We start from the raw sequence: 57671 nt of genomic DNA on the forward strand, positions 1-57671 counted from the left end.
CAACAATAAGATAGTCATACCCAAATGACAATTTAGTGTTTTAGGTACTACCCGTGATACTTCAAATTGTAGGGGTGTTGTCTTCTCTCAGCTACCCTAGCCACATTTATGTATGCTCCTAGCGCCTCATTCCCTTGTCGCCTAGCTGCACCTCGAATTATTTAGGGTCAACAATAAGATAGTCATACCCAAATGACAATTTAGTGTTTTAGGTGCTACCCGTGATACTTCAAATTGTAGGGGTGTTGTCTTCTCTCAGCTACCCTAGTCACATTTATGTATGCTCCTAGCGCCTCATTCCCTTGTCGCCTAGCTGCACCTCGAATTATTTAGGGTCAACAACTAGGTTATTTCATTCGGTATTTCAATGAATTAGAGTGATTTTGGCTATGTCATTATCTAATAAATAACCCTAATTTTAAATTATCGGGAATTTCTTACACAAAGTTTGCTGAATTATATACTTTTTCGCGCAAGCATCAAAATAGCTTCGCTTGTAGTCTAACTACAACCCAAATTATTTCGTTTATGTATAAAAACAATATCCCGGATCAGGTATATCCGTGATCCGGGATCGATTTAATTTCTACCTTTCTAGGTAAGTAGAAATTAGCGCAGACTAATCGTCACCATTAAGGCCCGCACGGTTCAATAAGAACTGTGACAGCATTGAAACAGGACGGCCCGTTGCACCTTTAGCTTTACCTGAACGCCATGCAGTACCTGCGATATCTAAGTGAGCCCAATGATATTTGGTCGCGAAGCGAGCAAGGAAGCAACCTGCGGTGATGGCACCACCCGGACGCCCACCGGTGTTCGCTAAATCAGCAAAGTTAGAGTTGATCTGATCGTAATACTCATCAGTTAGCGGTAAGCGCCATGCACGATCGCCTGCTTGTTCTGATGCATTAAGCAGTTCGTGAGCAAGAGGATTATGATTAGACATCAAGCCAGTATAGTGGCTACCTAATGCGATAACACATGCGCCAGTGAGTGTTGCGATATCAACAACCAATTCAGGCTCAAAACGCTCGATATAGGTCAGAGCATCAGCTAGTACTAAACGACCTTCGGCATCTGTGTTGAGGACTTCAACTGTTTGACCTGACATTGTGGTGAGAATATCACCCGGACGATAAGCGCGACCACCCGGCATGTTTTCACAACCCGCAAGAATACCGACTACGTTGACTGGTAGCTGTAGTTCAGTGATAACACGCATCACTCCATAAACAGTCGCAGCACCACACATGTCATATTTCATTTCATCCATGCCATCGGCAGGCTTGATCGAAATACCGCCGGAGTCAAATGTCAGACCTTTACCTAGCAGTACGATAGGCTTAGCCTCAGAATCAGGGTTACCTTTGTACTCCATAATCGACATTAAAGACTCGTTTTGTGAGCCTTGTCCAACGGCAAGATAGGCATTCATGCCCAGCTCTTTCATTTGTTGTTCGCCAATAACACGCGTGACAAGCTTGCTATCAGAAATATCAGCGAGTTGACGAGCTTGTGAAGCCAAATAAGCTGCATTGCAGATATTTGGAGGCATATTACTGAGGTCTTTCGCTGCTTTAACTCCAGATGCGATAGCTAATCCGTGAGAAATTGCGCGCTCACCACTAGTCAGTTCACGGCGAGTTGGTACATTGAAGACCAACTTGCGTAGTGGACGGCGATGCTCAGTTTTATTACTTTTCAGCTGATCAAACACGTAGAGCGACTCTTTTGCCGTTTCTACTGCTTGACGTACTTTCCAATAATTATTACGGCCTTTGACATGTAATTCAGTCAAGAAACAAACCGCTTCCATTGAACCTGTTTCATTCAAGGTACTGATGGTTTTCTGAATGATCTGTTTAAATTGACGTTCATCCAGCTCACGCTCTTTACCACAACCAATGAGTAGAATACGTTCAGACAGGACATTTGGTACATGATGGAGTAGTAGAGATTGACCTACTTTACCTTCAAGTTCCCCTCGGCGCAGCAGGGCGCTGATATATCCGTCACTTATTTTGTCCAGCTGTTCAGCTATAGGGGACAGACGGCGTGGTTCAAAGACTCCGACAACAATACATGCACTGCGTTGTTTTTCCGGGCTACCACTTTTTACACTAAACTCCATGCGTTCTCCTGAATCTTAAAGACAAAGGCCCATGCTCCCGCTAAAATTAGCGTACCGCATAATCTACCTCATAGAGAATGAACTCTTTATGTTAAACTGAGCGGATATCTGGTTTTTCAATAATATTAAGCATGTTCTGATTGGGTAATCAGTTTATATCCAAAATAATTCAAGTTGCATATTAGGCGACAAGTGAAGCTAAATCAGGGAACATAGAAAACTATGTGACTTGAGTAGCTGAACGAAGTCAATACACCTACAACTTGAAGTATGACGAGTATAGAGAATGCTTTTATATCATTCTAGTCATACAATGAGCCAGAGTATATGTTAACAAATGGTAGATATTGAACGAACTTAGCCATTTTCCACCCAAAAGACAAGTTTTCACAGGCGTATAAGCGTGATTATTATTAGATATTTGGTACGGGAGACCCTGAAAAGTCAGTTAGCCATCCTATTTGTGCTAATGTTGATTTTTTTCAGCCAAAAGTCCATCGATATCCTAGGGGCTGCGGTACAGGGAAATATTCCTTCAAACTTAGTGTTACCTCTGTTGGGACTGGGTGTGCCTGAAATGGCGCAATTGATCCTACCGTTGAGCCTATTTCTTGGGCTATTGATGACATACAGTAAACTTTACACCGAAAGTGAAATTACGGTGATGCATGCCTGCGGTTTAGGGAAAAGTGTTCTCGTGAAAGCTGCTTTAGTATTAGCGACACTGACCGCCCTTGTCGCGATAGGCAACATTACGTGGATGCTTCCATGGTCGTCTCAGTATCAAGAGCAAGTGCTGGCGGATGCAAAAGCAAATCCCGGGCTTGCTGCGATGGTGGAAGGTCAATTTAAAACCACAAAAGATCGCAATATTGTTCTCTATATTGGTGATGTAAAAGGTAACGATTTTAAAAATATCTTCCTTGCTCAACTCCGCCCAGCAAATGAACAGCGCCCCTCGGTAGTTGTCGCTGATAGCGGTTATTTGAAAGAAGATGCAGATGGTCGCCAAGTTGTGGTGCTTGATGAGGGTACTCGTTATGAAGGAACCGCATTATTGCGTGATTTCCGCATTACCGATTTTAAAAATTATCAGGCAGTCGTTGACCATAAAACCAGCGATACACGTAAAGATAAAGTCGAGCAGAAAAATATGCTCGAACTATGGCAGGCCAATGATCCTGATTCTAATGCGGAATTTCATTGGCGTTTGACGATTGTATTCTCTGTGGTTGTTATGGCCTTGATGGTTGTGCCATTAAGTGAAGTGAATCCGCGTCAAGGTAGGGTATTGAGTATGCTTCCAGCAATGTTGCTGTACCTTATTTTCTTCCTACTCCAAAGTACATTGCGTAGCAGTGCCGGGAAAGGTGATGTTGACCCTAAGTATGCAATGTGGGCGGTCAATTTAGGGTATTTGGCATTAGCGATTATTCTCAATATTTGGAATACCGTGCCAATGCGCCGTTTACGCGTCAAATTTCATAGAGGGGTAGCCTGATGTTTGGTGTTTTAGACAGGTATATCGGACGTACTATCCTCAACTCTATTCTAATGACTTTATTTATGTTGGTTTCGCTCTCAGGGATCATCAAGTTTGTCGAGCAACTACGAAAAGTCGGTGATGGTGAGTATACGGCGCTTGGAGCAGGGGTGTTTACTCTGCTAACAATCCCGAAAGATATTGATATTTTCTTTCCAATGGCGGCACTACTTGGCGCATTACTTGGCTTGGGAGCATTGGCTTCACGCAGTGAACTCGTGGTTATGCAAGCATCAGGTTTTACTCGCTTACAGATCGCGCTTTCTGTGATGAAAACAGCTATTCCACTAGTGATTATAACTATGCTTATTGGTGAGTGGGTCGCGCCTGCTGGTGACCAATGGGCTAGAAACTACCGTGCTGAGAAAATTATTGGTAACTCATTGGTGGCCACAGATGAAGGCATGTGGGCGAAAGATGGGCGCAATTTCATTCATATTCAACGCATTGCTGATACAACATCGATTCAAGAAATTTCTATTTATCGTTTTGATGATAAACATAAATTAGAATCTGTGATGTTTGCGTCAAGTGGCAGCTATGATAAAGATAATGATCAGTGGGTGTTATCCCAAGTTGATGAATCCATTATGAGTAGTGAGAAAAAAATCACTGGATCTCAACGTTTAACGGTCAATTGGAAAACGAATCTCACCCCTGAAAAGTTAGGGATAGTTTCACTCAATGCTGATTCACTTTCTATTCAAAAACTCTATCAATATATCAGTTACTTAAAAGAGAGTGGGCAGGTTGCCGCCGTTTATCAATTGAGTATGTGGCAAAAAATATTTGCGCCTCTGTCAGCGGCAGTCATGGTGTTGATGGCTGTTTCATTTATTTTTGGTCCATTGCGAACCGTGCCTATGGGTGTGCGTATAGTTTCAGGGATCGTAGGTGGTTTTTTATTTTATGTGCTTAACCAAGGGTTTGGTAACTGGAGTCTCGTCTATTCTGTGCCCCCAATTATCGCTGCGCTTTTGCCCAGTTTATTATTCCTTGGCGTGAGTATTGTGCTATTGGTGAAACGAAAGTAATACCTAAATTCTCCATTAAAATATCTGTTTTAAAAGCCGTTATTAATCATTAGGATAACGGCTTTTTTATCACGGGAGAGTGTTTATATGTGAAGGTGTTTTTTAAAGAACAGTAACGCTTTTACTGGCGGTTTCACAATGCTACCTAAAAGAGTATTTCCAACACCACATACTTTTGATTTTAAATTACTTTGTGGCTTAAAGACTTTGTTATGTCCGCTTATCTGAGAACTGACCATATTCACTTTGCCATAATAGCCTTTTACTGGAACATTAAGAGCATTGGATAACATTTGTGCATTCGAAAAATGTCCACCATTCGCACTATAACAACTCATAAAATTCACAGAGTAAACTTGCTTGATGTTATTTGCAAAAACAGTGGCTCCCGCTTTACCTGTAAGTAACTTTTGATTAGGGGTCTGTACAATAAACGGTGCACCATGCGCTTTCACCGTATGCCATACAGTATTAATCTTATTAATCTGACCTAATGTCATTTTTCATCCTTGAGTGTATATCGTTAGCGAGCTAACAATATAATTGTAATTTGAAGATAAAAATATCCTAAAAACACCTATAAATTATCTATATTGGTCATCGACAATTATTTAAAAAAGCCATGTTATACTTTTTAGATTATTTAAAGGTAAGGCTAGCGTAGAGAGCTTTTTGGCAACTAAGAATCAGAGAACTTACTTCAAATGTATAATTGTTCAATTGATTGATTTTTAGTTGATAACAACTGCCTGATATTTCAGGCAGTTGTTAATTTGAACGTAAGAAGTCGGATAAAACCACGTTTTAGGGTTGGGATATAACTCGCCAGTGCATCAGCAGCGTCGGCGGTACGCTTTCAATGTTTCCCATACGCATGGTTAGCAGATAAAGCAGCAACTAGCTCGTTAACCCCGATGGTCAGCTTGCTAAACTTACTGCTATCCTTGCGTGTCATCACCACAAAAACACCAATATTTTGTTGTGGGATCATCGCCATATAAGTATTAAAGCCACCACCGCCGCCAGTTTTTTGATAAATGCCCGGGGTACCATTACGCGGTTTCATATAAACCCAGCCAAGCCCTAAACCATCGGCATATCCCGCAACATCCATGCCTTTGACATCGAGTAATTTCCCTCTTGGGAAGTAAACACCTTGCTCGCGCGCAGCAGTTGCTTTTCGTAAATTCTTATCTGTTGATAAAAATTCCTGCATCCATTTTTGCATATCCGCTGGGGTTGAATAGACCCCACCACTGCCAGCTGCTGCTAATGTGTTATGGCATGGGCTAGGTTTTGTGCCTTCCATCAACCTTGCGCATTGCGAAGCGTTTGGAGTATAAGTCGTCTCGGTCATTTTAGCTGGGGATGTAACATAACGACTGAATAACTGTGGATAGGAGAGCCCTGACGCTTTAACCATTGCATCGGCAAGAAGGTCATAAGCAAGATTTGAGTAAGAAGCTTGGGTGCCCGGTGTTGAGTCGAGCTTACCCGTTCTAAGCCAATTCCAGCGGTTATCTTGTGTTGGCCATATAAAGACAGGTCGCCCCCATTTGCCTCCTGGCTGTTCTCTTGGTAATCCACTTGTGTGGCTGGCAAGTTGATATAATCGGATCGGTTGCCCGCTATTGTTATCCGGTACAGTGACACCTTGGTAACTATATTGTTGTAGCGGATCGGTAATAAGCAATTTTTTATCTTGCTCAAGTTTAATTAAGATTTCGCTGGTCATTAATTTAGTGACAGAGGCAATACGGATCAGCGAGTTAGGGCCTGGTTTTTTACCATTACCGGGTGCAGTTTCACCATAATAGCGCGACATTGTTTGATTGTTATCGATAATGATAATTGCCATACCGCGAGCATCACTTTCGTTAAATATACGATTTGCATACAGATCAACAATCTTAGCAACACGCTCATAGGTTCTGCGATCACCTTCGAACACTCTCCAGTCACTCGATTCGGTACTATATTCACTATCATTGCTCTGTAGAAATTTAGGTTGTTTTTCTGTTGTTGTTGAACAGGCTGCTAATGCGAAGGACAGCGCAGACACTGACAGAATTTTTAGAAATGATTTCTTCATGTTTAGGAGCCAGCCGATATGATGATTTTGCAAATGATCTAACAGACCAAGGTTATTTTTTCTTAGAAAAGACCTTCATCAAGACACCGATTAAGATGCCAACGACGAGTCCTATCGCGATCCAACTCAAAAAGCCCATGTTATTAGTACCTTTGATATTTCAGCAAGATTGCGTATACGCTAGCAAAATTTAGGGCATGTCGCTAGCGGCCTTGAAAGAGGAATTGATTAAATCAAATTTTTGATTAAATTAACATAATGTTAAGCGAATAAATAAACAAAAAGGGTTAATGTACAAATAGAAATTAAATTTACTCAACATGCTTTTTTTTTAAGCGAACAAACTGAATTTTCAAGATAAATCTTGCTAGTCTAGTCAGGGCAAGTATAATAGCCACGTTTTCCAAGAAACACATCACTTCGTGCCGGAGTGGCGGAATTGGTAGACGCAGTTGATTCAAAATCAACCGCCTTCGGGTGTGCCGGTTCGAGTCCGGCCTTCGGCACCATAAGAACATCAAGAGACGTCAACCGACGTCTTTTTTTGTATCTAAAATCCAGTGTTTGCAAGGCTTTCCGCCGCGTTTTCAGTCAATGCATGTCAACCTAACTCAACCCACATCAACCTCCTTGTGAGTATACATCTGAGTATATACGTCGCTTCGATAATATTTGTATACTCATCATACTTCGAATTACATGGGTGTTGGCTTCGCTCAGCTATCCGAGTCACATAGTTATCTATGCTCCTCGGCTATCTTCACTTGCCGCCTACATGTAATCCGAATTATTTAGAGTATGTATTTGCTCTGAGGTGAGAGGATAAAGAATATGGCATTAACCGATACGAAAGTTCGTGCAGCTAAACCTGACGAGAAAGCTTATACACTGACAGACAGTGATGGCTTGTTTCTTTATATTCACCCCAATGGATCCAAATATTGGCGTTTCCGTTTCCGTTTTCGCTTTGGCGGCAAACAACATTTAATGGCCTTTGGCGTATACCCTGAGATTTCATTAGCGGATGCGAGAGAACGAAGGGATGCTGCCAGAAAGCAAGTTGCTTTAGGTATCGATCCTCGTGAACTCAAGAAAGAATTAAAGGAAGAACAACAAAAGGAATTTAATACTTTTGAGAAGGTAGCTCGCGATTGGCACGCGACCAATAAAAAGTGGTCAGAAGGCCATAGCCATCGAGTATTAAAAAGTCTTGAAGACAATATCTTTACTGCTATTGGTAAACGTAATATTGCTGAACTAAAAACTCGTGATCTACTCGAACCCATTAAAGCCGTAGAGATGTCTGGACGTCTTGAGGTGGCGGCACGTTTACAGCAACGTGTGACAGGTATAATGCGCTATGCAGTACAAAGCGGTTTAATCGATTATAACCCAGCGCAAGATATGGTTGGTGCAATCGCCACAATCGAGTTCACAGAGCCGCATTAGAGCTTAAACGTCTACCTGAGTTCTTACAACGCATCGATGATTATAAGGGAAGACCTTTAACTAAACTTGCAGTCAAACTTACCTTGTTAGTTTTTATACGTTCTAGTGAACTGCGTTTTGCTCGTTGGGAAGAAATCGATTTTGAAAATGCCATGTGGACGATCCCCGCTGAACGTGAAGCGATAGAAGGGGTTAAGCACTCACATCGCGGCTCAAAAATGCGTACTCCTCATTTAGTACCTTTAAGTAGACAAGCCATTGAGATCTTAAAACAGATTTATCAATTCAGCGGCAACCACGAACTGATCTTTATCGGTGATCATAATCCTAGAAAACCAATGAGTGAAAACACGGTTAACAACGCATTACGAGTGATGGGCTATGACACTAAGACAGAAGTCTGTGGGCATGGTTTCAGAACGATGGCATGTAGCTCGTTGATTGAATCAGGACTATGGTCGAAGGATGCAGTAGAAAGGCAAATGAGCCACCAAGAACGTAACTCAGTAAGGGCTGCTTATATCCATAAGGCAGAACATATTGAAGAAAGACGGCTGATGGTGCAGTGGTGGGCAGATTATCTGGATGCAAATAGGGAGAGGCATGTGGGGGCGTTTGGGTTTGGTCGATGAAAAAGAAAATCTTCTATAAGAATACATATTTAAAAATTGTATAGATAATCATGGATATATACCATTCATCAGGTATATACCTGATGAATGGTATTTTTATTTAGAATTCGGGAGCTGGTTTCCCAAAATAGGAATTCCAATATTTTTTCCAATTATCCTTCAAAGAAAATAGTGGCTTTCTCCCATTCTCGTGAAACTGGAGCCATTCTAACTCTAAAATATTGTCTCTTCTTAGTTCTCTAGACATATTATTAGTGGCAATTCTTGGCCTATTTATATCGGTAGATATATATTCATTTATAGTTTTGGTAAGCTCTGATGCTTGACTTTTTTCAAAACCTTTCGCTTTTCTTAAAACTAACGAAACTAAAATAATTGGAATATATATAGTTCCAGTTATTTTCATAACTCCTATATTGTGTGGTATAGAGTTTATTAAATTTTTATCTATATTTTTTTCTGCATATTTTTTTTCATTATTATTAATAGGAAGTTGTAGCTCCTCAATAGAGGTTACTAACCCTAGTGATAATTGATTATGATCTAAATCTAAAATCGAATTATTTACTGATCTGTAATCTGATTTTGGTACTTCAATATATTGAAGCTCATTGTCATCATTTGATTCAATGATTAGTCCTAGAGGAGCATTCTTAGAAGATATTAATTCCACATAACAGCCATAATCAAGCGTATAGAGGGTATATTTCTTACCGATAGCATTTTGTGCTGAAACACTTTGTTTGAGAACATGAATGATTCTCATATCGTATAGATAATCAATTAGCGGATAGTTTTTCTCGTTACTAATTAGAAACCCTCGTGATTTTCTACGCCCAATTACTTGATTAATAATTAAATCTAGTAACTGCACAGCTTCAGGTCTACTATTAATCGCTGCGTGTTTATTAACTTGAAACCACTTTTGGGCAGATTTACGTATATGTGATATAGATATTTTATTTGTCATTGCTCCCTGTGCTGCAATAGATATTATATTTATTGCATCGCGAGGAACTCCTTCAACAGCACGAACATATTCATCAAACGCAGAACTTTGTGTAAAAATATCGCTTATAAATAAGTTGGCATCTTGATCACAGATTGAATTTTTATCGATAGCGCGAGCATGCCTATGTAGTAAAGTCTTAAAGAAATTTTTAGCTGCGTCTTGGTCATTATCAAACACCATATATTCATCAAGATTTATTATAGATGAAGCATCTGAACCTAGTTCAATTCCTATACTAATTCCAGTATGATTACTATATTCCATAAACTTACATCTATGGGCAATCGCTGCAATTTTTACGGTAACTCCAGAAATTGGATATAAAACTCTTCTTAATAGTTCAGCTAAATATGGTTGTAAGTCTAATGGAACCTCTGACCATTCATCTATTAATACCCAAAGCTCTTTTTTAGGTAATAAGGATACTATTTGGTTAAGTATTTTAGTTATGGTGCTAAAGTGAATCCTTACAGTTTTTTTCCCTGTTGATTTGATTTTTTCTGAGCACCCAGATTCATTTTTATTTGAAAACTTAAGATCGGCAGATATACCTTTATTCGAGAATGAGGGCGCTATACAAAAGTCATTGGAAGTATTAGTTGATGATATAGTTTCCTCTTCTGATACTCCATCAATACTAAGTGCTGTTGCTTGCTCTAAAAATTGATTAAGTAATTCAGCTATTTTTTCTGACTTATTTACGTCATGTTCAAAAATATAGTCTAAAATATCTTCATGTATAATACAGAGCGTATCAGATAAAAGTCGCGTAGCCCTCTCACTTAAAGGGATGTTTTGATCTGAGAAAATACCGCCAGTTGAGCCTATTAGCCTCATATCAATCATGGTGCTTATAATACCATCATCTAACTTATCTCTATAAAGAACTGCTAAAAAGTGAGTTTTTCCAGTTCCCCTGCGACCAAACATTACTTGATTATCTGTGCTCGAAAGCAATGTATATGTGGGGCCAACATCAACAAATGATTTGATCAAATGCTCTGGTTGTAGTTTTTCAGCTCGTTTAGCTAATCTCATCATAATCGCGTTGATATTTCTCATTTCTACTTTTTATCCTCACTCAATTATAATTATGAAGCTATTAATAATGATATAAAGTAAATATCTTACTTCTATAATAAACTATGCTTAACAGGTTCAGGGAAAATTAAACCTAAATCTCTTGAGTTGATTTTAAACAATGGCCCTTTTTCCGATACTCTACCATTTTTTGCTGAGCGTTTAATTAAATGGTCCATAGTAATGGTTCCGTTTTCAAGCAAAGGCATTAATTGGTTCAAGAGAGGGGCTTTTGTATGAGTAACAGATATTAGCTGAAAGTATTCAATACCATCAATAAATTGACTTTTAGCTTCAATCCAAAATGTTTCAGAATGCTTTTCTTTCAATCGCTTGCGAAGTAGTTTCCCACTCCAACTTGCTACGTGCTCTTTAAATATATTCTTATCATCTTCATGTTCAGCACACCACTCCTGTAAAATATCCTCTTCAACCTTAAATATTAATCCTTGGCTGTTAGGTTTTCGCGTACTAATGGTACAATAGAGTTTAAAATCATCCTCTCTGAAGTAACCAAATTTATCCAAAATCTCAGCACTTTTCTTATAGGGGCTTATTTCCCATTCAGCAACTTGAGCGAAAATTGTTGTTCTATTTTTCTCGGCATTACGACCAGACTTTAGTTCAATACCTTTATAATCTGGTAACTTACTTGAGTTTGCTTGAATACCTAATGCATCTTCAATAGACATACCTACTGCGGTATCACCAACATGTGTCGCTTTTATTGGTGTTTTTGCTAATTCTTTTAGTTTATTGAGTAACTCATTAGCAATAGCATTATTCTCGCTTAAGTAGTCATCAACAAACTTTCTTAGCTGACTTGTTGTGGATTCTAGTTCTAAGGTCAGGTTTACTGAACTTAAATCTATTAAATAAGCGCTGTCATTATGAATAATGATAGCGATTTGCGCTCCGGCGTATGTGAAATTTGGAAGACCGGAGAACCACATTCTTGGATCACCTTTTTTCGTTTTAGGGCGATATAAGCTAACAGTGGTTGGTATCTGTTTTTCAGATGTGAGTAAAAAGGCGGTTTTCTTTATACCGTATTCGCTTGCCCCTTGGCCTTGCAAGTCATAGTGATGAAAATTTGTTATCTCAAAGTGAGTTCTTACGACTTGGGTTGCATCTAATATGCTTTTTTTTAGCCCAGTTTTTGTTGGTTCAAAGATAGAGAACTCGATAGCTAATTGTGTCAGGACTTTTTTATTATTGTTGACTCGCAATTTTGTTGTTTCGTCAATATCTTCAGTCCGTTCCTGCAGAAGTAATTGTTGGTCACTATCATCTAAAACGACATCGGAGTCATCAACAAAAGCCTGAGATACATTAGGTGTAGGTGTTTTGATGCTAGCATCATTATCACGGGCTTTAACTACAGCTTTCCAATTACCAAAGCAATTAAGCCTAGCAACAGTTTCAAGTGCTTCAGTATGAGGTATATTTTTTTCTTTCTTGATTTCTTTTGCTTGTTTTTTAAGCTTTTCGAATTGTGATGCAGTAATTCGTGGGGGTTGTGACATGTATAGCCTCTCTGTAATTTAGTTTCAGAAACAAATACATGCACCATTTCTTACTGCCCATAAATAAGTGATGCATAGATATTGAAACTTAAAAATTACAGAGAGGACTCGAAAGTCTTTGCTTGCTTGGGCTGAAGGCTTCTCTCTAAGCCGTAAATGGACTCTATAATTTCAGAGAAACTATGTCAATGAAATTGAAATTTAGGCCTGGACATTTCTAAATAATTCCTTTAGAATCTGTCAATTATCATCAATACTGTATATTTATATAGGCTATGAAAAAAGAAAATAAATTCAATCATATAGAGCTTTTCTCTGGGTGTGGGGGGCTTTCTCTAGGTCTTGAAAAAGCAGGATTTGAATTATTATTGGCTAATGAGCTATCGCCTATGGCGGCAGAAACATTTTCATATAACTTTTTTAATGAAGATTACCAAGATCTTGCTAAAAAAGATAAAAAGCCTAAACATTCATTTTGGATCAGTAGCAAGCATGAGAAGTTATTACCTCGACTGAGAGAAAATCCTTTTGAATACCCTGACTGTGCAGATAAAAGCAGTGTTTCTGATATTCCTAAAAATATTAAAAGCCTGAAAGGTAATTTATTAATAGGAAACATTATTGAGTTAAACAAGCTTATTGAAAGTAAGGAAGAATTACGCCAAGCGTTAATATCAGGTTTTTCAAGTGGTGGTGTTGATCTTGTTTCTGGAGGCCCTCCATGCCAAGGTTTTAGTATGGCTGGATTACGGGAAAAAGATAGCGACAAAAATATGCTTCCTTGGGAGTTTGCTAAGTTTGTTGAGTATGTGCAACCTAAAATCGCTGTTCTAGAGAATGTAACTGGGATTTTAAGAGCATTCAAAGACAGCAATGGAAAGCCATTTTATGCTTGGTTTGAGGTTGCAAAAGCGTTTGCTGAAAAAAAATATATTCCACTATGCTTACATGTGAATGCTAGGTTTGCAGGCGTCCCACAGAACAGACCCCGCTTTATAATGATAGCAATACGCTCTGATATATTTGAAGATATCAAAAGTTCGTTTGGTAGTGAGAGTGTTGATTATCAACTGCTTTCTTCATCAGAGAAATTCTACAAACTTGTTCAAAATAACCCTGATAAAGCGATCATGGGAACACTTGAATGTTATGATCCAGTGAAGAATATTTCATTGTTTGAAGATTCATTTTTACGCCATCTTGTTGGTCATGCTCTTGTATCAGTTAAAGAAGCTTTAGATGATTTAAAGCAAACATCTCCTACAAAACCATCGGAATTTGTTGAAAGCTTGAATGAAACATTCTCAACCGTATTATTAGAGCATGAGAAGTTAAGTAACCACGATCATAGAAGTAATGGTTATCATGTTCAGCGTAGATTTCGCTTATACCAAGTTGTACAACAAAGCCAAAGTACAATGGTAAAGAAAGAAATATTCGATATATTGAAAGGTAATTCTTGCTCACTATCAGATGCTGTCTGGGAACAAGTAAAAGGCTATGAGTTTTTAAAAGATAACAACAAAATTGAATGTTTCGATTCAAAAGACAGTTTTATTGAATATTTACGAAATCACCCAACTAAGAAGCACTCACAAAAAGCATTAGATCCCAATCAACCCGCGCCTGCGGCATTATCAATACCTGATGATGCATGTCATTATGATAAAAATGAATTGAGAGTTCTCACGGTTAGAGAAATGGCAAGAATTCAATCGTTTCCTGATAACTTTGTATTTCGCTCAAAAGTGACTACTGGTGGGCAAATGCGTAAATTTGAAGTTCCTCAATATACTCAGGTGGGAAATGCTGTACCACCGTTACTAGGTTTGGCTATTGGTAAAGTGGTTACTGAGCTGCTTATTCAGCTAACTAAAGACTGATGGTGACACTCTGGCTAGGTGTATAGAGAAATAATTTAATTTTTACGACTATTTTAGCAGTCCCTTAATGTTGAATTATTTATATAATACTTAAGGGACTTTTTTGTGATTTTTAGAGATATAAATGGAAAAACGTTAGGATGGTTAATAATACAAGAGCAAACCAAAAAAAGGTATCATTAGGGTTTAATTTAGCTAAGAATCTAGCAAATTTTATTGGAGTAATTACTAATATCATTGATAATAAGAAAAAAGGTGCAATTACTATCCATGATAAAAAGTAATAAAATGCAAAAACTATAAAAATGAAGCAAGAAACTACAGCTCCTATTATTATTGGAGAAAGGTCAGGTTGGATAGGTAACTGAAATTTAGTGAGTATATCGAATATGGGCTCTGCTAATATTTTTACAATATCAGTACCAGCTATAATATCTAAAAAACCCACAGCTAATGGTGCAATAATAATCATTACTTCCATTGTTAAATTTTCAAAAACTGTTTTTTTATGCTCAGTTACCCATTTAATAGAAAACCAGCTTATAAAAAAAATCAAAAATAATGGATAAGTATATAGAATTGATTCATCGGGTAGAAATCTAAGTTTAAGTAACAGAAGTATAATAGTAAATGATAGCAAGCTTAACCAACCGTAGATTTTACGTAAAAAAAACAGCCCTTCTTTTACAGTTGTATTTTCAAGTAATTCATTAATTTTTGAATAGTTTTTTTCTATTGTAGCAATGAATGCATCAATTTTAGGGTTTCTTCGAATACGTTCACCTATGAGGTATAGAGTAATAATATAAATGAAAAATGGTAATAATAATTTCAGCATAGGAAACCTTTGGAAAATGAACTGAGAACATAGCCGTAGGATTGTGGCAAATTTTGGGAAATAATTATACCTTACGATTAAAGACCATAGTTTATGAAATATTTAGTCCTGATAGTAAATGACAATGATAAAAAGATTGAATAATTTAAATTTACCAATTGATTACTTGGTTTGATAGCTTGATGTGTAGAAACTGGCTAAAAAATCACAATTAAATGTAATACATTAAATATTAACATACTGATAATTATCAAATTTTAAGGATGCTATCGACACAACGGAAAGTATCGATAGCGATTGAGCGATTTTTAGTCTAAAAAGATTAGATTATTTATAGCCTAAATAAGATATTATGACGATAGTTAATCACGTTACAATAATGGCATTAAGGGTTAAATGTCCAATCCCCTTGGTCAGTTTTCACGATAATCTCAATAATATAACACACATAATTTGCTCTATTGACCCCATTATAAATCATATAACGATATGTCTGTGTTTTCCCAAATGGCAGCGGATAAGGCCGTTTCGGATTACCAGAACTGCCTAAACATTGGCCTCTGTTCACCTGTACATCTTGAATATTGAGTTTACCCCCACGAAAAACTGTCGCAATAGTATTCCTGCCAAAGCACTGAACTTCTGCCGCTATCTCTTGCCAATACTGGCTGTGTCTTGGGTAATGTGTTTTATAAGCTGATGTCCCTGTCAACTCTTCCGTCCAACGTGTTTCCCCGCCTTTATCATGAGTCAGGTAATAAATAAGGTCGCCTAACTCTTCATCGGTACAGTGTGCTAAGAACTGTAAATCGTCATCGTGGCGATAGGCCATGTATTTTCTCTTCTATTTTCGTGTCAGTTGTCCCAACAAATAGGATTAGAGTATTCAACCTTTATTATAGATAAAGTTAGTCTAACCTCAATCTGCACAACAAAAATAATCGGTTCAAATAGATTTAACAGATCAATAAATTGAAACTGATCGGTTTCAACGATCTGTTTTATTTTTTTATTAATAATCAATAAGTTAAGTTAAGTTAAATTTAATTTTTATTGTTACAGGTTGTCCACTTCCCTTAAAATAAGACAGCTATAAAAGGGGAGTGGACAACCTATTTTTATCATTGATATTTAATAATATGTTTAATAGTGCTAATTAAGGCACTATTAACGTATTTATAGCAAAAGATTATAGTAAAAAAATAGTGGAAATAACGGAATTATATGCCACTTTTAATGATTGAACTGATTTGAATTTTATCAGATATAAAACACAAGATGGGCTTTATTGTTAATTCTAATACGTCAAATAGTTAATTTAACTATCAGAATCTCCGACAATAAAATTGTTGGAGTTTTTTTAATCATTAATTCAATGGTTAGGTTATTATAAGAATTGAGCTTTTACTGGGTAAGTCACGAGATGTTCGATAATGACATATATCTCGAGTGCGTATAACGTCTTCATTTCAATGCAGCAGAAAGGTTTTCAGCAAGTTGTTGAAGCAAAGCTTTAAGCTCATTTTCATCACCGGGGATTTGTGCAAAGCGGGGGCATGTAATAACCAGTTTGACTGATTTTCCTAAATAATAGACTGGATATGAAATCGAATTTAAGCCAATGATCCTGTCGTGTGAAGCCTCAGCATAACCATTGTTTTTAATTTTTATTAGCTCCTCACATAATTGGGAGCGTAATGGCAAATCTAACGTATAATTACGTATCAGTGACCAACTATCTTGATCATCTGACATGGCTAAAAGTAATAATGCAGAGCTGGATTTTATTGTATTCAGTAATGATCCATCTCGAGCACTGATTGAAGGGCCAAATTCCGGTTGCTGGTGAGCAATAACTCGCACTTGTCCCTGTTGTAATGTCGCTAAATGACATGATTGATTAGTTTGCCACGTGAACTCTTTCATTAATTGCTGACAAGTATCTGAAGCGCCAAAAGAACTCATGACTTCAACAGAGTGAGAGAAATTAAGTTTATCAGTAAGCCGATAATGTCGCTCGCTATCTTGATAAATATAACCTTCCAATTCTAATATATAAACGATTCTAAATAATTTATTAAAAGATAACTCTAATTCATCACACAGTTGCTTCATGGTTTTGGGGGTATTACATCGTCCAAGGTACTCAAGTATAACAAGTCCTCGAGTTAATGCAGGGGCACGATAACGATCTAAATTGTCTGTCATGGTGCCCCCATTTGAATTTTTATTTATTAAATTATGAATGAGTTACGAGAACTTAATCTGTACTAGAGCATGGCTTCTTTAGTTCAGGAGAATAACCGATTGATTCATATTTATGCAAATATTTTATAACTAATAAGGTTACGAATCCGCCAATTAGCATACAGCCACCTAGGTAATACATTGGAGCACTGGTGCTACCCGTTAAATCTCTGATTGCCGGAACGGTATTTTGTGCAAAAAATCCGCCTAGATTAGCTAATGAGTTAATTGCTGCTAAACCTGCGGCGGCGGCAGTGTTGCCTAAAAAACGAGTTAAAGTCCAAAAACAAGGCTGAATAGAGAAAATAGCCATGATCACAAAGGTAATACATAAGAAGCTTAACCAAGGAATAGAAATAAACAGTGCACTACCTGCAAGGAAGATCGCAGCAATAAACATAGGTAATGCGATATTTTTTACAGGATCTGCCGTTCTTTCTGCTTTGCGTGTCATCCAGATTAACCATACTATCGTGACTAACCATGGGATCATATTAATAAATCCATTAGTCATATCAGAAACACCAAAGCCTTTTACGATTGTTGGCATCCAATAGCTTAATCCATAAGCTCCGAATGAAATAAAACCCAGAACTAACGCTAATAATAAAACACGTTTATCTTTTAATGCATTTAAGACACCTGAAACATCTTGATCCTGATATTGAGCTTGTTCTTTAGATAAGGCGTTATCTAACCAATTTTTTTGTTCAGGCGATAAAAAGTTGGCTTTTTCTTTTGAATCAGGTAGCAGCAGTAAAACGGGGATGATAAAGATAAGGGCAGGTAAGCCTGTACCAATAAATATCCATTGCCATCCTTCAAATCCTAAATGTCCGTGGATACTCAGTAACATTCCATTTAAAGGAGCGCCGATTAGATTGGCACTTAAACTGGCGATAATTAAATATCCAACTACTTTAGGTCGGTATGACAATGGAAACCATTTAGTCATATAATAAAGCAATCCTGGATAAAGACCGGCTTCTGCAGCACCTAATAAAAACCGTAATAAATAAAATACAGTTGTATTTGTGGTGAATGCCATTAGAACGGTAATTAATCCCCAAGTAAACATAATTCGGGCAAACCAAACACGTGCACCAACTTTATGAAGAAATATATTACTGGGTACTTCAAATAATAAATAACCAATAAAAAACAGTGATGCTCCCAGACCAAAAGCCGTTTCACTTAAACCTAAACTATCAGCCATATGTAATTTAGCAAAGCCTATATTTTGTCTATCTATATAAGCGATTACATATAGCATAACCATGAGAGGAATCAGTCTTATGGATATTTTTCTTATTGTACTGCGCTCAATATCTTTCGTTTCAGGGTACATGGTATTCCCTCTCTTTAAATAGATTTATACCTATTATATTTCAAGTTACATGAGTATTAGCTTAAATTCAATTTCCAGAGTGATGTACTCGTCATACTTCAATTTTCAGGGTTGTTAACTGATTCAATTATTCTAATGATATATTTAAGCTATATACATCGAATTATCTTCGATCAGTACCTACCTCAATTTGAATTAATATAGAAATATGTTCACTGGATATTTTTCATAAAAATAGCGTAACTTTTATCTACATGTAACTCGAATTATTTTTGGTATAAATTAATAATTACATAATGCCATATTTAGCAAATGCTTCCACTGTCGTCATGCCTTTATCTAATGCATCTGAGACAATATTTTCACCTTTGGCTTTTTCAAACGCACCATGAAAAGCTTCATCAACAGCATTTGACGGAATGATTAGCACACCATCACGGTCGCCATAGATAACATCACCTGGATTAACTCTAATACCATCTAATTCAATAGGGACACGCCAGTCAACAACTTTACCTCTTGGGCCTTGGTCTTGCGCATAACTACCAAAGGATGCGACAGGAAAACCGGAGTGTAAAATTTCGTTTGTATCACGGTGGAAGCCATGAATGACGGCACCTGCTGCACCACAATGCATGGCTCTTTTTGTCATAAGGCCACCCCATTGAGCATAACGTAGTGAACCGCCTGCACAGATATAAACCTCATTAGATTTTAAATCATCCAAAGCGTTAAACATTAAACCAAATTGTTTTTCACTAATCGGATTATTGCCTTCAAATGAATGATGGAAGAAGTCAGCTTCTAAAACTGGCATCGCTCTACCAATAATAACGCTCCTCGAATCAATTGGTTTTATTTGTTGATGCAAAAATTGGTGCTGTAATCCCATGGTATCTAATATATCCCCAACTAAAGCGACAAATAATTTTTCTTTAGCTAAGGAAAATAATTCATTATCGTCAGACCAATACTTATCCATTTTATTACCTTTTAATAATTTATTTAGGGTGAGGCTCACGTTTTATAAAGGAACCTGATTTACCTGTGAGAAAATTAAGATCAGCGCCAGTATTCGCTTGGTTAACTGTTTGAATATAAAGGCTGGCATATCCACGAGAATAATTCGTTTCTTCAGGAATCCAATTATCACGACGTTTAGAAAGTTCATCTTCACTAACATGCAATATTAATTGCCGCTGTTGACAATTTAATTCGATAATATCGCCAGTTTTAACTAATGCGAGTGTTCCTCCAACATTTGATTCAGGACTAACATGTAGCACAACAGTACCGAATGCAGTTCCTGACATTCTTCCATCAGAAATTCTGATCATATCTCTGATACCTAACTTCAACATTTTTAAAGGTAATCCAAAATTACCCACTTCAGGCATTCCCGGATACCCTTTTGGCCCAGCACCTTTTAACACTAAGATATCTTCTGGATTAATATCTAAATCAAGGTCATTAATTCTTTCGTTATAATCTTCAATATTTTCAAAAACAAAGGCTCTTGCTTTATGGTTTAATAACTCTGGTGTTGCCGCAGAGGGTTTAATAATGGCTCCATCGGGAGATAAATTACCTTTTAATACAATCGTTCCTGCATCATCTTGTAATGGAGCGGAAATAGGTTTAATCACATCATCATTATAAATTTTACTATTAGAATAATTTTCTTTCAGTGTTAATCCATTAACTTGCAAGACATCTTGATTAACTTTATCTAATAATTGATTAATAACTGCGGGTAAACCACCCGCATAATGGAAATCTTCCATTAAATAACTACCGGATGGTTTCAAGTTAGCGAGTAATGGAATATTTTGGCTATGCTTGTCAAAGTCATCTAATGAAAGTGGAACACCAATCCGACCCGCGATTGCTAATAAATGAATAATAAAGTTAGTCGAGCCGCCAATTGCCGCATTAGCAATAATGGCATTTTCAAAAGCTTCTCGCGTTAATATTTGTGATAAGCAAATATCTTGTTTGACTAATTCCACGATACGACGACCGGAAAGACGAGCCACACGTTTGCGATTCGCGTCAACGGCTGGAATCGCTGCGGAATCAGGTAATGATAAACCTAAAGATTCAACCATACAAGAGAGGGTCGAGGCGGTTCCCATGGTATTACATGCCCCAGCACTGCGAGACATATTATTTTCGACTTCATTAAATTCTTGCTGGGTAATAATGCCAGCGCGTAGCTCTTCACTAAACTTCCATAAATCCGTCCCAGAACCAATATCTCTTCCTTTGTGTTTACCGTTAAGCATTGGCCCACCAGTGACGACAATAGTTGGTAAATCAACACTTGCAGCTCCCATCAAGCATGCCGGTGTGGTTTTGTCGCAGTTAGTTAATAGCACAACACCATCTAATGGATTTGCTCGGATAGATTCTTCAACATCCATGCTTGCCAAGTTACGATATAACATCGTCGTTGGCTTCATGAGCGCTTCTCCAAGTGACATGACAGGGAATTCAAATGCAATTCCACCCGCTTCTAAAACCCCTTGCTTAACTTGTTCGGCTAAATCCCGTAAGTGCGCATTACAGGGGGTTAATTCAGACCATGTATTACAAATACCGATAATAGGTCTTCCATCGAACGCATCATTGGGTAGTCCTTGGTTTTTAAGCCAGCTACGTGCAATAAAACCAGATTTGTCTGTTGCTCCGAACCATTCTTGGCTTCTATATTTTTTCATTTTTTAATCCCACGGTGAAATACACACTAAGCTCACGTCTGTTTGGGATTATATGGAGGGGCAATATCACTGGCAATTAGCTGAATATTTCTTAATATTTTACGAAGTTGTGAACTGGATTGTGTTTTTTTAATCGGCAGAAGATATTACTTTTATATATAAAAGTAATGCTGCCTACAAAGTGATATAAAAAATTATTTAGTATGAAAAACAATCAGGTAATTAAATTGTTAAAACATTGGCTATTATAACTTTTATATATGAAAGTAATTTAAAGATCGCTTTTTTGATATTCATCACATTAAGTCGCTAATTAACGGCATTATGCGAAGGTGATCCTTGGGGGTTTGATTGGAACGAGTGCGATAATGTTGTTGTGCTAGCTGTGGTATGTGTCGATTTATTTAATTTCAGCTAAAAAGAGTGGATTTAAATCTTAATTATTTAATTTTGATTGCTTTTTCCTTTGTCTCTAGCTGTCTTTAGTGGTCATTCACTGTGCTTAATGATGAGTAATATAAAACTAAATTCATTTTATTGAATTTAGTTATTAATGATAATTTAAATTAAGAATAGAAAATTATTGTCTAATTCTCTATTCATTATTTAATTTGCATTATGATAATTTCTAAATTTTATAGAAGGTATAGTTGATGGATAGATAAAAATATCTATATGACGTTAATTAGGCACTAATCATACTCCATCTGTTGCAAATCACTGAGTAAGCTAGGCCCTATCGGCTTCCACCCTAGTAGCCTCTGCGTCATGATACTGGATGCAGACATATCATGATTAACAAATCGATGAAGCCAGCCAAAATGATCTTGTGATTGCTCTTGAGTCATACTTTGAGTAGGAATATTTAGCCCATTAGCAATGGCTTTGGCAATGCTTTTAAGTGAAATCCCCTCTTCTGCGACTGCATGGTAGCGGCTCCCCGCGCTTTGTCTCTGTAAAGCTAGCAAATAAAGCCGAGCAGCATCACTAATATGCACGGCTGCCCAGCGATTTTGCCCATCATCAACATATGCGGAGACACCTTTTTGTTTGGCTAACTGTTTAAGGTCAGTAATCAATCCTTGTTTAATCGTATTGTGCACTTGTGGCAAGCGTATGATTGACACATTAATCCCTTGTTCGATGAGCTGAAGAGCTGCTAATTCACTTTCTTTACGTGGATTGGTTGAATCAATATTAAATTGATTTTCTAAGGCTAATTGATGGTTTTCTAGGGCGCCCATTCCGGCAATAGAGGTCACGATAAACGGCTTATCTAAACCTTTTAATACTGAGCCCATTGCCTCTATAGCCAGCCGGTCGGTTTGGCAATTAGCGGCAAAGGTTGAGAAATCATGATTAAAGGCAGTATGGATTATTCCATCTGCAAGTGTTGAGCCAATGCGTAAGCTATCGAGATCGTTGATATCCCCCAAGTGTACTTCAGCGCCTAATGATGTTAATTGTGCCGCACCCTGTTTAGAACGTGTTAAGCCTAATACTTGGTAGCCTTGGCTTAGTAGTTGATGAACAATGGTAGAGCCTAAAAAACCGGTAGCACCAGTGACAAATATTCGCATAGTTGTAGATCCTTAAGATCGAGTAGGGAGCTAGGTTGTAGCCCAAGAGAATTTACTGTAAATAGATAAGACGATACGAACAATGTCCAAATAACTTTCTTTTTAGTCTGATCGTCCGAGGTTTCAATGGATCCACTTTCTGATTTTTTATCTTTATTAAATCCGACAAGTTATGTTTCGGGTGGTGTTGCGCTAAGCGAGGATCTTGCAGTGCAATGGCCGCAACACGCAGGTATTAAGTGTTATGCAGTGGTATCGGGTCGCTGTTGGTTGTCTGTGACCGGTATTCAAGAACCCATTTTGCTTGTTGCTGGTGATTGCTATCTTTTACCACCTGGTGATGCTTTTTGCTTAGCAACAAATCTGGATGTTACGCCGATTGATTTCACGATACTGCGTGCTGAAGGAAAATTAGGCATTGATACACTCAATAATCAGCAACACAGTAACCTACAACAAGGTTGTTTTCTGGTGGGTGGGCATTTCTTTTTAACGGGTGAGCATGCCGATATGTTGCTAGGTTCGTTGCCGCCGATTGTTCATATTCAAAATAGTGCTGATAAAACGGCAATGCATTGGTCATTGGAGCAACTTGCTCAAGAAGTTCGTGACCCACAGCCGGGAAGTGCATTAGTTATGAAGCAACTCGCCTATATGATGTTGATCCAAGCTTTAAGGTTGTATATTTCTAATCAGTCGGGGAGAGGGTGGCTTTTTGCACTCGCTGACAAGCAATTAAATATGGCACTAAACTGTATTCATAATCAGCCCAATGATGATTGGACACTAGAGAAATTAGCCAAGTATGTCGGTATGTCTCGCTCTGTTTTTGCGCAGCGATTTAAACGTATTGTTGGGCGTTCACCAATTGAATATCTTACATATTGGCGCATGCAGCTAGCTTGTGATCGGCTTAAAAATTCTCATGATTCAATCAATGTGATCGCTGCTAGCTTGGGTTATACATCAGAAAGTGCTTTTGCCAAAGCCTTCAAACGAACTATAGGTCTTCCACCAAGGCAATACAGTAAACAACATATAGTATACTGATGAATAAAAAATAGCTAAGCAGTTTAGGTAATTGATTTTTGTATCATGTCTAGCCGAACAGGAAAGAGGAGGATATGGCTAATGTTCTATTAGTTAATTTAACCATAACCCTTGTCAGAGAACGGGCTAATTTGGCGTTTGCTGTTGAGCAAGATAAAATAGAATATCCTATTTTTTAGGTTCCATTATGCTTATTATTTAAGGTCATTAACAATTAAATAACTTCAAAAGATCTAAGACGAGAATATTGAAATAATAAAAACTCGTCATAACTTGATTTAAATTGTTAAAATAAATGGTTTTGCAGTAAATTTCATATAAAAGGAAAAACAGTATATTTTCATCGAGTAATAAATAAGCTCAGTGCTATATTTTATTTTTATAAACAGAAAAGTACTTTATAGCAATTCCTCTCATATATGTTAAAACCCAAATAGCATAAATAGTGACCTGAAAAGTATAAGCATCTTTTTTTGATGTTTATTTATCCGCGATTCGGTAATCAGAAAAATAATCAATAAAATGAGTTAATTTAATTTAGCCTGTAAAAATCATGTCATGCTTTATCAGTATAATAATTAATAGAATATTTTAATATTTCATCACACATACTAAAGCATTTTCGATGAATTGATTTTTTGTTTCCACTTGTTCTATACATTTAGATTATTGATCTGATTATTATTTGTTTTTCGATCTATTTAGATGTTTATATCTTGAAGATCATGAAAAGAGTATCCACACAAAAAGTGTTGATTGCTTTTCTATAAAATTATTCTAAAATGTCTAAAATAGCAGCATTGATAACTTTTATTAACAGTTAATTAATAAAAAGATTGTAGTACTTTATTGCTAATAATATACCGATTTTCAACATTAATTTGTTATAAAACAATATGTTGATTATTTCTGCTATGTTTTTTATGTCAAGTCAGGTAAGTTTCGTGTTAAATAAAATTAAATATCTAATATTAATCGGTGCTGTAAGTGTAACGGCTTCATCATTTGCAAGTACAACAACTGATAACAAAACAGCAAATGGAAATATGAATGTCTCTTTAACTGTATTGAAAGCTTGTACTGTTTCAGTCAGTGATATGAGCTTTGGTTCACAATTTAGTAATGCGGGTGATCGAACTACAAATGCAACCGCATCAGTGATTTGTACTCAAGGAACCGAATATAATTTGACGGCTGATTCTGCTCATGACTATACGTTAAATGATGGTAATGGAAACAAAGTTTCTTATCAATTATATGCTGACGAAGCAGGTCAAGTTCCAATGACAGTGGGTTCCACGAACACGGGTAACGGTGCGACTCAGGAACTAAAAATTTATGGAAAAATTGCGGCAAATTCATTACAGCAAGCTCCTGCCGGTATTTATCAAGATACCGTTTCTATTTTAGTTAACTACTAAATCTATTATCATAAAGGAGTCATCATGGCTCCTTTCTTCAAAATATTGTAAATTCATGCTCAAATCTATTTATATCTTACTTAAAATATTATTTTTTATTACGTTATCGATTCCTTTCTCAAATTATGCTGCCACATTACAAGTTTACCCTGTTAATATTGATTTTTTAGCGGGCGAAAAAGCGAAAGCTATTTATGTTTCTAATGCGGGTGATCATGCTATCAATGCACAGATCCGTGTTTTTCTTTGGCAGCAAGAAAATGGGGAAAATAAATTAATAGAGACTAACAATATAATTGTTAGCCCACCTTTAACGGATATTCCTCCTGGACAACAACAATTGATTCGTATTATTCAACCAAATCAAAAAATAGCGGATACTGAGCAATCATACCGTTTAATTATTGATGAATTACCGGGGAGTGATGAAGTAAAAAATGCTGGTGCAGTTAATTTTTTATTGCGTTATTCATTACCTGTTTTTATTAATACCCCATCTAGTATTATTGATAATACCAAAATAAATATATGGATTGATAGCTCGGTGACTCCTGCATTACTTAAAGTGCGTAATGATAACAATAAACATATAAAATTAAGTGATGTTTCAATTGTTAGCCAAGGTAAAATAGTTGTCATTAATAAAGGATTATTGGGATATGTGTTAGCGAATAATCAAATGCAGTGGCCGCTACCTTCTCATATTGTGTCGGGACAAACGTTAAAAGTGACGCTCAATGGGCATGCTGAACCTCAAATATTCACTATTCTCACTCGTTAGTTTATCTCTTTGCGCAGTATTTTCTGCTATTGCTAATCCTATTGAAACACTTTATCTAGATGTTTCTATCAATAAGCAGGTTTTACCTAATTTTGTGGAAGTAAGAAAAGAGGGTGATACATTTTGGATCGCTGAAACTGAAATTCAAGCTCTTAATTTAAATACGAGTGAATTGACTAAGAAAGAAGGCTGGGTTCAATTGGTTCCTCAATCAGGAATGAATATTACCTATGAACCACTTTCTCAATCTTTATCTATTATCGCTGATGGGCATTGGTTTGTCGGCGAACAAAAACCCTTTATTCAAGGGCAAGGCTTTTTATTAACCGAAAGTCAAATTGCCCCAATAATTAAAGGGAGTGTAATGAATTATGATTTATTCGCTAGCCACGATACATACAGTAAGAATATTACTGCTTTTACTGAATTTCGCTTACTGGGTTATGGTTCAGGTCATTTTAACACGTCATTCAATAGCCAATTATCTAAAACTCCACAAACAACGTATAACCAATTCAACCGATTAATGACATCATGGCAAACTAGTGATGTAGATACATTAAATACACTAACGTTAGGAGATGCTATTACCAGTGGGCAGTCATGGACTAATCGTGTACGCTTTGGTGGGATTCATTTTTCGCACAATTATAATTTACAACCCAATTTTAATATCACGTCAAAACCTATTTATAGCAATACGGCTGTATTACCATCAACTATTGATTTATATATTGATGGTATTAAAAATAGTACTCAACGAATCGACCCTGGACAATTTACATTAAACACCGCCCCTTCTTTTTCTGGAGCAGGCAATGCCCAACTAATTGTTACGGATATTAATGGGCAGCAGCAGAAAATTGACATATCACTTTATAATACTAATCAACTAATTTCACGAGGATTATATACATGGGATATTAGCTTAGGTTGGTTAAGAGAAAACTATAATGAACAATCCTTTGGGTATAACTCTAAATTAATGGTGGTAGGTGATGGTCGCTATGGTATTACTGATAACTTAACTTTGACTGGTCACAATGAAATAAATAGTGATCTACAAAATATTGGTGCTGGTTATTATTGGTTAATTTCTCCTTATGTTGGGGTATTACGCGGTAATAGTGCTTGGAGTCAATATCAAAATAAATTTGGGTATCAGTGGGGACTTGGATGGCAATGGAATAATAGGCAATTCGGTTTATCTATTGATCACCAGCAACAAGAAACAAACTTTGCTGATGTAGCCACTCAAACCGGAAATTTAATGCCATTAAAATCCAATAATGCCTTCGCGAGTTGGTCTTTTGAGGATATAGGTACGCTTGGAGGCGGCTGGGTAGAACGTAAGTATTCTGAAAGAAATATACAATATGCCAATATTTCTTGGTCGAAATCGTATACGCATTATGTCACCTTGTCTATTAATGTAGCAAGGGAGCTAAGTAATAATCATAATAATTCAATGTATTTCATGGTGAGTATTCCACTCTCTAATGAAGATTATTTATCACTTCAAACAAACTACGACAATAAAAATATCAATCAACAAATTCAATATCGTCATAGCTTATTACCTGATGTGGCAGGGTGGGGATGGGGAGCTGCACAACAATTCGGTGATAATAGTAATCTTCATCTTGATCTCACCAATCGAAATGCAGTAAATGAGTGGCAGATTGGGTATAACCGTGACCGTAATGACAGTAGTTATTATTTGAGTAGCAATGGTGCCGTCGGACTTTTAGATGAAGATGTTTATTTTATGCGCAAATTAGGTAATGCATTTGCCATCGCTGATGCATCAGGTGTTCCTGATATTCCTGTTTATTTACAAAATATTGAAGTGGGGAAAACGGATAAACAAGGTCGTTTCTTATTAAATGATTTGTATGGTTATGAGCCACAAAAAATTAGAATTAATGCCTTATCGCTATCAGCCGATTACCGTATTAAGGATACTGAAAAAACAGTTATTCCTCGGGAAGGAAATGGCACATTAGTCTCCTTTAATTTGTATAGAACCAATGCATTATTATTAAATGTTAAACAGGAGGATGGTCAAGCAATACCAACGGCAGCGGCGGTATCTATCTATCGTAATAAGATGGATATTGATGAAATACAAAATACGCTGGTCGGTTATGGCAGCCAAATATATTTGGAGAGTTGGGAAACTGTGCGAGAGATTGAAGTTATATGGGCGAAAGGAAAATGCCAGATAACTTTACCACAAATAGAAAATAGCTCAGAGCCATTTGTTGAGAAAGAGGTTGTATGTTACTAAAGAATAAAAATATATTTTTGTTTCTAATAATTAGTATACCTTCTGTTTCATTTGCCAGTACGGAATGTTGGAATGGCTCAGGTACGCATTTTAATTTTGGTACGGTTACACAAGGGCAAGGTGCATCAACAACAGGAAAAGTGGTATTTACTTGTAATAATTATGAAGGGAGCACTCGTTATATTCGAGCTTGTTTACGTATACAAGATGAAGCGCCATTAGTCATGCGCACGAATAGCTTCCCTGCAAATGAACTCTATTTTAATTTATATCCGCTTAGCGACCAGTCAACACCTTTAAGTCGCTCAACACCACAATATGCACAAATCGATTACATATTACCGAATAGCTCAACACAAGAAGCTTATTTTAATTTAACGGCAAAAATTACACCTAAACAAATGTCTCTGACGGCATGGAGCTATCATAACTATGGCTTCTCTACTGTTATTAAGTTTATGGCGGCAAAAGAAGAGTCACAATTACTATCTTGTAATGCAATGCCGGAAACTAATGTGAGAATTGTTCAGTCATCAGCGACTGCTGAAGTCAAACAAGGATGCCAGATAGATAGTATTAGTGATATGAACTTTGGTTTGTTATCACCGGTTAGTGGACAAAAATTGCAGGCTAAAACAACGGCAAAGATTACAGCAACATGTCCTACTGGTACGGCTTTTTCATTAGGCTTAGGTCAAGGATTACACTTTAAGGAGAATAGTCGTCAGCTCTGTTCAGAGCGAGATTGTGTTAGTTATCAGCTCTATCAAGACGCCTCATATACGACTATTTGGGGAGATATTATTCATTATAATACAGTTGATAGTGTCTCTTTAGATGGTAAGAGCCAAAGTGTTATCGTATATGGTTCAGTTCCGACACAAGAATGGCCTCCATCCGGTAATTATACTGATACCGTGGTTGTGACATTATTTTACTAGGTAGTAGCACTGTATTATTGGGTTTATTGCAAAAATGGATGAAAGGGAATAATCCTTCTCCATTTTTGTGAATTAATAGACATTGCTGAACGTGATATTTAGGCAAATGGTTCAACTAGTTATAAAATAAACTATATTGAATCAAAGGAGCTTGTCTAGCCATGAATCGAGTACTGACAGTAGACAATTATCAAAAAATGCCATGGAAAAATGGACAAGGTTTTACGTTAGAAATCGCTCGTAGCCACGGTAATGGTTTAGTTGATTTTGATTGGCGGGTCTCTATTGCGGATGTTAAAACAGCTGGCTCATTTTCTTACTTTCCCAATAGAAAGCGAATTATCGGCGTTTTGGATGGCGGGTTAGGTCTGACATTACATATTGACCAAAATGCACCTGTGGCACTGTATCAAAAACAATTTCTTCATTTTCATGGTGAAAGCGACGTCCACGCAGAATTATTAGATGAAGCTATTCGCGATTTTAATCTCATTTATAATCCTGATAAATATGCTGCTCGATTACAATGGCTGAATACTCAGGATGTAGGATCATGGATTAGCGATGCAAGCCAAGTTTTAATCTTTAATGCGAAGAATAAGCTCAAGATTATCGTTGATGCTGAACAATATCAGTTAAACGAATTTGAAACTTTATTGGTGGAAAATAACCATCATTCGCGGCAGTTTAGTGTTGAAGCTGATTCACATTATGATTTTTGTATTATTGAATTGTTTTCAAAATAATTGAGTAAGCCGTGTTGAGTAAGCCGTGTTGAGTAAGCCGTGATATGTCACGGCTTACTCAAATTAATTAAATCTATTTGAAGCAAACTTCGGCCCAACGCGCTAGACCCGCGGTAACGGAACCAAAATCATTGCCTCGGACAATAGGAATATTGGGTAATTGTTGCTCAATGGCTTGGCATAGAACTGGTGATTGTGCTGAACCTCCAGTAACAAAGATAGCATCAGGTTGTACACCACCTTGATTAACCGCCTCTTTAACCAGCTCAATCATTTTACTTTTTGGTGATTCAATGGCTTCAACCATTTGATCGCGTTGAATGTTCACTTCTAACGTTTCATTGAGTAATTCGATACGCGCCAAATAACTTTCATCTTTAGATAAAGCAATTTTGGCTTCTTCTGCACGGCGAACAAGGCTATAACCTAACGTTTCATTATAGACTTCGATTAGGCGTACTAGTTTTTCTGGCTCTTTGGCATCTTGTCTCATGCGGTTGAGTGCGGCTAAATTGGGCCTCGCATAAAAATCTTTTTGCGCTTCAACATTGTTAATCGCAATTGAATTCCAAAATTGGATCAATGGCATTTTAATACCAGACACGGTTTGGCTGCTCATACCAAATTGATCCATTAGCTGTTTCAGTGCCAGATAAATATCTAGGTCATTCCCACCCACGCGCTGACCACTGTGAGCTAATAAGCTTGCAGTACGATCATTTTTACCGCGATAGCTGGGTCCCATCTGAATTAATGAGCAGTCAGTTGTACCACCACCAATATCGACGACTAACACAGTTTGGTCTTGAGTTAATGTCGCTTCATATTCCAGACCCGCAGCAACAGGTTCAAATTGGAAGGCAATATTTTTAAATCCTGCTCGTGTCGCAGCCCTAATCAAAATAGCTTCAGCTTGTTGGTTAGCTAGCTCGCCGCCACGGCCATGAAAGTTGATTGGCCGACCAATAACGGTATCGGTAATGATTTTCTGAGTTTGTTGCTCAGCTTTTTGCTTAATATTGGCCATCATGGCACACACTAAGTCTTCAAAGAAGCTGATTTGAACGTCATGAAGGCCGGATGCACCAAGGAAGGATTTTGGTGATTTCACATAATAAACATCACGTGGATCTTTAAGATACAAATCCAATGCCGCTTGGCCAAACACGATATCTTCGGGAATTAGCTCAATCCCTTCTTCACGGTTATGGGCAATGGATCTTCTCAGAATTTGCTCGCCTATTGCGTCTGAAGGCGAAATATTAAGGTGACGAAATAGATGCTCAGAGACCGACTCTCGGGTTGGCGCGCAGAGGGTTGAAGGAATATAGAAGCTATTACCTTCTAAAGGTAAAAGGGTTGGATTCCCTTCATTCATTATTGCGACAGCACAGTTTGATGTCCCATAGTCAAAACCAATAAACATTTCGGCTCCTGATATCTTCACGACACTTAGAAAAAGGCGGCAAACTTTACCGGAAGCTTTGCACAATTACCACAGGAAAAATGGCATTGTGAATATAAATAAGAGAGTAAAAGTGTTGTTTGCTGTATGAAGTGACGTCGAGTCTATTAATGAAGGAATATTGGCACAGATATGTTAGGAGTAGCGCTCATGATAATGCGAATAAAAAGCCCTAGTTATCAATCTTAACTAGGGCTTCATGTCTTAGGATACTGAGTTAATTATTTTATTAAGCGTTAGCTAATTCGCCTTCAGCGTTATCTTCTTTAGTGACTTGTTGGCGGTTGCGTTCAAGTTCTAGTGCACCAAAGTGAGACAGGATACAGAAGATGATACAGCAGACGACACCACCAAGAAGTAGGTAGAACCCTGCGTGCCAGCCCATACGGTCAACAACATATCCAAATAAGCTAGTGCCTAATGTTGCACCGAGGATGTAGCTCATGAAACCACGCAGGCCAACCGCTGAACCGACAGCAAAGCTCGGGACGATTTCCATGGTTTGGACTGAAGCTAGGAATTGCGGTACATAAATCAGGCAGCCCACGATAGCAGCAAAGAAAGTGACTAACGCGAGAGACTGGCTCTGCCAATAACCAATCAGGCAGAAGAAAATCAGTACCATACACACGATAGCCAGTGGCATTCTACGACCTTTAAACAGTTTGTCTGTTAACCAGCCTGCCAGTAAGGTTGATGGGATCGCTGCCCATTCGAAGAATAAGAATGCAACGCTCATTTGGTCTTTAGAGAAGTTCTTTTCAGTCAATAGGTAAATCGGTAACCAACTGATGACACCGAAACGAACCATATACACAAAGACGTCAACGAAAGAGACATACCAAGCATTTTTGTTTTTCAGGACATAAGTACAGAAAATTTGGAATGCGCTCATGTTCTCAGGTGATTGCTCTTGTTGAGCAGCGGTTAATACCACTTTCTCTTCAGGCATCATTTTGTCAAGAGCCGGTAAACCTTCGTTAGCCGGCGAGCCTTTTCCGAGCATTAATACTACAATGGCAAACAAAATGGCGATACAAGCAGGAACCATGTAGCTTGCGCTCTGCCAATGTTCAGTACCAAGAACCGCAAAAGCAGCACCAACGATAGGGGCAACAATACCGCCACCGATGTTATGGGAAATATTCCAGAAAGCACCGATACGACCACGCTCACGACGCGGGAACCAGTTAGCAATGGTAATAAATGAAGGACCAACACCCATCCCTTGGAATAGACCATTCAGGATAACAAATCCAACAAATAGCCAGAATGCGTTACTGAAACCCATACCGAAGTTAACAACGGCACAGAGGATCAAACCAAATGCCATAAAGGCTTTCGGACTCGCTTTGTCTGCAAGGGTACTCATGATCCCTTTACTGATACCGTAAGCAATCAACATACAGCTAGTTAACAGACCAATTTGGGTGGTGCTCAAATCCAAGTTTTCTTTTAGGTATGGAGTCGAGAGTGTGAAGTTATTACGAACAATATAATAAGCTAAATAACCGAGAAACACGCTAAGTAGTGCTTGAACGCGATAGCGTTTATAAGTTGCTGGTACGTCTCCAGGCGCAACTTTGTTTTTTGCCATAGCTGGTTTTAAAAATGACAGCATAAATTCACCTGTGAAAAGAGATATAAAAATGGAAAACACGCAATATTTTTGTCTTTTTTTTTCTGACACCGTCATCATGTCCTGCTTCAAAAAATATCTCAATATCAGTTATTTGTGTCATATTTGACTCAAAATTGAAAATTAACGAGTCGAATTGACACATCTTGTGCTGTGTAGTGAATGATTTATAAGATGAATGAATTTAGAGGTTGCTTTAATAGTTTAAGAGTGAGAATAAGTGTCATATGGCAGGGCGTTAACTTGGCTATTACAGTGAATTTCATGATGGCTTATGGCTCAAAAACAACGTTTCTATTTTTGATATAGGCGATTTCGGAGATGGTTAAGTCAGTACTTTTTGATTTATTTGCTCATTTATTTCAAATTACATGATTTCACATGCATGCAATACATATTATTTTGGTTATAAATTGGTTTATAGAGTTATTAGTTAAATGAATAAAAGGGTGCAATTTGTCTCAAATGCACTTTTATACAAAATTAAAATATTGTCACTTTTTTTGATGTGAATCACATCTGTCAGTGGGATAGAAAATTTTATGATGTTAAGACGATTAATTCGCCCTGTAATGGCACTTTTTATATTCACCATGGTTGTCATAAATTTAGTGGGATTTAGCCGCTTAGCGCTGGCTAAAAGTGATGAGTTGGTTATTGCAACAACTCTATCTCCTGAAGCTACTACTTATATTATGAATAGCTGGAATGCACGACCAAATGCAATTCCTATTCGTACTATAAATCGCGCAAGCGCATCTTTAGAACGCCTGCTAGATACAGAAGCGTTGGAAAATGTCGACTTAGTGCTGACATCATCCCCTATGTTAATGCAGCATTTACAGCAACATCATCGCTTAGCCACTTTGCAGGATATGCCTAAATTTTCTCAGCGCTTAGTTCCTTCATCGTTAAAAGATACGGTGGTAGCAGTGGCATTCTCGGGTTATGGAATTTTAGTTAACCGTGATTGGATGGCCCAGAATCAGTTACCCATTCCAAAAACATGGGATGATTTAGCGGATAGTCGATATCAAGGTATGTTACTAATTAGCAGCCCATCTCGTTCAGATACTTATCATTTGATGATTGAATCGTTATTACAACAACGAGGTTGGGATGAAGGTTGGGAAATTTTACTCAGAATGTCGGGGAACTTAGCCACAGTTTCATCGCGCAGTTTTGGTGTCGCCGATAAAATCAAAACAGGGTTGGGTGGCGCTGCACCGATTATTGATAACTATGCCAATATTTTGTTAGTCGATCCGGAACTGGAATTTAATTATTTACCGGATTCAGCAACATCACCGACGTTTATTGCGATGACACGCTACAGCCTGAATACAGAAAATGCTCAGCAATTTATTAATTTTTTATTGAGTGAGCAAGGGCAAAAAATTTTAGCCGATACGAATACGGGAAAGTATCCGGTCACGCCGCTTGCGGATAATAATCCGAGAAAAGCACAGCAAACACAGCTATTAAATACCCCGAAGCCATTGGATGAGCACTTGGTTTTAAAACGCCAGCGCTTGGTACAGCAATTGTTTGATTCGGCGATTACCTTTCGACTCACTGAGTCTAAAGATGCCTGGAGGGCGGTGTATATGGCTGAAGCTAAATTAAAAAGAACGTTGCCTGAAGTTCGCGCGTTGTTAACGGCAATGCCAGTGACAGCGCAAGAGAGTGAAGATCCCGCCTATTACTCGCGCTTTGATGATAGCAGAAAAGCGGAAGAAGAATATATGCGCTGGCAAAATTTCTTTCAGGAACAGCAGCGTAAGGTAATTGCTCAGTTGGAAGCGATTAAATGAAGCAATATATCGTCAATTATATGGGTCGCTTTAGCATTAGTGGCATATTACGCGGCGCATTTATTATGGGGACGTTACTGACACTCATTGTGAGTTGTGTGAGCCTCTATGCTTGGCAAGCCCAAAATAGACAAATTCATTATGCGCTTGGTGATTATTTTCCGCGTATCCAATCTTCATTTTTGATTGAAGGTCAGCTCAATAGATTGGTTGATGAATTAAATGAATTTTTAAAAGCACCGAATACGGCAACACGGCTACAGTTACGTAACCAGATAACCGCCCATTTAACGCAAATTGAAGCTTTCAACCAAAAACTCACTGGACGTGATCAGGCGCAAATAGCGGATATTGTTTCACAGAGCCAAGATTTATTACAAAGGTTAGATAAGGCGTTATACAGCCTATTTTTAGCGCGAGAAAAGATCAACATGCTCTCTTCGCGGATCACTTGGCTACATGATGACTTCAACGCTGAATTGAATTCGTTATCTCAAGATATTAGCCTTCAGCAAGGTTCGTTATTAGATAAAATTGAACAAGAGCCGAGTCAAACCGTCGCCTTACAGAGCCGCTTGCGTAATGTTCAAGGTGAGTTACAGCTGATTTACACTTTGGCTCGCTTAGAAGAGAAAATCACTAATATACTCATCGGCAGCTTGAATGATATGCAGAATCAGCCTAGTCAGGAGGAGGTTGCAGAGGATGGGGGATACGTTCGTTATTTACGCTATTTAAAATCAAATGTTGAGGCAAATGCAGCCACTTTTAATCTCTATCCAAGTGCGGTTACGCTCCGTCAAACAATCGATGAGTTATTAAATATCGGTTTATCTGACAGTAAAATGCTGGGAACTTTGCATAATTATCAAGCAGCTAAAGCTGAATTGGCTGTTGTGACCACAGAAAAAGAGCGGATCTTAGCGCGTTTTCGTTCGCAGCTTGATTTACAGCTTGGCAGTAGCCATTTGCAGTTGCAAACGCTTAATCACCATTTGGCGGATATTATGTCCCTGAGTGGCACAATTATTATTATTACCGCATTACTTGCACTATTGCTGGCGATATTGATTAACTTTTTCTTTATTCGTTCGCGTTTAGTTAAGCGATTTACCGCGTTGAATCAGGCGGTTGCCAAAATTAGTTTTGGTGATTTAACGACATCTATTCCTGTAGAAGGACGAGATGAGTTAGGACGTATTGCAATGTTGTTGCAGCGTACTATCGATCAAATTAATCAACAGAAGATCCAGTTAGAGCAAGAAATTGCAGATCGCAAAACAATTGAGGAAAATTTAAGATCGACCCAAAATGAATTGATCCAAACAGCCAAGCTTGCAGTTGTAGGGCAAACCATGACTACGTTAGCTCATGAGATCAACCAACCACTTAATGCCTTAACTATGCACCTTTACATGGCAAAAAAAGCGCTACCCGAAACCGGAAATGAAGCTGCGCTGGTGGCATTGAATAAATCCGAACAACTGGTAACTCGCATGGATGGTATTATTCGCTCCTTGCGCCAATTTGCTCGTAAGCGAGACAATAACGAACAACTTCAAGCCATTTGCTTGAGTCAAAGTATTCGAAGCGCGTGGGATGTTCTGGTGTTACAGCATAAAACCCGCGAAGTTAACCTGTTGTACCCAGACTCACTACCATCAGTGTTAGGCGATGAAATTGGTATTCAGCAGGTACTCGTTAACTTGTTAGCAAATGCATTGGATGCAAGTCCTATAAAGGCAGTAATTTCAATTGATTATACAACGACAGATGAAACACTTGAATTGTTTATCAGTGATAATGGCGAAGGATGGCCGTTGGAACTTGCCGATTCTTTGATGAAACCTTTTACCACGAGCAAAGAAATTGGCCTTGGGGTTGGGTTATCGATCAGCCAGTCGATTATGCAACAATTAGGCGGTGAGCTGCGTATTGCTTCGACTCTCACCCACAATGGATGCGTAATTTTAGATTTTAAAAAGGTGAGTGAACATGCTGGATGACAGCTACGATATTTTATTGATCGATGATGACAAAGATGTGCTTGAAGCCTATTGTTTGCTATTAGCTCAGGCCGGATACCGAGTATATAGCTGTGATAATCCTCTCAAGGCTAAAGAGTTAGTACATCGAGATTGGTGTGGGATTGTCTTAAGCGATGTCTGTATGCCTGATTGTTCAGGCATCGACTTGATGGCACTGTTTCTCGAAAAAGATAAATACTTGCCTGTTGTGTTAATTACAGGTCATGGTGATGTGCCAATGGCTGTTGAGGCTGTTAAACTCGGTGCATGGGACTTCCTGCAAAAACCCGTCAATCCTGAATATTTGTTATCTCAAGTTGAAAAGGCATTGGCTGCGCGTAAACAACGCGTGATGCAAAGACGTTGGGGGCAAAAACAACGCACATTGAATTTTGTCGGACAAAGTGAATGGTCGCAACAGGTTAGCCAGCAACTACAAGGGTTATCTGAGACACATGCTGCCGTATTTTTTCAGGGTGAATTAGGTAGCGGTAGAATTTATCTTGCACGTTATTTACATCAAATTAGTAATAACCGTGACTCACCTTTAGTTATCAAAACCTTGCTAAACGAGCAGGATGTACCGCTGGATGTATGGCTAAGCGAAGTTGCTGATGGCACATTAGTGATCAAGAATATTGAGTTGATGCCAATTAGCCAGCAACGTTATTTAGTACAACATATTCAACAAGAGCACCGTGCGTTTCGACTGGTGGGTATTTCTGATACACCGATCATTACCCTAACCAAGCAGCAAAAACTGATTGCAGAACTCTATTATTATTTTTCAATGACACAAGTTATTTGCTTACCATTATCACAACGCAAAGCTGATATTATGCCGTTGTTTTATCACTATCTTGAACTTGCCTGCACTCGATTGAACCAACCTTTGCCAACCCTTGATGAAACTTTTATTAAGAAATTAACCCGTCGTCATTGGCCTGGAAATGTCAGTGAATTGGCAAATGCAGCTGAACTGTATGCAGTAGGGATCATGCCGATGGGCGAAACAGCGAATCCATTATTAGCGTCAGTTGCTCCAACTGCGCTTGATCAGCAGATTGAAAACTATGAAAGGCAAATTATTACAGAAGCACTCAATATTCACCAAGGGCGCATTAATGATGTTTCTGAATATTTGCAAATGCCGCGTAAGAAGCTCTATTTACGGATGAAAAAATACGGTTTAGATAAACATCATTATCGCACCTAGCCTATTTTTTATGACTTGAAATATAAGCAATATTTTATTTGGGAATTATTGATGTTGAGTTAAAACGCTCGCTATCCTCAATTAGGAGCTGTTTGTCTTTGAAGGTCAATTTTTATTCGAATTACATGTCTTTAGTTAAGACAAAAAGAAGCAAGGCGAGTTGCTCGCCGCCTAATGAACTTGACAAGAGTCGCTCAACACAGCGAAAAATCACGTTTAATCGAAGCCGAAGGGCGCTTTTCATTTACGGTTTAGGGTTTTTGGTGATGTTTTTTTAGGCCCCTAAGCACGTGATATGATTATATTGATGTTATTTAAACCGATTAGTGCGGTAAAAATCAGTAGCAAAGATAAACAGCCCTAATAAACTCCCAATAATTCGAGATGCAGGTTTTACCTGCCTGCACTGCCAACTCGAATTATTTGAGGTATAGTGATTTCAATAATAAATGAAGTGGCTAACATAGGCTTAGTACACTGGCAAACTGGAGTTCGTGGATGCTAATTGTTGAGATGTTAAGCACTGGAGATGAAGTGCTACATGGGCAAATCGTTGATACTAATGCAGCATGGTTAGCAGATTGTTTCTTTCAAGCAGGGTTTCCCCTCAGCAGCCGAACAACAGTCGGTGATAATTTAAATGATCTTGTTCAGGTTTTACTCGAACGAAGCCAACAGGCTGATGTACTGATCGTCAATGGAGGACTCGGCCCAACGAGTGATGATTTAAGTTCACTTGCCGCGGCCACCGCCGCGGGTGTGCCATTAGTCGAGCACGCAGAATGGATAGCAGTGATGGAGCGTTATTTTGCTTCCCGAGAGCGTGTTATGCCAGAAACAAATCGTAAGCAAGCACTCTTGCCTGAAAACGCTGAGCTGGTCGATAACCCAGTTGGAACAGCTTGCGGTTTTTCAATGGTGATTAATGATTGCTTGTTATTTTTTACACCGGGTGTGCCATCTGAATTTAAAGTGATGGTTGAGGGGCAAATATTACCTCGCCTACGCGAATATTATCCTTTAACTGAAGCGCCGTTGTGCCTACGACTCACCAGCTTTGGTCGCAGTGAAAGCAGCTTGGCTAAACAGTTTGATGGACTACCACTACCTGATGACTGTGTGATCGGCTATCGTTCTTCAATGCCGATTATTGAATTAAAGCTGACAGGGCCTGCAACACAGAAAGAGCCGATGTTAGCACTTTGGCAAATAATTAAAGCAGGGGTGGGTGAAAACCTGATTTTCGAAGGGACAATAGGTTTACCGAGCGTGACATGTCACGATTTAACGCAGAAGCAGCTTCGAGTCGCGATCAGTGAACAATTCAGTGCTGGGTTACTAAATTGGACATTAAATTCGGTATCTGCACCATTGACTGACAGTAAAGTGATTACCTCACAGGATAATCAACACTTATCAGCCCTGTTAGAGCATGCTCGTCAGATTGCCAAACAGCAGAATGCACATATTGGCTTAGCTATCGGGGGATACAATGAAGGCTGCTTATCACTGGCACTGCATACCCCAGAAAAAAGCTATGCTCAATGCATTCGTTATATGCCAAATAATCACACTACTAAAGCGAAACAAGAGGTCAGTGTGATGTTGATGTTAGATATGCTACAGCGCTGGCTTCAAGAACGTAAAGTGTTCGGGCACTACGAGTGGTTAGAGCAAGCTGAAACGTTGATCAGTTAGCTCCATGTATTGATACGCTGCGTTGTTGTAATCTCAGCGCAGCAATTCTTCGTTAAATTGTAATAAGATCGCAATAGACGCTATATAGCGTATTTCCTCTCTGGCTCTTCATTTTGAAGCCTAATTTCTACAATTTATTACTGAATGATGATATTCAATCCATCATTTTTATCTATTTGTTTAAAATAAAATTCAAAAGTGAATTTCTGTCATTATTACCTATTGCATTGAATTATATGAAAATAAATAATTTATGTGGAAAAAATGAATATCATCATCAATTTAAGCATTTGTGCGCTCGCTACCATTTTTGTTGAATGCAAATGTAAACTAATATCATTTGTGGTAAGTACAAGGTAAGATAACCGCCATTCTTTGTGTTATGGGCACAATCGCTGCGCTTAGCCACTTCGCTGAATTACTCTCAAGCTTGTGTCTTTAGCTGCTTTGTATATTGATGTGTTTATCGAGTTAGATAGATGGAGGAAATTGGATGTTTGTAAAATCATTAACTTCTGGGTTGGTCTTACTATCAGCTTTAGTACTAGCCGGTTGTGATCAATCTAAAGAAACGACAGAAACCTCTGCACCTGCTGAGAAACAAGTTATCACCATTGAGCATGTTCAAGGTAAAACAGAAATCCCTCGCCATCCTGAAAAAGTGATTGTGATGAGCATGGAAACGCTGGATATCTTGGATGCACTAGGTGTTCCAGTTGCCGGTGTTCCACAAACAAATGTCCATTTTCCTGAATTCCTGTCTAAATATAGTGGCCCAGAATATATCAATGCGGGAACCTTGTTTGAACCTGCTTATGAAACCCTGAGTAATGCTAATCCAGACCTGATTATTGGCGGTAGCCGTGCGCGTGATGCTTATGACAAGCTCAGTGGTGTTGCACCAACTATTTCATTGGATATTGATAACAAACGCTTTATCGAAAGCTTAAACGAACGTACCACTGAACTCGGTATGTTGTTTGGTAAAGAGAAAGAAGCAGAAAAATTAGTTGCTGATTTCAAAGAGAAAATTGCTAAAATTAAAGAAAAAGCACCAGATGCTGGTACTGCAATGGTGATTTTAGTCAGTGGCGGTAAAATCTCAGCGTATGGCCCAGGCTCACGCTTTGGTTTTATTTTCGATGAGTTAGGCTTTAAACCTGCTTATGTGTTCCCAGATGATACTGGAAGACACGGCAACATTGTTAACGCTGAACTACTGGTGAAATTGAACCCGGATTGGTTGTTTGTGATTGATCGCGATAGCGCGATTGGTCGTTCTGATGCACAACCTGCTGCGCAAGTATTAGATAATGCTTTAGTCAGAAAAACAGCAGCATGGAATAAAGAACAAGTGACTTACCTTGACCCATCTGCGGTCTATATTGCTGGTGGTATCCAAACGTACTCCCAGTTAATGGACGATGTTAATAACGCACTAGAAAAAAGCCAAACAAACTAATCAATGAAAACGCTTTATCTTTTTTTTGGAATTATCGCATTATTGGTATTAGCGGTGTTCAGTTTGTTTATTGGAGCGGGTGACGTGTCACCCGTTTCGCTTTTCACTGACCCCGAGATGCAAGACATCTTTTTTATCAGCCGAATTCCACGAACCGCTTCTCTGATCCTAGCTGGCAGTGCAATGAGTGTCGCTGGGCTTATCATGCAACTTTTAACTCAAAACCGCTTTGTTGAGCCATCGCTTGCCGGAACAACGCAATCTGCCAGTTTAGGTTTACTGGTCGTCATGGTGCTTTTTCCTGCTGCCGGTATTATGACCAAAATGGTGGTCGCGAGTGGATTTGCTTTGCTTGGCACCATGTTGTTTATGCTGTTATTGCGTCGAGTTATTTTGAAATCTGCTCTGATTGTACCACTAGTTGGTATTATGTTAGGCGCGGTTATTAGTGCTTTAACGGTCTTTACGGCTTACTCTTTTGATTTATTACAATCATTAGGTGCTTGGATGAGCGGAGATTTTTCTAGCATTATTCAAGGTCGCTATGAGCTTTTATGGTTAGTGGGCTTGCTGACACTATTAGCATGCTGGATTGCAGACAGCTTTACGGTCGCAGGTATGGGACGTGAATTCGCAATCAATGTGGGGTTAAACTACCGCAAAGTGATGACAATTGGGCTATCAATTATTGCTCTGATTAGTGGCGTTGTTGTCGTTGTTGTAGGGGCATTGCCTTTCCTTGGACTAATTATCCCGAACCTTGTGAGTTTAGTCATGGGCGATAATATCCGTAAAACACTCCCTTGGATCTGTCTTGCAGGTGGTGGGTTAGTGTTACTTTGTGACATCATTGGTCGGTTAATCCGTTACCCATTTGAAATACCCGCAAGTGTTATTTTAGGTGTTATTGGCGCCGTTATTTTCCTTTTTTTACTGTTGAAGCAGCAACGTCATGCAAAAAGTTAATGCATCAATCGTGTTACCCAAAAAGGGTATGACACCATTACAAAGAATATGGCTCTTACTGGGCTTGTCGATTTTAGCCATCATACTTTTTATGACGATTAACCTCGGCAATAACTTAGCCTATATTTTACCGCACCGCGGCTATATGGTACTGACAATGATCTTGGTCGCATTCGCCTCTGGTGTATCGACAGTTCTTTTTCAGACAATAGCTAATAATAAGATCCTGACCCCCTCTATTATGGGGTTAGAAGCATTATTTATTTTACTGCAAACCATCTTTGTATTTTATACCGATAGCTTTCCAGCATCTTGGTTGCTCAATATTGGTAAGTTCTTATTAGAATCCTCATTGTTGGTTCTGTTTTCTGTGTTGCTTTATCGTTGGTTGTTTATTTCTGCCAAATTAAATATCAACCTCGTTTTAATGGTGGGTATTATCCTCGGAACCTTTTTCCGAAGCTTGGCAACATTGTTACAACGATTAATGGATCCGAATGAATTTTCGATTCTTCAAAGTCGTATGTTTGCAACCTTTACACGAGCCACACCTGAGTTAATTTTCTTTACTGCCATTATCACTATCATTGTTGGTCTGCTATTGTGGCGCATGCGTTATTGTTTTGATGTCTTGGCGCTTGGCCAAGCGAATGCCGTCAATTTAGGTATCAATTATCGCCATAAAGTCACTGTGATCTTATTGTTGATTTCTATCCTAGTTGCAATTTCAACGGCTTTGGTAGGTCCATTAACCTTCTTAGGTCTAATGGTGGCAAACCTTGCTTACTTTATTAGTGGTAGTAGCCAACATCGTTATCTTCTTCCCGTCGCTTTCTTACTGGGCGTGATTGCTCTGATTGGTGGGCAAATGGTCCTTGAGTACGGATTGAACATGGCCGGAACGCTATCTGTGGTGATTGAGTTTGTTGGTGGCATATTCTTTATTTATATGGTGTTAAGAAGGTTTTAGTATGATTGAAATTAATCAGATATCGAAAAGTTATCAGGATACTAAGGTCTTAGATAACATCACAACAACGATTAAAAACAGTGGTATTACGTCGATAATTGGCCCGAATGGTGCTGGTAAATCAACACTCTTATCTATTATTGGCCGGTTATTAATGGCCGATGATGGGTACGTCAAAGTTAATGACTTGGATGTAGTGACCACACCGAGTGATACATTAGCCACTTATTTGTCTGTATTGCGTCAAGAAAACCAATTCGCAAGTCGGTTAACGGTAGAAGAGTTAGTCGGCTTTGGCCGCTATCCCTATACCAAAGGTCGTTTAAATATTGACGATAAAAAGAAAATTGATGAGTCTCTCGATTTTTTAAATTTATCGGATTTACGTTACCGTTATTTGGATGAATTATCTGGTGGTCAGCGCCAACGTGCTTATGTTGCGATGGTTCTGTGTCAGGATACAGAGTATGTTTTGCTGGATGAACCGCTGAATAATCTGGATATGAAACACGCCGTGATTATGATGAAATTATTACGTCGAGCTGCTGATGAGTTAGGCAAAACCATTATTTTGGTGATCCACGATATTAACTTTGCCTCAGTTTATTCCGACCATATCATCGCGATGAGGTCGGGGAAATTGTCTTATCATGGCGCACCTGTCGATATAATGAAAGCAGACATTATTGAAGATATCTTTGATACCCCAGTTGATGTTAAATCTATCGACGACAAATTGATTGCGATGTATTACTAGCTTTCAACTTCAATTCAAGAAGATATAAAAAAACGGCTTCTATTATTTCTCTATGCATTAGGATGCAGGGTAAATAATAGAAGCCGTTTTAGTTAATCGCTTTTGAATTATTTTCGAGTATGTGCTGAAGGTATATTCAGTATCCTCAAAAAGATAAACAATTACTTCTTCGGGCGAACAGCAGTCACTTCGATCTCAACGCGCCATGCTGGGTTAGCTAATTTTGCAACTTGGAAAGCTGAACGAGCTGGCAAATTTTCTGATTTGTCATTATAGAATTTGGTGTATCCAGCCATAAAGCCAGCAAAATCCATAGTTCCTTGAGTCTCTTCGCCACCCACAAGGAAGACTTGCATTTTAACAACATCATTCAAAGTCAGTCCAATCTCAGCAAGGTGATCTTTGATTTGGTTCATGACATTGATAGTTTGCGCTTCAGTGTTGCCATATGACTCAAGAACACCTTCTGGTGCATCTTTAGAAATTTTAGTTGGCACTTTCCCACTAAGGAAGATGATATCGTTGGTTGCACTGATTTCAACGGATTCAGAGATAGGCATTCCTTGTAGCTTATGGTTTTTAACGCCGTCAGCATTTGCGCTCGCTACACCCAACACTAATGGGAGAGAAAGAAGTAGAGTTTTATAGCTCATGTAAGCTCCTTAACATTATCAAAGTGAATAGAGCCTATTAGTTTAATTGATTAAGCTTCAAAAAGTTACCTTGAGTTAACAATAATTTAAAGTTCATAGGCTCTTGTGAAAAAAATGTTTTATTTACTCGGTGAAACGAGAAAGTCTAAATGGATGTGGATTAATAACTGGTTTAGTCCCCATCAATAGATCTGCTGTTAATTCACCAGACGCTGGACTTTCTGTCATACCCCAACCTGTTGCGGTATTGATAACGAGGCCCGGATATTCTTTAATTTCAGAGATAATAGGTAATTCATCATCTGTTGGGCTAACAGTGCCACCCCAGCGTTCCACAACTTTAGACTCTTTAAAGACAGGGAATTCATTTCTTAGTCTTTCAAGAACGCCATCTAAATGTTCATTGTTCGGGGTATTTGTTGCAGTACGGAACTCTTCAAATGGTGTTTTTTCATCTAAATTCCATGAGGTTGCCATTGTGAAGGAGTTAAACAGATCCTTACCGATAGAGAATTCTAATGGCAGCTCACCACCTTGTAACAGGTGCATGAATTTAGGTCCCAATAAGAAGCTATCTTTAACAATTGAGCTGGTAAAGATACGCGGAGCAACTGCATAAGTACCATCGGCTTGTTCACGGAAGTGAATCCCGTTTGGTAGATGTACGTTACCTTTCGGAGCGCCTGGCACGCCAGTGATACGCTGTTGAGATAAATATACGTTCAGTGTAGGAACATCAATGCCAAGGTTACCCATAAATAGGCGAGACCAGATACCACCCGTTAGCACCACGTTTGACGTCTTGATTGCCCCTTTTTCGGTGACAACATCAGAGATTTTACCACCCGCGGTTTCAATGCCTCTAACGGCACAATTAGTGTAGATTTTAACACCGATTGATTTTGCATAGTTGGCCATAGCTGGTGTAACAACTTCTGGATCAAGGCTACCGGAGTCTTCTTCAAAACCAGCAATTTTCCATGGTGTTTGAGCATCAGGTAAACGTTTTGCCAGTTCAGCACCCTCGATCATTCTGGTGTGCAATGGGGTATCGAAACCTGGGTTCTCTGCTGCGTTTTTGATCCATGCTCTTGCAACTTCGATATCTTGTTCGCTAGATGGGACTTCTACACGACCTTGAGTCCGGTAGCTGGTTTCAGCACCGATTTTTTCATTCATGCCACGCCATAAAATCTTTCCATAGTGATGTAATGGAAAAATTTCAGGAGAAGTTTTGTAGCTGATGATTTGGCTATATGCACGGCCTGATTGTTCACCGCCAACGACGCCTTTTTCACAAATAACGACGCTCATACCTCTTTCGGTAAGATTAATTGCAGTCATTATTCCTTGAAGGCCTGCACCGATAATAACAGCATCAGCAGACTTCGGTAGTACACCCTCAGTGCCAGCAACTGCTGCAACACGTGATTGTGCTAATTCAAACCGACCTTCTCTACGGATCATAGGAACGACCGCAGCACCCCCTGCGAGAACACCCGCAGCACCAACCCCTAGAAGTAGCTTTCTACGCGAGATTTTCATCTATAACCTTAATGATAATATTATTATTTATATAGTAATTAATTACAAATTAAGGTAATCATTTTATCATAAACAACAATATTGTTAAGATCAGGGAGTATTTGTTAATAAAATTAGGCGTAATAGGAATATTAGTAATGAGTAATAATCAAGCCTGTAAAGGGTTTGCAAGGAAATTAAATAAGTTATATTGATTTTTAGGTGCGAAAAATAAATTTAAATGTAAGATAAAGTGTACGGTCATTTTTTGGTCTAAAAAAATAAAATTAAAATTACTAACGTGTTGTGAGTGATAAATAAAAATACTCGAAGCTGTTAAGTAACAATCAACTATATTTAATGTGGTTTATTAGAGTTGAAAAACAAAATAACCGATTAAAATGGGATTTGTTTGATGTTTTTTTGTATGAAAGTTAAACGTATATTTTTTATAGGGATTTTATTATGGTGATATATTATTAAATATCGCACTACGGTTTTAAATTTTATTTTGTCTATTTTTTAAGAGTATTTATTTATTCTTATAGCATTATAAATAATAGGTGTATTTTCTAGTTTACAGTTTCACTAAATAATAAAGGGGAAAAATATATTTCTTATATTTCCTATTGTTTATTAAGCTTGATCTTTGATGTTTTACCTTAATTATCAGTCTATTATTATTTATTGTTCTTTTTTTTTGATTAGCTGAATTCGTTTTTTTAACCATAAATAACCATTCCAGTAACTGTTGTTATTAATAATATAGATAGATTTGTTTTCTTTTTAATCAATATTAATTGAATTTAAAAATTAGCCTACGTTGACTAAGGTTATTTTACAAGTTACTCGAGTTATATCCTTATCATAAATAAATTTGTTATTTTTTAGTGATTACGGTTATCTATTTAATAAACAATAGCTGTGTATAGTTTGCGCATATTAATGTAGTGGTTTGAAAATCAATATCTAATATATCTGAATTTTTTAAAATCAATCACAATTTAATCGGTTAATCTCTTTAGATATTTTGTATAAAAATCTCATATCTAATGATAAATTTAACCTAAGTTAGGAACTTGTTTTTAAAAATTTATTTTGACCCAAAAAATAAATATATTGATAAAATTTGTTCAATATTTTATTTATTTAAAATAATTTTTGATTTTTTAGATTAAAATAGTTCGATTACTTAACAGGCTAATTTTTATAATATATCGTAACTTTAGGGGTATAGCGACGATAACCGCATTGAATTACATGACTTAGGTTAATTAATTGATATTTTGTGTTTTAAGTAAGTAGCAAAGGTAAATAGGCTCTAGCTGAGCAATTCAATAAAAGCTTATCAACTATGATATCACTCTGAGCCGGCTGGTTTCATTTGCATAACCAGCCAGCAGAAACCAGAAAATAGAGTAACTAGAAATATTAAATTAATCAGCGTTGAATCAGCAAGTTATTATCTTTTATACCTATTTTGTTGTGAAGTGTAATGGTCTATTGTGACAGGTTAATGACCATCAACTAATGGCTATTCATTACCAGTTGGAATTTGAGCAAAGAAATCTGCGTAATCATGCGAGTAAACTTGATACAAAATCGTCTCTAAATCGGATAACGGATGTGATGACCAATCACATCGAATATCAATGTCTGCGTATTGTCGATTGCTCCAAACTTTGAGAGCAGCTGAACGAATGCCTCTATAATCTCCCCCCGATGCAGCACCAGATTTCATTGCTATTAATAGTCTATCTGCTAGAGCAAGCTGATTGTGTTCATGGAATGTTTCATAAATAGCGTGTAACACCTGTTCTCCTGCAAGCATATTACCTGCAATCGCTAAATTATCTTCCGATAAGCTACCACACCAAGGTAAGCAGTCTTGTCCCGTCCAGTGGGCACTATTACCTTGAGTATCGATAATGATCAGTTGCCTTACCGTAGGCTCGACATCATGACTCAAAAGAGTCTCTAGACAAGATTGAGCGGATATTTTTTGTCGCAATAACTCAATACCGTTTAATCCGGCGATTGGATTAGTCATTGCTTGTGTGGCAATCGCGCCACAAGCGCTAGCACCATGTAACACTAACGCCCCAACAGCAGGACCACCTGTTGCTGTTGCTGAACCTATTTTCCCTGTCTTAGGGCAGCGAGCAACAATCGAAAAAGTCATTTTACACCTCATAAACTAGACATCGATCAAATTTATCATTATAAATTATTGCATGAAAGTTAATTTATCATCATAAATAAAGAAAAAGAGAATAATTTTAACAAAATTGACACATATCACAGAGCAATAACATTATTGGGGAGAACAGATATGCGAATACGTTTATATGGGTGGATAGCAAGTATCTTGCTTCTCTCTGCTTTTTCATTTTCATCATGGGCGGGTGAAAATAGTAATGTCTTACTACTAGGACAGATCTCAGAACCGCAATCATTAGATCCACAAGTTGCAACGGCAGCTAATGATTCACGGATCCTTGTGAATATTTATGAAGGACTTGTGCGCAATGCAGACGGTTCATTAAAACTTGAGCCTGCACTTGCTGAATCTTGGGATGTGAGCGATAACGGTCTGACTTACACGTTTCATTTACGTAAAAATGTCAAATTTCACGATGGCTCACCGCTAGATTCACAAGCAGTGAGATTTACGTTTGAGCGAATGCTTAATAGCAACCATCCGTATTATCACACTGGACCTTTTCCATTATCTTTTTTCTTTTCGGTGATTGATAAAATAGAAACGCCGGATAACGATACCGTCATATTTAAATTAAAAGAGCCATTTGCGCCGTTCTTATCCAACCTAGCAACACATGCAGGGCTTATTATCTCGCCAGCAGCGGTTAAGCAATATGATAAAAATTTTAGCCGTCATCCAAGTGGCACTGGCCCCTTTAAATTTACTGAGTGGACAGCAAATCAGCGTGTGGTGGTTGAGGCTAACGAGGAATACTGGGATGGGCGTCCATCATTGGAATACGTCGTATTTCGTCCAATAACAGATGCCAATACCCGTGTAGCTGAGATGTTATCCGGTGGGATAGATGCGATGGTCGAAGTCCCTGCGGATAATGTTCCGTTATTTGCCGCAGATGCGCGTTTTCATTTGTACCAAGCAACGGGGCCTCATGTTTGGTACGGGATGTTGAATACCTCTATTCCACCTTTTAATGACGTGCGAGTCAGGCAAGCTGTTAATTATGCAGTGAATAAACAGAATATCGTCAAGTATATCCTTCAAGGTTCTGCTGACGTTGCGGAAGGACCCATTCCATCTGCGTTTGATTGGGCCTTTGATCCTGAAACAACGGCTTATCCTTATGATCCTCAAAAAGCGCGTGATCTAATTAAAGCAGCGGGTGCTGAAGGGCAAAAAATCGTTTTTTATGTTACTGAAGGTGGATCTGGCATGTTAGATCCGATCCCGATGGCGACAGCGATTCAAGCTGATCTAAAAGCGGTTGGTTTAGCCGTTGAAATACAAACTTTTGAATGGAATACCTATTTATCCAAGGTCAATTCAGGGCTTAATCAAGCCCATATGGCAGAAATGGCATGGATGACAAATGATCCCGATACTTTGCCTTTTCTTACCTTACATTCAGCATCATGGCCTGATAAAGGTGGTTTTAATTCAGGTTATTACACCAATAAACAGCTAGATGCGCTTTTGGATAAGGCTCGAGTTACCAACGATATCGAGCTAAGAGCGCAACTTTATCGCCAAGTGCAGAAAATTGTCCATGAAGATGCTCCGTGGTTATTTGTTGCAAATTGGAAACAAAATGCGGTAGCTAGCGCTCGGATCAGTCATTTTAAATTACAGCCAAATTTCAATTTATTACTCAAAGACGTTCGCAAAGATTGATCGATATGCAGACAAGGCATAGCGCAGCATAACAATGAGCATGTGGAATTATTCAAGGTTTTATGTGAACGAATCGATTTTCTGGGGAAAAACATATGTGGCTATATTGTTTTAAACGTATTTTAGCGACCATACCAATTTTGATTGGTTTAACGCTAATTGTCTTTTTTATCATGGCACTGATCCCCGGTGATCCTGCTCAAGCTTTACTTGGGCCATGGGCAACACCGGAGAATGTCGCGCGTGTAAAATTAGAATTAGGATTAGATAAGCCGTTATATCAACAATATTTTATCTGGATGAGTAATTTACTTCAGGGCGATTTTGGCCGCTCATTTGTGCTCAATCGTCCTGTTACGGATGAAGTGTTAGAACGCTTTTCTGCCACCTTAATTCTTGGGGGAAGTGCGTTAATACTCAGTTCTATTTTGGGATTATTAGCAGGCATTATCTCGGCTATTCGTCAATTTAGCTGGAGTGATCGTTTTATCACACTGGCGGTATTGCTTGGGATTTCAATGCCTTCATTTTGGATTGGCTTGCTGATGATCATGTTTTTTGCCGTGCAACTTCAATGGTTCCCTGCATCAGGAATGTACTCTATTTGGCAAGGGGGAGGGTTAGGTGATCTATTACATCATTTAGTCCTTCCAGTTGTAACTCTTTCTTTGGTTGCAACAGGTGTGATAGCAAGGCTGACACGTACCGCTATGCTAGAAGTATTACGTCTCGATTTTATTCGTACCGCCCGCGCCAAAGGGCTTAGTGAGCGCAAAGTAATTTTTCGGCATGCCTTTCGTATGGCCTTGGTATCGGTGATCCCCGTCATTGGTATTCAGGCTGGTTTTGTATTAGGCGGTGCAGTCTATATCGAAACCGTTTTTCAATGGCCGGGACTCGGTGCAATGTTGGTCAAAGCCGTCGCCACTCGTGATTTGTTCTTAGTGCAGGGAGGCGTGTTGATTGCAGCAGCGGCCTATGTGTTTATTAATTTGTTTGCTGATTTAATGCAGGCGCTCTTGGATCCGAGGTTAAAATCATGAACCAGACTACTACACCGGTTATCCAACCCCGTTACCGCCAGTCAGCTTGGTCTTTGTTGATGACTAACCGTTTAGCCACGGTTGGGCTGGCAATCTTGTTAGTCATTATGTTATCAGCATTACTGGTGCCTTGGTTACCTCTACCTGATCCTGATGAAACCAATCTGGTGAATCGACTACTTCCCGTTTTTTCATCGGGGCACATCCTAGGAACTGATCACCTTGGTCGTGATATTTTGTCCCGTTTACTGTGGGGAACACGAGTATCACTGCTGGTCGGTATCTCTGCGACGTTGATTGCAGCAATATTGGGGACGTTAATCGGATTAATTGCGGGCTATGTTGGGCATCGCACAGATACCTTGCTGATGCGTTGTATTGATATGCTGATGGCTTTTCCTTATATCTTGTTAGCACTGGCGATTGTTGCCGTGTTAGGCCCAGGACTACTGAATGCACTATATGCGATTGCATTAGTCAATATTCCTTTCTTTGCGCGAAATATTCGAGGATTAACCGTCGGATTACGTGATCGAGATTTTATTCAGGCAGCTAAATTATCAGGCAAGAATCATTTTCAGGTGCTATTAACGGAAGTGTTGCCAAACGTATTGCCGATTATTGTCGTGACTATGTCCACCACAGTGGGTTGGATGATACTTGAAACCGCGGGTCTATCATTTTTAGGACTGGGGACTCAACCGCCAAATGCAGATTTGGGTTCAATGTTGGGACAAGGTCGTGCGCAAATGTTTGTTGCACCACACGTTGCGCTGGTTCCGGGAATTATGATTTTCTTGATAGTGATCAGCTTTAACTTATTGGGTGATGGTGTCCGCGATTTACTCGACCCTAGACTTAAGTCCGGTGCATTGCAACGTTCACAGCCTGTTACTGAAACTCAACGCACCGATATCCCTGCTCGGAGTGAAGGCAGTAATGCTGTCTTGGAAGTGAAATCACTGAGCGTTGGCTTTCGTCAAGGTCCATTACTTCGTCCTGCTGTCAAAGATATCAGCTTCTCCGTAGAACGTGGTGAATGCTTGGGGTTAATTGGTGAGAGTGGGTCTGGTAAAAGTGTGACAGCTTTATCGATTATGGGGCTATTAGCATCACCACCCGGCGTGATCACGGCGGGTGGGATCTATGTCAATGAAGAAGAGATGTTATCTCTCCCACTATCAACATTACAACAGCGCCGTGGTGCTCGCGTGTCCTATATTTTCCAAGATCCACTCACCACATTGCATCCGCAATTTACGGTAGGTGTTCAGCTACAAGAAGCCATTACTGCGCACCAAGCTATTTCTAACCAAGAAGCGAAAAATAAAGCGATTGAGCTACTCAATAGTGTCGGGATCTCTGAAGCAAAAGAGAGTTATCACGCTTATCCGCATCAGTTATCGGGTGGGCAACGTCAGCGGGTGGGTATTGCGATGGCACTTGCTAATGATCCGGTTTTAATTATTGCGGATGAACCGACGACGGCGCTCGATGTTACTGTGCAGGCTCGAATTCTTGAATTGCTCAACAAGTTACGCCGCGAGCGAGGGGTTGCATTGCTGTTTATCACTCATGATTTTGCGGTGATCAATCAGATATGTGACCGGGTTGCTGTCATGCAGCAAGGGATTATTGTCGAGACGGGGGAAACTCAAAGCGTGCTCCATCAACCTCAACACCCTTACACTCAACGTTTAATTGCTAGTGTCCCTAAACTTGGCGAAGGTAGGGCGTTTCTCAGCCATGTTGCTGATCTTTATAATGGTAAATCAGAGACGGTTCAGGAGGCTTAATGAATAAAGTGATTGAAGTGGATCAGCTAGTTAAAACGTTTGGTCATCCACCGGGGTTTTTTCACCCAACTAGCCGAGAAGTTAAAGCGCTCAAAAACATATCATTGGCGCTCTATGAAGGGGAAACACTGGCGGTCGTTGGCGAAAGTGGCTCAGGAAAAAGCACGCTTGCTCGTATTCTAGTGGGTTTAGAACAAGAAACATCAGGGCAGATCAGCATACTGGGGCAAAGCCGCCATCAGTGGAAAAAGCAAGGAACGCGTGCATTTGGGCAAGCAATTCAATATGTTTTTCAAGACCCTGTCGCATCATTGAATCCACGCAAAACGATCGGTGAAACACTATCTGTACCATTGAAATACCTCAAGCACATGAATAAGGCACAGCGTTTAGATAGGCTACATGAACTGTTAGAGGCAGTCAGCATGCCATTTGATGCACTTGCTTGTTACCCACATGAATTCTCTGGCGGGCAAGCTCAGCGTTTAGCGATTGCTCGTGCGCTTGCAGCAGATGCGAGAATTTTAGTGCTCGATGAGCCAGTGAGTGCTTTAGATGTATCAGTGCAGGCGCAAGTATTGTTATTACTACAGGAGCTAAAAGTACAATTTTCGCTTTCTTATTTGTTTATTAGTCATGATTTAGCGGTCGTTGAGTCGATAGCTGACAGAGTTGCCGTGCTCTATTTAGGTGATTTGTTAGAATGTCGCGAAACAAATAGTCTGTTTACCGCGCCAGAGCATAGCTACACGAAAAACTTATTAGCCAGCGCGCCACGACTACCCATTGAATAATCTCATGACCACGGTCGGAAGAAATATATGAGCACAGAGAAACAGCCGATAGTAGAAACAGGGCGAATCAAACGCACGGATGAAATCGTTAACGCTATCAAAGAAACTATCATGGCGGAAAATTTGACACCCGGCGACAGATTGCCCCAAGAGAAAGATCTCATTGAGCGCTACTCGGCGAGTAAAAGTACGGTTAGGGAAGCGCTTAAATCCCTAGAAGTACAAGGACTGATTAAGACCAAAACAGGTCCAGGCGGCGGGGCATTTATTGATTCGATGACAGAATCTCGCGCCATGAGCCTGCTCTCTAATTATTTATTCACACGGGATATTTCCATCGCGGATATTTATACCCTGCGAAAATTACTCGAACCAGTGGTCGCAGTTAGTGCAATCGATAATATTGATAGTGCAGGTTTTCAAAAACTGTATGACACGATAGCCATTTATGATCATGAGCCAGTCGATGAAGAAGAACGCTGGAAGCAACGCATGGCCGAATTAGATTTCCACACTGTCGTCGCCAGCTATTCCGATAATGTTCTCCTAGTTTTTATCTGCCATTTCTTGCAACGTTTATTAAAAGATTTGGCAGTTTGCAAAGATATTTACCTGAAGCCAGAACCTGTGGAACGCCGTCAAGGTATTGATTATCAATACCAATTGATTGATGCAATGCGCCGTAAAGATGCAACAAAAGTGAAAGAAATTATGGAAGCGCATATGGATTATGCAGAACAAGCCATGTTGACTTTGCAAACCACCTTACAAGAACGATTTCTAAGTGAAGATAGGTAACGAAATGATTGATAAAGACTATCTAAAATCCGTATTAAAGACATTGCTACTGACTCCAAGCCCTGTAGGGATGACTGAAAAAGCCGTAGCACAAACCCATCAATGGTTAGTTGAGTTAGGTTTCCAACCTCAATATACCCGCAGAGGGGTATTGCATATTACTTTGGGTGCAAGTGAACCTAAAAGAGCATTGGCTGCGCATCTAGATACGCTCGGTGCAATGGTGACACAATTAAAACCGAATGGTCGACTCGCATTACGTAATACCGGCACTTGGGCAGCTCGTTTTGCGGAAGGGGCAAGGGTGACGGTATTTTGTGATGATAATCAGTACCGTGGAACTATTTTACCGCTAAAAGCATCAGGGCATCGTTTTAATACCGAAGTAGATACGCAAATTGCAGATTGGGATAACCTCGAAATTCGTTTAGATGCACCATGCTACACACAAGCTGATTTGCAAGCACATGGCTTTAATGTCGGTGATATGGTTGCGGTGGATGCGCAGCCTGAATTTATCGAGAATGGTTTTATTGTTTCTCGTCATTTGGATGATAAAGCGGGCTGTGCTGTGATGCTCGCGGCACTTAAATCGTTGGTGGATGACAAGGCGATCCCTAAGGTTACGTGCCAACTGATGTTTACCATTTCAGAAGAGGTCGGAATTGGTGGAACACATGGCTTTGGGTCTGAAGTACAAGAGTTGTTAGCAATTGATAACTCAGTGTCAGCACCTGATCAAACTACGCGAGATGATGCATTGACGTTAGCATTTAGAGATAGAACAGGGCCATTTGATTTAGCGATTACTCGCCATCTACTTAAGCTATGTCAGGAACATAATATTCCTCATGTTAGAGATACCTTTAAACACTATCGCTCTGATAGTGCGGCGGCGATTGATGCGGGTTGGGATATTCGTGCGGCATTAGCGTGTTTTGCACTGGATAGTTCACATGGATGGGAAAGAACCCATCTTGATTCGCTGGTGGCATTAGCGACATTAGTCAGACATTATATTGAAAGTGATTTAGTGCCATTACCGGGCAGTAACTAACGTTTTTCTGTGGTATCGATTGAATGATTTAGGCGCAAAAAGAATTGTTCTCTTTGCGCCTTTTTTGATTAAAGAATCAATTTATTGTTTATCATTTAAAAATTCAGGTTCTTTAGGAAGCTTAAAGCAGCAGAATAAACAAACAAGGAGCACGATCATGACATAGATGAAAAATGTATTTTCTGCGCCACTAGCTTTAAATTGCAGAGCTACGGAAGGTGCGGAGCCACCGAAAATTGCATTCCCTATCGCATAAGACATACCAACACCCAACGCACGCACGTGAGGTGGGAACATTTCCGCTTTAACTAGTCCACTGATTGAAGTGTAAAAGCTCAGCAACATCATTAAAAAGATCAGCAATAGGGCGATAATGACTGGCGAGTCGGCAAAGTAACGCATACCTAACACCATCACAGGATAGATAAAGATCAGCATCGATAAGGTAAAAATAATCATGGCAGCACGACGACCAATTTTATCCGAGATAATACCGAACAGTGGCTGAGCTATCATGAAGAAGAACAGTGCCGTCGTCATAATATAGCCAACGACTTTGCTATCAATACCGATATTGGTTAAATAAGTTTTTGAATAGACTGTAATGATATAAAAACACAACGAACCCGCGGCGGTATAACCGATAACTAAGATAAATGATTGCCAGTGCTCTTTTAGTAGAGCAATAACAGAGCCGGATTCTTTAGCTTCAGCGGCTTCAACAGTTAAAGTTTCTTCAAGGCGTTTTCGGGCAACTAAGGCAATAATTGCAGCAAATCCACCGAGGACAAAAGGTATACGCCAAGCGCCATTATGTAATTGTTCCTCGCTAAGAAATGCCAACATAATGACACTGAGTAAGCTGGCTAATAATTGCCCGCCAGATAAAGTGACATATTGGAATGAAGCGAAAAATCCACGTTGCCCTTTAAGTCCCAATTCACTCATATAAGTCGCGACCGCACCATATTCGCCACCAACAGATAAACCTTGTAGCAAACGAACGAGTAGCAATAATAATGGTGCTAACATGCCGACTTGTGCATACGTTGGTAGAGCCGCAAATAAGAAAGAGCTAAAGCCCATCAGGTAGATGGATGCTACCATCGAGCGCTTGCGACCGTGACGATCAGCGATTCGGCCAAATATCCAGCTACCAATTGGGCGCATAAAGAAACTGGCGGCGAAGACACCCCAAACATAAATCGATTGTGTAAGAGGATCCATATCTTGAGGGGTGAGTGCTTTTGTGAAATACGCCGCAAATACGGCATAGATGTAAAAATCGAACCACTCAACGAGGTTACCAGAGGCTGCTCCAACAATACCGCGAATACATTTTGCTTTTGCTTTCGCATCTACTTTTTTTACATCAGCTTGAGACATTTCCAATTTAGTACCACCGCGACATTAATTAACAAGTTATTAACTAATAGCGGTAATTATCTAGTGAGTCAATATATGACTATCTTGTAAGTTAAATACTGAGATCAATATCCTGTTTTAATCTGTTATTGCGATGTCTTTTGTGATTGTGGTTTTTTGTTAGTAGTTTGTTTTTTAAATGTTTTATTTGGTTTTAACTCTTTTTTCTTTATTAGTCAGAATATGTGAAAGTAAAATCCGTTTTTGGTTGATATTTACCAGCTAAAATTTATATTTAGTCTTTATGTGACTATATTGGTGTAATCAGAGAACTGAGTTAACATGGTTCTCTTAACTTAAATTGATGCATGTAGCGTGTATCTTTATTTTT

41 protein-coding genes, 1 tRNA gene and 1 pseudogene are annotated in these 57671 nt (G+C 38.8%); 25 read left to right on the forward strand and 18 right to left on the reverse strand.

The features are described from left to right. Window positions 1-619: 619 nt before the first annotated feature. Window positions 620-2131 carry a leucyl aminopeptidase gene (gene pepA, locus OOA_RS11520; protein ID WP_008912321.1) on the reverse strand — a complete coding sequence of 504 codons (1512 nt, stop codon included), beginning with the start codon at window positions 2129-2131 and terminating at the stop codon, window positions 620-622. A 403-nt stretch (window positions 2132-2534) separates the two neighbouring features. Between pepA and lptF the strand changes: the two genes are divergently transcribed. Both lptF and lptG read left to right on the forward strand, forming a co-directional pair. Continuing rightward, window positions 2535-3632, forward strand: coding sequence for an LPS export ABC transporter permease LptF (lptF, locus tag OOA_RS11525; protein WP_008912322.1), 1098 nt, complete (start codon window positions 2535-2537; stop codon window positions 3630-3632). Next, on the forward strand, window positions 3632-4708 hold the full coding sequence (lptG, locus tag OOA_RS11530; RefSeq protein WP_008912323.1) for an LPS export ABC transporter permease LptG: 1077 nt from the start codon (window positions 3632-3634) through the stop codon (window positions 4706-4708). The genes lptF and lptG overlap by 1 nt, the downstream gene beginning before the upstream one ends. Before the next feature lie 83 nt (window positions 4709-4791). Here lptG and OOA_RS11535 read toward each other — a convergent pair whose 3' ends face one another. Then, the gene (locus OOA_RS11535; RefSeq protein ID WP_008912324.1) at window positions 4792-5208 is read right to left on the reverse strand and encodes a hypothetical protein; all 417 of its coding nucleotides are present in this window, start codon (window positions 5206-5208) and stop codon (window positions 4792-4794) included. Window positions 5209-5564: 356 nt separating this feature from the next. Beyond that, on the reverse strand, window positions 5565-6800 hold the full coding sequence (gene ampH / locus OOA_RS11540; protein WP_008912325.1) for a D-alanyl-D-alanine-carboxypeptidase/endopeptidase AmpH: 1236 nt from the start codon (window positions 6798-6800) through the stop codon (window positions 5565-5567). 424 nt (window positions 6801-7224) lie between these two features. Here ampH and OOA_RS11545 point away from each other — a divergent pair. Both OOA_RS11545 and OOA_RS11550 read left to right on the forward strand, forming a co-directional pair. Then, window positions 7225-7309 (forward strand) — tRNA-Leu (locus tag OOA_RS11545). Window positions 7310-7631: 322 nt separating this feature from the next. After that, window positions 7632-8881, forward strand: a pseudogene (locus OOA_RS11550) (tyrosine-type recombinase/integrase). Window positions 8882-8981: 100 nt separating this feature from the next. On the opposite strand, the gene OOA_RS11555 reads toward OOA_RS11550, so the two are convergent. After that, window positions 8982-10955, reverse strand: a complete 1974-nt coding sequence (locus OOA_RS11555; protein WP_008912329.1) for an ORC-CDC6 family AAA ATPase — start codon at window positions 10953-10955, stop codon at window positions 8982-8984. A gap of 71 nt (window positions 10956-11026) precedes the next feature. Beyond that, window positions 11027-12499: an MvaI/BcnI family restriction endonuclease gene (locus tag OOA_RS11560; protein ID WP_008912330.1), complete on the reverse strand. Its 1473-nt coding sequence runs from the start codon at window positions 12497-12499 to the stop codon at window positions 11027-11029. Between the two features lie 275 nt (window positions 12500-12774). On the opposite strand from OOA_RS11560, the gene OOA_RS11565 reads away from it, so the two are divergent. Next, entirely contained in the window at window positions 12775-14382 is a 1608-nt protein-coding gene (locus OOA_RS11565; protein ID WP_008912331.1) for a DNA cytosine methyltransferase, read from the forward strand. A gap of 112 nt (window positions 14383-14494) precedes the next feature. On the opposite strand, the gene OOA_RS11570 is transcribed toward OOA_RS11565, so the two are convergent. The 7 genes from OOA_RS11570 to OOA_RS11600 form a co-directional block, all read right to left on the reverse strand. Then, a complete protein-coding gene (locus tag OOA_RS11570) occupies window positions 14495-15220 on the reverse strand; it encodes a hypothetical protein (protein ID WP_008912332.1) in 726 nt (241 codons plus the stop codon). A gap of 385 nt (window positions 15221-15605) precedes the next feature. After that, window positions 15606-16052, reverse strand: coding sequence for a DUF3944 domain-containing protein (locus tag OOA_RS11575; RefSeq protein ID WP_008912333.1), 447 nt, complete (start codon window positions 16050-16052; stop codon window positions 15606-15608). 632 nt (window positions 16053-16684) lie between these two features. Continuing rightward, window positions 16685-17428, reverse strand: a complete 744-nt coding sequence (locus OOA_RS11580) for an IclR family transcriptional regulator (protein ID WP_008912334.1) — start codon at window positions 17426-17428, stop codon at window positions 16685-16687. Between the two features lie 52 nt (window positions 17429-17480). Then, window positions 17481-18815: an MFS transporter gene (locus tag OOA_RS11585; RefSeq protein ID WP_008912335.1), complete on the reverse strand. Its 1335-nt coding sequence runs from the start codon at window positions 18813-18815 to the stop codon at window positions 17481-17483. A 289-nt stretch (window positions 18816-19104) separates the two neighbouring features. Continuing rightward, a complete protein-coding gene (locus tag OOA_RS11590; RefSeq protein WP_008912336.1) occupies window positions 19105-19797 on the reverse strand; it encodes an RraA family protein in 693 nt (230 codons plus the stop codon). 19 nt (window positions 19798-19816) lie between these two features. After that, the gene (locus OOA_RS11595; RefSeq protein ID WP_008912337.1) at window positions 19817-21535 is read right to left on the reverse strand and encodes an IlvD/Edd family dehydratase; all 1719 of its coding nucleotides are present in this window, start codon (window positions 21533-21535) and stop codon (window positions 19817-19819) included. 692 nt (window positions 21536-22227) lie between these two features. Continuing rightward, a complete protein-coding gene (locus OOA_RS11600) occupies window positions 22228-23115 on the reverse strand; it encodes an SDR family oxidoreductase (protein WP_008912338.1) in 888 nt (295 codons plus the stop codon). Between the two features lie 126 nt (window positions 23116-23241). Here OOA_RS11600 and OOA_RS11605 point away from each other — a divergent pair, with 126 nt between their 5' ends. From OOA_RS11605 to OOA_RS11630, 6 genes are all read left to right on the forward strand, one after another. Then, window positions 23242-24165 carry an AraC family transcriptional regulator gene (locus tag OOA_RS11605; RefSeq protein WP_008912339.1) on the forward strand — a complete coding sequence of 308 codons (924 nt, stop codon included), beginning with the start codon at window positions 23242-23244 and terminating at the stop codon, window positions 24163-24165. Between the two features lie 944 nt (window positions 24166-25109). Continuing rightward, complete coding sequence (locus OOA_RS11610) at window positions 25110-25586, forward strand: Csu type fimbrial protein (RefSeq protein WP_008912340.1); 477 nt, start codon at window positions 25110-25112, stop codon at window positions 25584-25586. 55 nt (window positions 25587-25641) lie between these two features. Beyond that, window positions 25642-26367, forward strand: coding sequence for a fimbrial biogenesis chaperone (locus OOA_RS11615; RefSeq protein ID WP_008912341.1), 726 nt, complete (start codon window positions 25642-25644; stop codon window positions 26365-26367). Then, window positions 26324-28657, forward strand: coding sequence for a fimbria/pilus outer membrane usher protein (locus tag OOA_RS11620; protein ID WP_051040855.1), 2334 nt, complete (start codon window positions 26324-26326; stop codon window positions 28655-28657). The genes OOA_RS11615 and OOA_RS11620 overlap by 44 nt, the downstream gene beginning before the upstream one ends. Further along, the gene (locus OOA_RS11625) at window positions 28648-29598 is read left to right on the forward strand and encodes a Csu type fimbrial protein (protein ID WP_008912343.1); all 951 of its coding nucleotides are present in this window, start codon (window positions 28648-28650) and stop codon (window positions 29596-29598) included. Before OOA_RS11620 ends, OOA_RS11625 begins: the two co-directional genes overlap by 10 nt. A 161-nt stretch (window positions 29599-29759) precedes the next feature. Next, the gene (locus tag OOA_RS11630) at window positions 29760-30344 is read left to right on the forward strand and encodes a HutD/Ves family protein (protein ID WP_008912344.1); all 585 of its coding nucleotides are present in this window, start codon (window positions 29760-29762) and stop codon (window positions 30342-30344) included. Window positions 30345-30417: 73 nt separating this feature from the next. On the opposite strand, the gene yegD is transcribed toward OOA_RS11630, so the two are convergent. Both yegD and pgtP read right to left on the reverse strand, forming a co-directional pair. Then, on the reverse strand, window positions 30418-31770 hold the full coding sequence (yegD, locus tag OOA_RS11635) for a molecular chaperone (RefSeq protein ID WP_008912345.1): 1353 nt from the start codon (window positions 31768-31770) through the stop codon (window positions 30418-30420). 268 nt (window positions 31771-32038) lie between these two features. Next, a complete protein-coding gene (pgtP, locus tag OOA_RS11640; RefSeq protein ID WP_008912346.1) occupies window positions 32039-33430 on the reverse strand; it encodes a phosphoglycerate transporter PgtP in 1392 nt (463 codons plus the stop codon). Window positions 33431-33990: 560 nt separating this feature from the next. Here pgtP and OOA_RS11645 point away from each other — a divergent pair. From OOA_RS11645 to OOA_RS11680, 8 genes are all read left to right on the forward strand, one after another. Continuing rightward, the gene (locus tag OOA_RS11645) at window positions 33991-35262 is read left to right on the forward strand and encodes an ABC transporter substrate-binding protein (RefSeq protein ID WP_008912347.1); all 1272 of its coding nucleotides are present in this window, start codon (window positions 33991-33993) and stop codon (window positions 35260-35262) included. Then, window positions 35259-37268 carry a two-component system sensor histidine kinase PgtB gene (gene pgtB / locus OOA_RS11650; protein ID WP_008912348.1) on the forward strand — a complete coding sequence of 670 codons (2010 nt, stop codon included), beginning with the start codon at window positions 35259-35261 and terminating at the stop codon, window positions 37266-37268. The genes OOA_RS11645 and pgtB overlap by 4 nt, the downstream gene beginning before the upstream one ends. Further along, on the forward strand, window positions 37258-38505 hold the full coding sequence (gene pgtA, locus OOA_RS11655) for a two-component system response regulator PgtA (protein ID WP_008912349.1): 1248 nt from the start codon (window positions 37258-37260) through the stop codon (window positions 38503-38505). Before pgtB ends, pgtA begins: the two co-directional genes overlap by 11 nt. Window positions 38506-39003: 498 nt before the next feature. Beyond that, a complete protein-coding gene (locus OOA_RS11660) occupies window positions 39004-40203 on the forward strand; it encodes a nicotinamide mononucleotide deamidase-related protein YfaY (RefSeq protein ID WP_008912350.1) in 1200 nt (399 codons plus the stop codon). Window positions 40204-40696: 493 nt separating this feature from the next. Continuing rightward, window positions 40697-41665, forward strand: coding sequence for a siderophore ABC transporter substrate-binding protein (locus tag OOA_RS11665; RefSeq protein ID WP_008912351.1), 969 nt, complete (start codon window positions 40697-40699; stop codon window positions 41663-41665). A gap of 3 nt (window positions 41666-41668) precedes the next feature. Continuing rightward, a complete protein-coding gene (locus OOA_RS11670; protein ID WP_008912352.1) occupies window positions 41669-42631 on the forward strand; it encodes an ABC transporter permease in 963 nt (320 codons plus the stop codon). Beyond that, a complete protein-coding gene (locus tag OOA_RS11675) occupies window positions 42618-43601 on the forward strand; it encodes an iron chelate uptake ABC transporter family permease subunit (protein WP_008912353.1) in 984 nt (327 codons plus the stop codon). Before OOA_RS11670 ends, OOA_RS11675 begins: the two co-directional genes overlap by 14 nt. Window position 43602: 1 nt before the next feature. Next, a complete protein-coding gene (locus OOA_RS11680; protein WP_008912354.1) occupies window positions 43603-44358 on the forward strand; it encodes an iron ABC transporter ATP-binding protein in 756 nt (251 codons plus the stop codon). A 161-nt stretch (window positions 44359-44519) separates the two neighbouring features. Here the strand turns inward: OOA_RS11680 and OOA_RS11685 are convergent, their stop codons facing one another. The 3 genes from OOA_RS11685 to OOA_RS11695 form a co-directional block, all read right to left on the reverse strand. Further along, entirely contained in the window at window positions 44520-45011 is a 492-nt protein-coding gene (locus tag OOA_RS11685) for a RidA family protein (protein WP_008912355.1), read from the reverse strand. A 123-nt stretch (window positions 45012-45134) separates the two neighbouring features. Then, the gene (locus OOA_RS11690; protein WP_008912356.1) at window positions 45135-46556 is read right to left on the reverse strand and encodes an NAD(P)/FAD-dependent oxidoreductase; all 1422 of its coding nucleotides are present in this window, start codon (window positions 46554-46556) and stop codon (window positions 45135-45137) included. 1513 nt (window positions 46557-48069) lie between these two features. After that, on the reverse strand, window positions 48070-48717 hold the full coding sequence (locus OOA_RS11695; RefSeq protein WP_008912357.1) for a DUF1028 domain-containing protein: 648 nt from the start codon (window positions 48715-48717) through the stop codon (window positions 48070-48072). 150 nt (window positions 48718-48867) lie between these two features. Between OOA_RS11695 and OOA_RS11700 the strand changes: the two genes are divergently transcribed. The 6 genes from OOA_RS11700 (at window position 48868) to OOA_RS11725 (ending at window position 55915) form a co-directional block, all read left to right on the forward strand. After that, window positions 48868-50427: an ABC transporter substrate-binding protein gene (locus OOA_RS11700; protein WP_008912358.1), complete on the forward strand. Its 1560-nt coding sequence runs from the start codon at window positions 48868-48870 to the stop codon at window positions 50425-50427. 95 nt (window positions 50428-50522) lie between these two features. Then, a complete protein-coding gene (locus tag OOA_RS11705) occupies window positions 50523-51470 on the forward strand; it encodes an ABC transporter permease (protein WP_008912359.1) in 948 nt (315 codons plus the stop codon). Continuing rightward, window positions 51467-53266 carry a dipeptide/oligopeptide/nickel ABC transporter permease/ATP-binding protein gene (locus OOA_RS11710; RefSeq protein ID WP_008912360.1) on the forward strand — a complete coding sequence of 600 codons (1800 nt, stop codon included), beginning with the start codon at window positions 51467-51469 and terminating at the stop codon, window positions 53264-53266. Before OOA_RS11705 ends, OOA_RS11710 begins: the two co-directional genes overlap by 4 nt. Continuing rightward, a complete protein-coding gene (locus OOA_RS11715; protein WP_008912361.1) occupies window positions 53266-54060 on the forward strand; it encodes an ABC transporter ATP-binding protein in 795 nt (264 codons plus the stop codon). The genes OOA_RS11710 and OOA_RS11715 overlap by 1 nt, the downstream gene beginning before the upstream one ends. Before the next feature lie 27 nt (window positions 54061-54087). Next, complete coding sequence (locus OOA_RS11720; RefSeq protein ID WP_008912362.1) at window positions 54088-54858, forward strand: FadR/GntR family transcriptional regulator; 771 nt, start codon at window positions 54088-54090, stop codon at window positions 54856-54858. A gap of 4 nt (window positions 54859-54862) precedes the next feature. Then, entirely contained in the window at window positions 54863-55915 is a 1053-nt protein-coding gene (locus tag OOA_RS11725; protein ID WP_008912363.1) for an osmoprotectant NAGGN system M42 family peptidase, read from the forward strand. Between the two features lie 81 nt (window positions 55916-55996). Here the strand turns inward: OOA_RS11725 and OOA_RS11730 are convergent, their stop codons facing one another. After that, on the reverse strand, window positions 55997-57301 hold the full coding sequence (locus tag OOA_RS11730) for an MFS transporter (protein ID WP_008912364.1): 1305 nt from the start codon (window positions 57299-57301) through the stop codon (window positions 55997-55999). Window positions 57302-57671 lie beyond the last annotated feature (370 nt).

Source organism: Providencia burhodogranariea DSM 19968 (genome assembly GCF_000314855.2).
Taxonomy (GTDB): domain Bacteria; phylum Pseudomonadota; class Gammaproteobacteria; order Enterobacterales; family Enterobacteriaceae; genus Providencia; species Providencia burhodogranariea.

What these genes read in the sequence shown, in the direction of transcription:
- pepA (WP_008912321.1), bottom strand. Translation starts at nt 2,131, where the DNA reads ATGGAGTTTAGTGTAAAAAGTGGTAGCCCGGAAAAACAACGCAGTGCA.
- lptG (WP_008912323.1), top strand. Translation starts at nt 3,632, where the DNA reads ATGTTTGGTGTTTTAGACAGGTATATCGGACGTACTATCCTCAACTCT.
- OOA_RS11535 (WP_008912324.1), bottom strand. Translation starts at nt 5,208, where the DNA reads ATGACATTAGGTCAGATTAATAAGATTAATACTGTATGGCATACGGTG.
- ampH (WP_008912325.1), bottom strand. Translation starts at nt 6,800, where the DNA reads ATGAAGAAATCATTTCTAAAAATTCTGTCAGTGTCTGCGCTGTCCTTC.
- OOA_RS11555 (WP_008912329.1), bottom strand. Translation starts at nt 10,955, where the DNA reads ATGAGAAATATCAACGCGATTATGATGAGATTAGCTAAACGAGCTGAA.
- OOA_RS11560 (WP_008912330.1), bottom strand. Translation starts at nt 12,499, where the DNA reads ATGTCACAACCCCCACGAATTACTGCATCACAATTCGAAAAGCTTAAA.
- OOA_RS11565 (WP_008912331.1), top strand. Translation starts at nt 12,775, where the DNA reads ATGAAAAAAGAAAATAAATTCAATCATATAGAGCTTTTCTCTGGGTGT.
- OOA_RS11570 (WP_008912332.1), bottom strand. Translation starts at nt 15,220, where the DNA reads ATGCTGAAATTATTATTACCATTTTTCATTTATATTATTACTCTATAC.
- OOA_RS11575 (WP_008912333.1), bottom strand. Translation starts at nt 16,052, where the DNA reads ATGGCCTATCGCCACGATGACGATTTACAGTTCTTAGCACACTGTACC.
- OOA_RS11580 (WP_008912334.1), bottom strand. Translation starts at nt 17,428, where the DNA reads ATGACAGACAATTTAGATCGTTATCGTGCCCCTGCATTAACTCGAGGA.
- OOA_RS11585 (WP_008912335.1), bottom strand. Translation starts at nt 18,815, where the DNA reads ATGTACCCTGAAACGAAAGATATTGAGCGCAGTACAATAAGAAAAATA.
- OOA_RS11590 (WP_008912336.1), bottom strand. Translation starts at nt 19,797, where the DNA reads ATGGATAAGTATTGGTCTGACGATAATGAATTATTTTCCTTAGCTAAA.
- OOA_RS11595 (WP_008912337.1), bottom strand. Translation starts at nt 21,535, where the DNA reads ATGAAAAAATATAGAAGCCAAGAATGGTTCGGAGCAACAGACAAATCT.
- OOA_RS11600 (WP_008912338.1), bottom strand. Translation starts at nt 23,115, where the DNA reads ATGCGAATATTTGTCACTGGTGCTACCGGTTTTTTAGGCTCTACCATT.
- OOA_RS11605 (WP_008912339.1), top strand. Translation starts at nt 23,242, where the DNA reads ATGGATCCACTTTCTGATTTTTTATCTTTATTAAATCCGACAAGTTAT.
- OOA_RS11615 (WP_008912341.1), top strand. Translation starts at nt 25,642, where the DNA reads ATGCTCAAATCTATTTATATCTTACTTAAAATATTATTTTTTATTACG.
- OOA_RS11620 (WP_051040855.1), top strand. Translation starts at nt 26,324, where the DNA reads ATGGGCATGCTGAACCTCAAATATTCACTATTCTCACTCGTTAGTTTA.
- OOA_RS11625 (WP_008912343.1), top strand. Translation starts at nt 28,648, where the DNA reads ATGTTACTAAAGAATAAAAATATATTTTTGTTTCTAATAATTAGTATA.
- OOA_RS11630 (WP_008912344.1), top strand. Translation starts at nt 29,760, where the DNA reads ATGAATCGAGTACTGACAGTAGACAATTATCAAAAAATGCCATGGAAA.
- yegD (WP_008912345.1), bottom strand. Translation starts at nt 31,770, where the DNA reads ATGTTTATTGGTTTTGACTATGGGACATCAAACTGTGCTGTCGCAATA.
- pgtP (WP_008912346.1), bottom strand. Translation starts at nt 33,430, where the DNA reads ATGCTGTCATTTTTAAAACCAGCTATGGCAAAAAACAAAGTTGCGCCT.
- OOA_RS11645 (WP_008912347.1), top strand. Translation starts at nt 33,991, where the DNA reads ATGATGTTAAGACGATTAATTCGCCCTGTAATGGCACTTTTTATATTC.
- pgtB (WP_008912348.1), top strand. Translation starts at nt 35,259, where the DNA reads ATGAAGCAATATATCGTCAATTATATGGGTCGCTTTAGCATTAGTGGC.
- pgtA (WP_008912349.1), top strand. Translation starts at nt 37,258, where the DNA reads ATGCTGGATGACAGCTACGATATTTTATTGATCGATGATGACAAAGAT.
- OOA_RS11660 (WP_008912350.1), top strand. Translation starts at nt 39,004, where the DNA reads ATGCTAATTGTTGAGATGTTAAGCACTGGAGATGAAGTGCTACATGGG.
- OOA_RS11665 (WP_008912351.1), top strand. Translation starts at nt 40,697, where the DNA reads ATGTTTGTAAAATCATTAACTTCTGGGTTGGTCTTACTATCAGCTTTA.
- OOA_RS11670 (WP_008912352.1), top strand. Translation starts at nt 41,669, where the DNA reads ATGAAAACGCTTTATCTTTTTTTTGGAATTATCGCATTATTGGTATTA.
- OOA_RS11675 (WP_008912353.1), top strand. Translation starts at nt 42,618, where the DNA reads ATGCAAAAAGTTAATGCATCAATCGTGTTACCCAAAAAGGGTATGACA.
- OOA_RS11680 (WP_008912354.1), top strand. Translation starts at nt 43,603, where the DNA reads ATGATTGAAATTAATCAGATATCGAAAAGTTATCAGGATACTAAGGTC.
- OOA_RS11685 (WP_008912355.1), bottom strand. Translation starts at nt 45,011, where the DNA reads ATGAGCTATAAAACTCTACTTCTTTCTCTCCCATTAGTGTTGGGTGTA.
- OOA_RS11690 (WP_008912356.1), bottom strand. Translation starts at nt 46,556, where the DNA reads ATGAAAATCTCGCGTAGAAAGCTACTTCTAGGGGTTGGTGCTGCGGGT.
- OOA_RS11695 (WP_008912357.1), bottom strand. Translation starts at nt 48,717, where the DNA reads ATGACTTTTTCGATTGTTGCTCGCTGCCCTAAGACAGGGAAAATAGGT.
- OOA_RS11700 (WP_008912358.1), top strand. Translation starts at nt 48,868, where the DNA reads ATGCGAATACGTTTATATGGGTGGATAGCAAGTATCTTGCTTCTCTCT.
- OOA_RS11705 (WP_008912359.1), top strand. Translation starts at nt 50,523, where the DNA reads ATGTGGCTATATTGTTTTAAACGTATTTTAGCGACCATACCAATTTTG.
- OOA_RS11710 (WP_008912360.1), top strand. Translation starts at nt 51,467, where the DNA reads ATGAACCAGACTACTACACCGGTTATCCAACCCCGTTACCGCCAGTCA.
- OOA_RS11715 (WP_008912361.1), top strand. Translation starts at nt 53,266, where the DNA reads ATGAATAAAGTGATTGAAGTGGATCAGCTAGTTAAAACGTTTGGTCAT.
- OOA_RS11720 (WP_008912362.1), top strand. Translation starts at nt 54,088, where the DNA reads ATGAGCACAGAGAAACAGCCGATAGTAGAAACAGGGCGAATCAAACGC.
- OOA_RS11725 (WP_008912363.1), top strand. Translation starts at nt 54,863, where the DNA reads ATGATTGATAAAGACTATCTAAAATCCGTATTAAAGACATTGCTACTG.
- OOA_RS11730 (WP_008912364.1), bottom strand. Translation starts at nt 57,301, where the DNA reads ATGTCTCAAGCTGATGTAAAAAAAGTAGATGCGAAAGCAAAAGCAAAA.